57 protein-coding genes and 1 pseudogene (1 of these 58 running past the window's edge) are annotated in these 54,884 nt (G+C 62.2%); 24 read left to right on the top strand and 34 right to left on the bottom strand.

What is annotated here, in order from left to right:
• From JV241A_RS13090 to JV241A_RS13060, 7 genes are all read right to left on the bottom strand, one after another.
• Window positions 1-636 carry the 5' portion of a glutamine synthetase family protein gene (locus JV241A_RS13090; RefSeq protein ID WP_134062920.1) on the bottom strand. It extends 717 nt beyond the left edge of the window, so only the first 636 of its 1,353 coding nucleotides appear in the window; its start codon is at window positions 634-636; the stop codon falls past the left edge of the window.
• A gap of 23 nt (window positions 637-659) precedes the next feature.
• Window positions 660-1,217 (bottom strand): XRE family transcriptional regulator, encoded by a 558-nt coding sequence (locus JV241A_RS13085; RefSeq protein WP_115087558.1) that lies wholly within the window; start codon window positions 1,215-1,217, stop codon window positions 660-662.
• Window positions 1,218-1,229: 12 nt separating this feature from the next.
• On the bottom strand, window positions 1,230-2,519 hold the full coding sequence (locus tag JV241A_RS13080) for an FAD-binding oxidoreductase (protein ID WP_115087559.1): 1,290 nt from the start codon (window positions 2,517-2,519) through the stop codon (window positions 1,230-1,232).
• A gap of 99 nt (window positions 2,520-2,618) precedes the next feature.
• The gene (locus JV241A_RS13075) at window positions 2,619-2,912 is read right to left on the bottom strand and encodes a helix-turn-helix transcriptional regulator (RefSeq protein WP_115087560.1); all 294 of its coding nucleotides are present in this window, start codon (window positions 2,910-2,912) and stop codon (window positions 2,619-2,621) included.
• Between the two features lie 113 nt (window positions 2,913-3,025).
• Complete coding sequence (locus JV241A_RS13070) at window positions 3,026-3,709, bottom strand: S24 family peptidase (RefSeq protein ID WP_134062918.1); 684 nt, start codon at window positions 3,707-3,709, stop codon at window positions 3,026-3,028.
• A gap of 51 nt (window positions 3,710-3,760) precedes the next feature.
• Entirely contained in the window at window positions 3,761-4,228 is a 468-nt protein-coding gene (locus JV241A_RS13065; RefSeq protein WP_166675695.1) for a multidrug/biocide efflux PACE transporter, read from the bottom strand.
• 103 nt (window positions 4,229-4,331) lie between these two features.
• Complete coding sequence (locus tag JV241A_RS13060) at window positions 4,332-4,760, bottom strand: MarR family transcriptional regulator (RefSeq protein WP_115087562.1); 429 nt, start codon at window positions 4,758-4,760, stop codon at window positions 4,332-4,334.
• Between the two features lie 251 nt (window positions 4,761-5,011).
• On the opposite strand from JV241A_RS13060, the gene JV241A_RS13050 reads away from it, so the two are divergent.
• Both JV241A_RS13050 and JV241A_RS13045 read left to right on the top strand, forming a co-directional pair.
• The gene (locus tag JV241A_RS13050; RefSeq protein ID WP_134062916.1) at window positions 5,012-5,470 is read left to right on the top strand and encodes a hypothetical protein; all 459 of its coding nucleotides are present in this window, start codon (window positions 5,012-5,014) and stop codon (window positions 5,468-5,470) included.
• Window positions 5,471-5,576: 106 nt separating this feature from the next.
• Window positions 5,577-6,194, top strand: coding sequence for a hypothetical protein (locus JV241A_RS13045; RefSeq protein ID WP_134062914.1), 618 nt, complete (start codon window positions 5,577-5,579; stop codon window positions 6,192-6,194).
• On the opposite strand, the gene JV241A_RS13040 is transcribed toward JV241A_RS13045, so the two are convergent.
• A complete protein-coding gene (locus JV241A_RS13040) occupies window positions 6,118-6,732 on the bottom strand; it encodes a DJ-1/PfpI family protein (protein ID WP_134062912.1) in 615 nt (204 codons plus the stop codon). The genes JV241A_RS13045 and JV241A_RS13040 overlap by 77 nt on opposite strands.
• Before the next feature lie 360 nt (window positions 6,733-7,092).
• Window positions 7,093-8,226 carry an aminotransferase class V-fold PLP-dependent enzyme gene (locus JV241A_RS13035; RefSeq protein WP_134062910.1) on the bottom strand — a complete coding sequence of 378 codons (1,134 nt, stop codon included), beginning with the start codon at window positions 8,224-8,226 and terminating at the stop codon, window positions 7,093-7,095.
• 229 nt (window positions 8,227-8,455) lie between these two features.
• Here JV241A_RS13035 and imm45 point away from each other — a divergent pair, with 229 nt between their 5' ends.
• Entirely contained in the window at window positions 8,456-8,788 is a 333-nt protein-coding gene (imm45, locus tag JV241A_RS13030; RefSeq protein ID WP_134062909.1) for an Imm45 family immunity protein, read from the top strand.
• A 221-nt stretch (window positions 8,789-9,009) separates the two neighbouring features.
• Here the strand turns inward: imm45 and JV241A_RS27640 are convergent, their stop codons facing one another.
• The 3 genes from JV241A_RS27640 to JV241A_RS13015 all read right to left on the bottom strand — a co-directional run bounded on the left by JV241A_RS27640 (window position 9,010) and on the right by JV241A_RS13015 (window position 10,426).
• Window positions 9,010-9,228 (bottom strand): hypothetical protein, encoded by a 219-nt coding sequence (locus JV241A_RS27640; RefSeq protein WP_134062907.1) that lies wholly within the window; start codon window positions 9,226-9,228, stop codon window positions 9,010-9,012.
• A 151-nt stretch (window positions 9,229-9,379) separates the two neighbouring features.
• Complete coding sequence (locus JV241A_RS13020) at window positions 9,380-9,640, bottom strand: DUF3630 family protein (RefSeq protein ID WP_134062905.1); 261 nt, start codon at window positions 9,638-9,640, stop codon at window positions 9,380-9,382.
• 252 nt (window positions 9,641-9,892) lie between these two features.
• Window positions 9,893-10,426: a hypothetical protein gene (locus JV241A_RS13015; protein WP_233673739.1), complete on the bottom strand. Its 534-nt coding sequence runs from the start codon at window positions 10,424-10,426 to the stop codon at window positions 9,893-9,895.
• A gap of 455 nt (window positions 10,427-10,881) precedes the next feature.
• Between JV241A_RS13015 and JV241A_RS13010 the strand changes: the two genes are divergently transcribed.
• On the top strand, window positions 10,882-11,361 hold the full coding sequence (locus tag JV241A_RS13010; protein WP_134062903.1) for a GNAT family N-acetyltransferase: 480 nt from the start codon (window positions 10,882-10,884) through the stop codon (window positions 11,359-11,361).
• Here JV241A_RS13010 and JV241A_RS13005 read toward each other — a convergent pair.
• Window positions 11,352-13,211: an ABC transporter ATP-binding protein gene (locus tag JV241A_RS13005; RefSeq protein WP_134062901.1), complete on the bottom strand. Its 1,860-nt coding sequence runs from the start codon at window positions 13,209-13,211 to the stop codon at window positions 11,352-11,354. The two genes, JV241A_RS13010 and JV241A_RS13005, sit on opposite strands and share 10 nt — an antisense overlap.
• Window positions 13,212-13,416: 205 nt before the next feature.
• Here JV241A_RS13005 and JV241A_RS13000 point away from each other — a divergent pair, with 205 nt between their 5' ends.
• Window positions 13,417-14,799 carry a cystathionine beta-synthase gene (locus JV241A_RS13000; RefSeq protein WP_115087570.1) on the top strand — a complete coding sequence of 461 codons (1,383 nt, stop codon included), beginning with the start codon at window positions 13,417-13,419 and terminating at the stop codon, window positions 14,797-14,799.
• Entirely contained in the window at window positions 14,796-15,974 is a 1,179-nt protein-coding gene (locus JV241A_RS12995) for a PLP-dependent aspartate aminotransferase family protein (RefSeq protein WP_134062899.1), read from the top strand. The genes JV241A_RS13000 and JV241A_RS12995 overlap by 4 nt, the downstream gene beginning before the upstream one ends.
• Window positions 15,975-16,262: 288 nt before the next feature.
• On the opposite strand, the gene JV241A_RS12990 is transcribed toward JV241A_RS12995, so the two are convergent.
• The 3 genes from JV241A_RS12990 to JV241A_RS12975 all read right to left on the bottom strand — a co-directional run bounded on the left by JV241A_RS12990 (window position 16,263) and on the right by JV241A_RS12975 (window position 18,817).
• Window positions 16,263-16,976, bottom strand: a complete 714-nt coding sequence (locus tag JV241A_RS12990) for a tetratricopeptide repeat protein (protein ID WP_115087574.1) — start codon at window positions 16,974-16,976, stop codon at window positions 16,263-16,265.
• Window positions 16,977-17,222: 246 nt separating this feature from the next.
• The gene (locus JV241A_RS12980) at window positions 17,223-18,098 is read right to left on the bottom strand and encodes a universal stress protein (protein WP_134062897.1); all 876 of its coding nucleotides are present in this window, start codon (window positions 18,096-18,098) and stop codon (window positions 17,223-17,225) included.
• Window positions 18,099-18,253: 155 nt separating this feature from the next.
• Window positions 18,254-18,817: a recombinase family protein gene (locus JV241A_RS12975; protein WP_134062895.1), complete on the bottom strand. Its 564-nt coding sequence runs from the start codon at window positions 18,815-18,817 to the stop codon at window positions 18,254-18,256.
• Between the two features lie 318 nt (window positions 18,818-19,135).
• On the opposite strand from JV241A_RS12975, the gene JV241A_RS12970 reads away from it, so the two are divergent.
• Entirely contained in the window at window positions 19,136-20,203 is a 1,068-nt protein-coding gene (locus JV241A_RS12970) for a fatty acid desaturase (RefSeq protein WP_115087577.1), read from the top strand.
• 141 nt (window positions 20,204-20,344) lie between these two features.
• Window positions 20,345-21,490 carry a serine hydrolase domain-containing protein gene (locus JV241A_RS12965; protein ID WP_134062893.1) on the top strand — a complete coding sequence of 382 codons (1,146 nt, stop codon included), beginning with the start codon at window positions 20,345-20,347 and terminating at the stop codon, window positions 21,488-21,490.
• A 616-nt stretch (window positions 21,491-22,106) separates the two neighbouring features.
• Here JV241A_RS12965 and JV241A_RS12960 read toward each other — a convergent pair.
• Together JV241A_RS12960 and JV241A_RS12955 are read right to left on the bottom strand one after the other, a co-directional pair.
• Window positions 22,107-22,397 (bottom strand): hypothetical protein, encoded by a 291-nt coding sequence (locus JV241A_RS12960; protein ID WP_115087579.1) that lies wholly within the window; start codon window positions 22,395-22,397, stop codon window positions 22,107-22,109.
• A 419-nt stretch (window positions 22,398-22,816) separates the two neighbouring features.
• Window positions 22,817-23,158: a DUF3077 domain-containing protein gene (locus JV241A_RS12955; RefSeq protein WP_134062891.1), complete on the bottom strand. Its 342-nt coding sequence runs from the start codon at window positions 23,156-23,158 to the stop codon at window positions 22,817-22,819.
• A 377-nt stretch (window positions 23,159-23,535) separates the two neighbouring features.
• Between JV241A_RS12955 and JV241A_RS12950 the strand changes: the two genes are divergently transcribed.
• Both JV241A_RS12950 and JV241A_RS12945 read left to right on the top strand, forming a co-directional pair.
• Entirely contained in the window at window positions 23,536-23,778 is a 243-nt protein-coding gene (locus tag JV241A_RS12950) for a hypothetical protein (protein ID WP_134062889.1), read from the top strand.
• Between the two features lie 442 nt (window positions 23,779-24,220).
• A complete protein-coding gene (locus tag JV241A_RS12945) occupies window positions 24,221-25,081 on the top strand; it encodes a LysR family transcriptional regulator (RefSeq protein ID WP_115087580.1) in 861 nt (286 codons plus the stop codon).
• On the opposite strand, the gene JV241A_RS12940 is transcribed toward JV241A_RS12945, so the two are convergent.
• Window positions 25,078-25,755, bottom strand: a complete 678-nt coding sequence (locus JV241A_RS12940; RefSeq protein ID WP_134062887.1) for an ankyrin repeat domain-containing protein — start codon at window positions 25,753-25,755, stop codon at window positions 25,078-25,080. The genes JV241A_RS12945 and JV241A_RS12940 overlap by 4 nt on opposite strands.
• A gap of 83 nt (window positions 25,756-25,838) precedes the next feature.
• Between JV241A_RS12940 and JV241A_RS12935 the strand changes: the two genes are divergently transcribed.
• Window positions 25,839-26,714, top strand: coding sequence for a LysR substrate-binding domain-containing protein (locus JV241A_RS12935; protein ID WP_115087582.1), 876 nt, complete (start codon window positions 25,839-25,841; stop codon window positions 26,712-26,714).
• Here the strand turns inward: JV241A_RS12935 and JV241A_RS12930 are convergent.
• The 3 genes from JV241A_RS12930 to JV241A_RS12920 form a co-directional block, all read right to left on the bottom strand.
• Entirely contained in the window at window positions 26,668-28,005 is a 1,338-nt protein-coding gene (locus JV241A_RS12930; RefSeq protein WP_134062884.1) for an MFS transporter, read from the bottom strand. The genes JV241A_RS12935 and JV241A_RS12930 overlap by 47 nt on opposite strands.
• Window positions 28,006-28,078: 73 nt before the next feature.
• Complete coding sequence (locus JV241A_RS12925) at window positions 28,079-29,152, bottom strand: C45 family peptidase (protein WP_134062882.1); 1,074 nt, start codon at window positions 29,150-29,152, stop codon at window positions 28,079-28,081.
• Window positions 29,153-29,178: 26 nt separating this feature from the next.
• The gene (locus tag JV241A_RS12920; RefSeq protein WP_134062880.1) at window positions 29,179-30,858 is read right to left on the bottom strand and encodes an amidohydrolase; all 1,680 of its coding nucleotides are present in this window, start codon (window positions 30,856-30,858) and stop codon (window positions 29,179-29,181) included.
• A 106-nt stretch (window positions 30,859-30,964) separates the two neighbouring features.
• Here JV241A_RS12920 and JV241A_RS12915 point away from each other — a divergent pair, with 106 nt between their 5' ends.
• Window positions 30,965-31,885 carry a LysR family transcriptional regulator gene (locus JV241A_RS12915; RefSeq protein ID WP_134062878.1) on the top strand — a complete coding sequence of 307 codons (921 nt, stop codon included), beginning with the start codon at window positions 30,965-30,967 and terminating at the stop codon, window positions 31,883-31,885.
• Here JV241A_RS12915 and JV241A_RS12910 read toward each other — a convergent pair.
• The gene (locus JV241A_RS12910) at window positions 31,845-33,038 is read right to left on the bottom strand and encodes a GGDEF domain-containing protein (RefSeq protein ID WP_134062876.1); all 1,194 of its coding nucleotides are present in this window, start codon (window positions 33,036-33,038) and stop codon (window positions 31,845-31,847) included. The two genes, JV241A_RS12915 and JV241A_RS12910, sit on opposite strands and share 41 nt — an antisense overlap.
• Before the next feature lie 155 nt (window positions 33,039-33,193).
• On the opposite strand from JV241A_RS12910, the gene JV241A_RS12905 reads away from it, so the two are divergent.
• The 4 genes from JV241A_RS12905 (at window position 33,194) to JV241A_RS12890 (ending at window position 37,347) form a co-directional block, all read left to right on the top strand.
• Window positions 33,194-34,081, top strand: coding sequence for a LysR substrate-binding domain-containing protein (locus tag JV241A_RS12905; RefSeq protein ID WP_134062874.1), 888 nt, complete (start codon window positions 33,194-33,196; stop codon window positions 34,079-34,081).
• A gap of 93 nt (window positions 34,082-34,174) precedes the next feature.
• Window positions 34,175-35,287, top strand: coding sequence for an agmatine deiminase (gene aguA / locus JV241A_RS12900; RefSeq protein WP_115087585.1), 1,113 nt, complete (start codon window positions 34,175-34,177; stop codon window positions 35,285-35,287).
• Between the two features lie 41 nt (window positions 35,288-35,328).
• Entirely contained in the window at window positions 35,329-36,381 is a 1,053-nt protein-coding gene (locus JV241A_RS12895) for an extracellular solute-binding protein (protein ID WP_240047861.1), read from the top strand.
• A 132-nt stretch (window positions 36,382-36,513) separates the two neighbouring features.
• On the top strand, window positions 36,514-37,347 hold the full coding sequence (locus tag JV241A_RS12890) for a 5'-nucleotidase, lipoprotein e(P4) family (protein ID WP_134062870.1): 834 nt from the start codon (window positions 36,514-36,516) through the stop codon (window positions 37,345-37,347).
• Window positions 37,348-37,418: 71 nt separating this feature from the next.
• Here the strand turns inward: JV241A_RS12890 and JV241A_RS12885 are convergent, their stop codons facing one another.
• From JV241A_RS12885 to JV241A_RS12875, 3 genes are all read right to left on the bottom strand, one after another.
• On the bottom strand, window positions 37,419-38,255 hold the full coding sequence (locus JV241A_RS12885; protein WP_010225345.1) for a bifunctional allantoicase/(S)-ureidoglycine aminohydrolase: 837 nt from the start codon (window positions 38,253-38,255) through the stop codon (window positions 37,419-37,421).
• Between the two features lie 107 nt (window positions 38,256-38,362).
• Complete coding sequence (locus tag JV241A_RS12880) at window positions 38,363-39,562, bottom strand: amidohydrolase family protein (protein ID WP_134062868.1); 1,200 nt, start codon at window positions 39,560-39,562, stop codon at window positions 38,363-38,365.
• A gap of 120 nt (window positions 39,563-39,682) precedes the next feature.
• A complete protein-coding gene (locus tag JV241A_RS12875) occupies window positions 39,683-40,369 on the bottom strand; it encodes a GntR family transcriptional regulator (protein ID WP_115087589.1) in 687 nt (228 codons plus the stop codon).
• A 657-nt stretch (window positions 40,370-41,026) separates the two neighbouring features.
• Here JV241A_RS12875 and JV241A_RS12870 point away from each other — a divergent pair.
• Window positions 41,027-42,469, top strand: a pseudogene (locus JV241A_RS12870) (NCS1 family nucleobase:cation symporter-1); the annotation flags it as partial.
• Between the two features lie 22 nt (window positions 42,470-42,491).
• Window positions 42,492-43,220 carry an aspartate/glutamate racemase family protein gene (locus tag JV241A_RS12865; RefSeq protein WP_115087591.1) on the top strand — a complete coding sequence of 243 codons (729 nt, stop codon included), beginning with the start codon at window positions 42,492-42,494 and terminating at the stop codon, window positions 43,218-43,220.
• A 126-nt stretch (window positions 43,221-43,346) separates the two neighbouring features.
• On the opposite strand, the gene JV241A_RS12860 is transcribed toward JV241A_RS12865, so the two are convergent.
• Window positions 43,347-43,763 (bottom strand): glycine zipper domain-containing protein, encoded by a 417-nt coding sequence (locus tag JV241A_RS12860; RefSeq protein WP_134062864.1) that lies wholly within the window; start codon window positions 43,761-43,763, stop codon window positions 43,347-43,349.
• A 47-nt stretch (window positions 43,764-43,810) separates the two neighbouring features.
• A complete protein-coding gene (locus JV241A_RS12855; RefSeq protein WP_115087593.1) occupies window positions 43,811-44,056 on the bottom strand; it encodes a hypothetical protein in 246 nt (81 codons plus the stop codon).
• A 250-nt stretch (window positions 44,057-44,306) separates the two neighbouring features.
• On the opposite strand from JV241A_RS12855, the gene JV241A_RS12850 reads away from it, so the two are divergent.
• The 3 genes from JV241A_RS12850 (at window position 44,307) to JV241A_RS12840 (ending at window position 47,015) form a co-directional block, all read left to right on the top strand.
• On the top strand, window positions 44,307-45,476 hold the full coding sequence (locus JV241A_RS12850; protein WP_134062862.1) for a PAS domain-containing sensor histidine kinase: 1,170 nt from the start codon (window positions 44,307-44,309) through the stop codon (window positions 45,474-45,476).
• 84 nt (window positions 45,477-45,560) lie between these two features.
• Complete coding sequence (locus JV241A_RS12845) at window positions 45,561-45,746, top strand: hypothetical protein (protein WP_134062860.1); 186 nt, start codon at window positions 45,561-45,563, stop codon at window positions 45,744-45,746.
• Window positions 45,747-45,749: 3 nt separating this feature from the next.
• Entirely contained in the window at window positions 45,750-47,015 is a 1,266-nt protein-coding gene (locus tag JV241A_RS12840; RefSeq protein WP_134062858.1) for a DUF4303 domain-containing protein, read from the top strand.
• A 342-nt stretch (window positions 47,016-47,357) separates the two neighbouring features.
• Here JV241A_RS12840 and JV241A_RS12835 read toward each other — a convergent pair whose 3' ends face one another.
• From JV241A_RS12835 to JV241A_RS12825, 3 genes are read right to left on the bottom strand one after another with little or no spacing between them, the layout of a single operon-like run.
• Complete coding sequence (locus tag JV241A_RS12835; protein ID WP_134062856.1) at window positions 47,358-47,783, bottom strand: hypothetical protein; 426 nt, start codon at window positions 47,781-47,783, stop codon at window positions 47,358-47,360.
• Window positions 47,780-49,111 carry an ATP-binding protein gene (locus JV241A_RS12830; protein WP_115087598.1) on the bottom strand — a complete coding sequence of 444 codons (1,332 nt, stop codon included), beginning with the start codon at window positions 49,109-49,111 and terminating at the stop codon, window positions 47,780-47,782. The genes JV241A_RS12835 and JV241A_RS12830 overlap by 4 nt, the downstream gene beginning before the upstream one ends.
• The gene (locus tag JV241A_RS12825) at window positions 49,108-49,818 is read right to left on the bottom strand and encodes a response regulator (RefSeq protein ID WP_233673720.1); all 711 of its coding nucleotides are present in this window, start codon (window positions 49,816-49,818) and stop codon (window positions 49,108-49,110) included. The genes JV241A_RS12830 and JV241A_RS12825 overlap by 4 nt, the downstream gene beginning before the upstream one ends.
• 164 nt (window positions 49,819-49,982) lie before the next feature.
• Here JV241A_RS12825 and JV241A_RS12820 point away from each other — a divergent pair, with 164 nt between their 5' ends.
• Together JV241A_RS12820 and JV241A_RS12815 are read left to right on the top strand one after the other, a co-directional pair.
• On the top strand, window positions 49,983-50,294 hold the full coding sequence (locus tag JV241A_RS12820; RefSeq protein WP_134062854.1) for a hypothetical protein: 312 nt from the start codon (window positions 49,983-49,985) through the stop codon (window positions 50,292-50,294).
• A gap of 2 nt (window positions 50,295-50,296) precedes the next feature.
• Window positions 50,297-51,004: a DUF3313 domain-containing protein gene (locus tag JV241A_RS12815; RefSeq protein WP_115087601.1), complete on the top strand. Its 708-nt coding sequence runs from the start codon at window positions 50,297-50,299 to the stop codon at window positions 51,002-51,004.
• Here the strand turns inward: JV241A_RS12815 and JV241A_RS12810 are convergent.
• Window positions 50,976-52,805 carry an SLC13 family permease gene (locus tag JV241A_RS12810; protein WP_134062852.1) on the bottom strand — a complete coding sequence of 610 codons (1,830 nt, stop codon included), beginning with the start codon at window positions 52,803-52,805 and terminating at the stop codon, window positions 50,976-50,978. The genes JV241A_RS12815 and JV241A_RS12810 overlap by 29 nt on opposite strands.
• A gap of 138 nt (window positions 52,806-52,943) precedes the next feature.
• On the opposite strand from JV241A_RS12810, the gene JV241A_RS12805 reads away from it, so the two are divergent.
• Window positions 52,944-53,339, top strand: a complete 396-nt coding sequence (locus JV241A_RS12805) for a hypothetical protein (protein ID WP_115087603.1) — start codon at window positions 52,944-52,946, stop codon at window positions 53,337-53,339.
• Between the two features lies 1 nt (window position 53,340).
• On the opposite strand, the gene JV241A_RS12800 is transcribed toward JV241A_RS12805, so the two are convergent.
• Together JV241A_RS12800 and JV241A_RS12795 are read right to left on the bottom strand one after the other, a co-directional pair.
• Window positions 53,341-53,760: an RDD family protein gene (locus JV241A_RS12800; protein ID WP_134062850.1), complete on the bottom strand. Its 420-nt coding sequence runs from the start codon at window positions 53,758-53,760 to the stop codon at window positions 53,341-53,343.
• Between the two features lie 132 nt (window positions 53,761-53,892).
• Entirely contained in the window at window positions 53,893-54,822 is a 930-nt protein-coding gene (locus JV241A_RS12795) for an IS110 family transposase (protein ID WP_134062848.1), read from the bottom strand.
• Window positions 54,823-54,884: the final 62 nt, after the last annotated feature.

Genomic DNA, 54,884 nt, shown 5'->3' with positions numbered 1-54,884 from the left:
CAGTTCTGCGGTGATCACGTTGGCGTCCACGCCTTGCTCGTTGGCGGCTTCGACCATCTCTCGCAGCACGTCGGAGTAACGCGACAGGCGTTCGATGTGCATGTTTGGCTGGTCGTCCGGATCACCGCTGAACGGGTCGCGGGGGAACTGCGGCAGGCCGTCTTTCAGCGTGCGGTCGAACAGGTAGAACTCCAGCTCGAAGGCCACCACCGGGCGAATGCCGCGACGCTCCAGGCGCTGCAGCACCCGGGCCAGCACTTCGCGGGGCTCGAACTCGATCGGTGCGGCGGTGCCGTCGGAGCTGATCAGCATTTGCCCCAGCGGCTGGTTCTCCCAGCGCACCGGCTTGAGGGTGCCGGGAATCAGCCGCCGTGGCGCATCGGGGTCACCGTCGTTGAAGCAGTAGTCGCCAATCGGGTGCAGGCCGCCCTGGACACCCAGCAAAACGCAGTTCTGCGGCAGTTTCAGGGCACTGCCGGCAGCGACTTTTTCGAGCATGTCGATCGGGTAGCGCTTGCCATAAAAATGCCCGGGGATGTCCAGGCTGATCAGGTCGACATAACGCACCTGAGGATGCTCGGCGCGAAATGCGCGTACTTCACTAAGCAGATCAGGGCAGTCTTTTATTGTTGTCATCACGTGCGATCCTGCGCTTGGTTTCAACGGAATACCCAGAGCACCCGGGTAGTGTGTTCGGTCAGGTTGGCGTAGCGGAACTGGCTGTGCGGTGGCAGCTGGAAGCTGTCGTTGGCCTGCAGGGTGACCGGCATCTCAGCGTCATCGAGCCAGATGCTCAATTCGCCTTCGAGCACAAAACCACCTTGCTCGGAGCTGTCGTCCAGGTGCCCGTCACCGCTGCTGGCGCCCGGCGCCAGGTGGCTTTCGAGCATCGAAAAGCCACCGTTGAGCTTGGGCGAGACCAGCACGTCGGTAATCCCGGCGGCGTAGTACAGGGTGCGCCGCTCACCGGGGCGGGTGACCCAGTCCACTTCGCGCGGCTTGCTCAGGTTGTAGAAGTAGGTGGTGGGCACGCACAGGGTTTCGCTGATGGCGGTGAGGTCGGCCACGGTCGGGCGCGACAGGCCACGCTCGACCTGGGACAGGAAACCCACCGAGCGGTCGATGCGGTCGGCCAGCTCGCCGAGGGTCAGGTTGCGATGCTTGCGCAGGTCGCGGATGAGGATCGCCAGGCTTTCGATTTCTTCCTGCATGTCCATGGGTGGGCCCTCTCAAATAGTGTCGCGCAGGCGGTACCAGGCCTTGGCTGCCGCTTCCAGCGGGGCAGCGAGCAGGTCGCCGCCAGGGAAGCGGCCGTTGTCGATGGCCTGGTACAGGTCCAGCAAATGGTTGTCGCCCAGAATGGCGTCGCTGACCGCCCGGGCGCCGGCCAGGGTTGGCAGTACGCCATGGCCGGAGAAGCCCTGCAGCCAGTAGCGCTGGCCCTGGCGGCCGATGTCCGGGGTGCGGCGCAGGCTGCAGTCGATATGGCCGCCCCAGGCATAGTCGATCTGCACGCCTTGCAACTGCGGGAAGGCTCGTTCCAAGACCGGGCGGGTGGCAGCGGCAACGTCCTTGGGGATACCGCCCAGGTAGGTGCAACCGCCGCCGAACAGCAGGCGCTGGTCCGGGGTCAGGCGGAAGTAGTCGGGGACGAACTGGTTGTCGATCACGCAACTGTTCTGTGGCAGCAGCGAACGGGCCAGGGCCGGGTCCAGGGGCGCGGTGGCCACCTGATAGGAACCCACCGGCAGCAGGCGTTGTGACAGCGGGCGGTCGAGCTGGTCGATGTAGGCGTTGCAGGCCAGCACCAGCACATCACTGCGGATCTCGCCCTGGTCGGTACGGGCGACAAAGCCTGCCGGGGTATCGCGGTAGCTGAGCACCCGGCTCTGTTCGAAGATCCGCCCGCCGGCCGCTTCGATGGCGCTGGCCAGGCCCTGGGCCAGCTTCAGCGGGTTGAGGTGGGCACCTTCGGCGTCATACAGCGCAGCCTGGTAGCGCGGGCTGCCGATCCACTCGGGCAACTCGTCGCGCTCGATTACCCGTAGCGGGTCATAGCCCCATTTCATTTCGGCCTCGTGCCGGGCCGCATGGAGCATGGCCACGCGCCGGGGCAGGACTGCGGCCCATAAGCTGCCGCGCCGGTAGTCGACCTCAAAGCCGTGGCGTTCGGGCAGCTCGCGCATCTCACTGGCGGCCCAGCGCATGCTGTCCCACAGGCGCCGTGCGCGTTCCTGACCAAGGGATTTCTCCAGTGGCGCCATGTCGCACGACCAGCCCAGCAACGCCTGACCGCCGTTACGCCCGGACGCCGCCCAGGCCACCCGGCTGGCTTCCACCAAAATCACCCGCTTGCCGGCCAGAGCCAGGCGCAGGGCGGTGTGCAGGCCGCTGAAACCGGCGCCGATGATCAGCACCTCGGTATCCAGGCGTTCCTGCAGGGTAGGGCGCAGAGGGATAGGGGCGGGGTAGGTCTGGGCGTAATAGCTGGCGACATGCTGGGCGGATTGCTTGAACACGACGGACCTCATGAATTTTTATTGGTATTTTTTCATGAAAAACTACCAGATAAATTTCACAGGGCCAAGCGAAGCCCGGATGCAATCAGCCCGGCGGCTCTAGACCGCAGGTTTGTGATGGTGCCGGGTGCTTTCGATTTCGTCAGCCAGGCGTGGGCTGTAGCTGCGCGTGGGGATACCGGTGAGGCGCTCGAACATCAGCGCGAACTTCATGTCCAGCGCGCGCTTGCCGGTCATGTAGGCGTTGAGGGTGGTCACACTGACCCCGAGCTCCGCGGCCATGCGCCGCTGGGACACCCGGTCGGCCTGGCGCTGCCCGGCCTTGAGTGCGGCAAATGCCTTGCGCAGGGCCAGCAGCTCTTCTTCTTCCCACACCCACAGATTACCGCTCATGATTCGATCTCAGTCACACGGATTCGGTCGAGCAATCCGTTGCTGGAATCGCTACATCCTACTGCTGTTGTCTAGTGTTCATTAACCGACCAGAGCGGTCGGTTGTTTTGCCATCATACTCTTCGCGCGTTCCAAACTAGTAGCACGCGGCCATGAATGTGCAGTTTTTCCAGCGCCGCACCCTCGATCAGCACCGGCGGGTACAGCGGGTTGTCGGAAATCATCCGCAAGGTGCCATCGATCAGGCGCTGCAGGCGTTTGACGAACAGGTCGCCGTCGAGGCTGAAGACGTAGATGGCATCGCTGCGCACCTCGTTGATGCCGCGGTCGACCAGCAACGCGTCGCCGTCGTTGAACGTGCCGGCCATGCTGTCGCCATCGCCGCTGATGATCGCCAGGTTGTGCGCACCGGAAAAGCTGATGCCCTGGCCGCGCAGCCAGTCCAGGTGCACGGTCAGGTCACGGATCACCTCGACGTGGGCTGGCGGCGTGTTGCCGTTGCCCATGGAGCCGCGGATGTCGAAGTGGGCGATGCTGACGAACTCGGCTGCCAGCGCCTTGTCAGTGCTCACAGGCAGCGCCGCCTCGCCCTGCAGCACATCCATCCAGCCCGCGGGCAAGTGCTCGGCCTGCTCGATGCGCCGGGCGACTTCATCACCGAGGTTTTTTTCCGTGCGGGTCGAGAGAATCTGGCTCAGGTGCGCCGGGCTCATGCCCCAGCGCTCGGCACAACTGGCCTTGCGCTGGGTACCGATCAACTGCAGCAGATTGCTCTTGCGAATTGCGTAGATGTCCATGGGGTGCAGAATGCCACTATTTAGCTCGATGCTAAAGAGCCCGGCACAACTTTACCCGCGTGTTTGTTGTGCCTGTACCGCGCTGACCGGTGCGCTCATCAGGCGCTGACGCAGCAGGTCATAGCCCCAGTTGTAGGCCATGGTGTAGGGCAGCATGAAGGCGAAGAAGCCGATCTCCAGCAGGAACGCCTGCACCAGCGACACATCGAGCATCAGCGCGGCAATCGGCACGCCGATCAGCACGAAACCGGTTTCAAAGCCGCCGGCGTGCAGGGCGCGGACCTTGACCGTACGCGCTACCCGGCTGACGGGCCAGAGGCGGTCGAATGCCGCGTTGTAGAGCATGTTCCAGATCATCGCCACGGTCGACAGCATCACCGCCAGCGCGCCCATTTCCAGCATCGAGCGGTCGAGCAGCCAGGCGCCGATCGGCGCGCAGATCAGCACGGCGATGACTTCAAAGCCGACGGCGTGGACGATGCGTTCAGCGAAGGATTTTTGGGTGGCTTGCAGTTTCATGACTTCACCTGAAGGTGTGTTTCGGTGAGGTCATTTTCATCGCTTTTTTGCTTATGTGGAAAATAGGTTCCATCGAAAAAAGCGATGGTGTGGTGTTGCCAGGTTAGTCCCTTTGCTCGTCTTCAAGCTGACTGCGCAGCTGGTGCAGCACCTGGTAGGTCGTCTGGATGTCTTCGACCTTCAAACCCTGCGAAAGCTCGTTGATCCAAGGCGCTTGCAGCTTCATTGCAAGATTGAATGCTTGTTTTCCAGCGTCGGTAAGCACAACCAGCTGCGCCCTGCGATGGTGAGGGTTCGGCTGAAATTCCAGCATTCCATCCTTGACGAGATCGTTGACGATCCGCTGAACGTTCTGGCGGTTCGCGCCCATGTCGCGGGCAATCCATGAGACAGGCTGCGCTCGATCGGCATTGACGATCGTTCCAAGCAGCTGCCAACGGGCGCTCGTGAGACCTGTCTCGGCAACGAGGCGATCGCCTGCGGTGAGCATTCGCGCACTTGCTCGAAAGAGCTCAAGGACCAGATCGGTCATGGCGCGTCCAGCGGGGGTGTGGTTTGGCTTGTTCATGGCGCGAACTTTTTCACATTGACATGATGATGTCAATTTTGTAGGGTTGGATGCGTGGTGCCAGGTTGTCACCATGGTTACAAGGCTGGAAGTCTCCATGCTTTCTATTCACCCACTTGATCCAGTCGTACCCATCTGCAGGCAGCAGCTCCAGTGCAGCGAATCTCCGGCGGTACTGGTCAACCCGTGGTCAATTAACTGACGGTATTCGATACATGCTCAAACGACTCCACCTGACAGCCAGCATGTTGGCACTGCTGTGCATCGCTACTTTCTTTCTATCGACCCTTCTTGTCGAAATCCTGGGAACCCAGCGTTCGATAGCTCAGCTCAAGCACTTGATCGTGAGCCCCGGACTTTGGCTGCTGGTGCCGATGATGGCACTGGCCGGGGCAAGCGGCATGCTGCTGAGTCGGTCGCGACCAGGGCGCCTGGTGAGCGCGAAGAAGAAACGCATGCCATTCATCTCCGCCAATGGCCTGTTGGTGCTTGTGCCCTGCGCAATTGCACTCAACTTATGGGCGTCGGCAGGAAGCTTCGACACGCGTTTCTACGTCGTACAGGTCATCGAGCTCGTCGCCGGGGCAACCAACCTTGCATTGATGGGGCTGAACGTGCGCGATGGCTTGCGCCTAAGCGGCCGCTTGCCGCGGGCTATGCCTCACGGCCAGTAAGCTCGGAGCTCCCACCTTTGGCGTCGTGGGGCATCATGCCGAGTTGGGAGAGCGCCGTAGACTGGATTACTCTGCGCGGTCAGTTTCCAGGTTTACAAGGACGTCCATGATTCCTGTCGATCCGCTGGCCATGGTGGTCGGCTACATGATCTTGATTTTCTCCGAGGTTTTCCTCGGGCTGCTGATTGCCTGCCTGGTGGCTTTCCTTATCATGGGGATGCGCGTGCGTCGTCTAGAGCTGTGGCAAAGCCATGGCAACGCGACGGTCGAGACCGTGTCCACCCACGACCTTGAAGGCTGGAAATGTGAGCCAGGCAAGGTCGAGTTCAACTTTCCGTTCGGTGCCCATTTCAAGTTTTCCGAGTGGAGCCGGAAAGAATGCATGCTGGCGCCAGGCACCCGCTTGGGCGGCATCGTCTGGCCGGAGCCGGTGACGGTGTTTTCCACCGAGAGAGGATGGGAGGCGAGGTCCGAAGATACACCGGTCCACCTGCTGGGGATGGAACTGCGCTGGCTGCGCATGCGCGTGACCGGGCCTGACGGTGATGTGCTGATGTGGGATGGCTACTTGAACCGTGCCGTCGACTTCGGCTCTGTTCACTATCCACAAGGCACTCAGGTGCGCAGTGATCAAGGTAATTTGCGCTTCAGCCTGCCAGCGGACATGGAGGCCCTGGATCGGCGCCCGGGCAAGGCTCATGTTCCGCTGCCAACATCGACCTGAACTGAGCAATGAGCTCCGAAGACAGCCCGGCACCTTCGAACACGGCGCAGGTGAAGCTAACGGGTGCAGGGCCTGGAGCAGTGATGATGCGGTCGGCAATCACCGCGACTGGACTGCTTCGATAAAGCGCGCGCCCGTCATAACCCGGGGCATTCTGTTGCAAGAAGTCAGCGCTGTTCGAGGTATGAGGAACCGTGTCGAGAAGTCCGGCCCTCGCAAGTGCCAGCGTTCCGCCGCAGATGCCGGCAATTGACGCTCCACTTGAGCGACTGGCATGAAGAAAGTCCCGAATATCTGGTGCTTCTGCACGTTCCCAGGCCATTCCTCCAATGACCACAACAACGTCCGGTTTCCAGTCCAGGCATTGTTGCAAACTGCTATCGACCGTTACAGCCAACCCGCCCTGCGAGTGGAACTGCCCTGGAGTAGGAGCGAAAAACCTGACGTCGATCCCGTAAAACGGGGACGCAGTTCCAGCAATGAATGCATATTCCCAGTCCGCAAAACCTGGTGTCAGTATCAAACCCACGCGTGCCATCAGCCAGAATCCTCCATGAATGTTGCTAGCGTACGGTTACATCAAACAGACATCAAGACGGATTCGGGTTGATTGCGGTCGGCAGCTTTCGACCCAGAGCTGCCGGTGTACGACGTCCAGGTGGGAGCGGGCTTGCCCCGCGATTCTGACTCTGAAAATTGTCTGTCACGCTGCCATGACCCTATCGCGGGACAAGCCCGCTGCCACCGTCTGCAGGCCGCTTGTGGCCGTCAGCTGCCCTCCGTGAAGGGCAGCTATAGGTCGACCCCGGTCATCCAGCGCCAAGGGCCGGCAGTGCCCAGAGCAGGATACCTTCCTGGATTTCACAAGCCCGGTAGGTGCTGCAGGCAAGATGAGGGCTTAGTCCACCATCACTTCGTCCAGTGCCTGCTCGAGGGTGCTGACCGTGCGCTCGATATTGTGCAGCTTTTCGAGGCCGAACAGACCGATGCGGAAGGTCTGGAAGTCGGCCGGCTCGTCGCATTGCAACGGCACTCCGGCGGCGATCTGCAGGCCGTGGTCGGCAAATTTCTTGCCGCTCTTGATGTCGGCATCAGCGGTGTAGCTCACCACTACGCCAGGGGCCTGAAAGCCGGCTGCGGCCACGCTTTTGATGCCTTTGCCGGTCAACATTGCACGCACCCGATCGCCCAGCGCCTGTTGTTCGCTGCGGACCTTGCTGAAACCGTAGGTTTGCATCTCTTTCATCACGTCGTTAAAACGCGCGAGGGAATCGCTGGGCATGGTCGCATGGTAAGCATGCCCGCCCTGTTCGTAGGCCTGCATGATCTGAAGCCACTTTTTCAGGTCGCAGGCAAAGCTGCTGCTTTGCGTCTGCTCGATGCGCTCGAGGGCCAAGGCACTGAACATCACCAGGGCGCAGCAAGGGGAGGCGCTCCAGCCTTTCTGCGGCGCGCTGATCAGCAGGTCGACTGCGCACTTGTGCATATCAACCCAAATCGTGCCTGAGGCGATGCAGTCCAGCACGAACAGGCCACCCACCGCATGCACGGCGTCGCCGACGGCCCGCAGGTAGTCGTCGGGCAGGATAATCCCTGATGAGGTTTCAACGTGGGGGGCGAAGACAATCTGCGGCCTCGAAGCCTGAATGGCTGCCAGCACTTCGTCCAGAGGGGGTGGCGCGTAGGCAGCCTGGCGGCCCGTGTCGACCGGTCGGGCTTTCAGCACCGTGGTGGCCGCCGGGATGTTGCCCATCTCAAGGATCTGGCTCCAGCGATAACTGAACCAGCCGTTGCGTATCACCAGGCATTGCTGGTCGGTGGCAAACTGTCGCGCTACCGCTTCCATGCCGAATGTGCCGCTGCCCGGCACTACCGCAACAGCCTCGGCGTTGTAGACCTGTTTCAGGGTGCTGGAAATGTTCTTCATCACGCCTTGAAATTGCTGCGACATGTGGTTGAGCGAGCGGTCGGTGTAGACCACCGAGTACTCGACCAGCCCCTCAGGATCAATACTGGGATATAGCTTTGACATGCGGTCACTCCTTTGGCAGAGATGTCAGTGGTATCGACCCTGCCCTAAGCGTTGGCAAATGACAAGATTGCTCGGGACTGATTGCGACTTCTGTCGAACGGCAGTTACCGACCCAGAGCTGCCGTTCAACAAACAATATCTTGAGCCACCCAGCAGGAGTTTAAGCCACGAATTGTCGTACACTCCCCAACGCCTCGGGGCTACCTAAACATAAGGAACAGTGGATCTCATGACAAAGCTTCTCGAGTGCTCAAGTGAGGTTTTCAGTTGCGGGACCGTATTTAGAGCTAGGGGCTCTTACCCTTATGAAGAGGTTGTAGATTTCATGGTTTTCAACACACTGGACGAGGATCGTTGCTTTGGGCTGATGGTTACCACTGGATACAAAGCCGGCCTACCGCTGGTTTGGCTGCCTGGAGAGAGCAATGCAGGGTGTCTGGGCCTCAGTAGGGAGTGGGTTCTGGCCAACTGGGGTAAGTGGATCTATCCGGACTGTGAAATCTCGCAAGTCCTTGTGATTGATGGCTATAAACCTGGCTCGCATGTGGAATTGTTTGAGTAACCCTTCGAGCCGCTGAGCGGTTGGGGTCGCACCAGTCATGCTTGACTGCAACCGAAGTACGTAACGAGATTTCTGAGCAACTGCTGCACCAGGTAGTGAGCGACATATTGGCCAAGCCTTCTGCTGGTGACCGCTATGGATCGTTTATTGCCTGTCACGACTGACTGAAATCGCCCCATAGCAGCCAGATGTATTCATAGGCGAATGAAGAGTGATGCTTGTTAGCTGATCTGAAAGATTTCAGAAATTGCACTCAGGGCTTTCTTGCCGTGAGATTCATAAAGACCGCTCAGCAACCTCTGGTCACTGAGACGATGCAGTCGGAAGTGGTTGTAGAAAGCCTGACCCAACCGCTGGTTCTCGAATGCACCTCTGTCCCAAAGCTCCAGGAACTCATCGTAGGTAGCCCTCTCAATTTCCGGTCTTATTCCACTGTCCAATGCGGATCCCAGTTGACGGTTGGTGTTGTTAGGATCCTACAAAGGCAAAACGGCTTGTGCTATGCACTCGACCCGCGTGACTTCTTCTGACCCGCTTCAGCCCTTCACAACGCTCAGAATTCAGCCAGTTGTGATCTTTGTTGGAGCGGGCTTACTCAGAAGGAGGCTGCTTGAGCAACGCACATACTCTTCGAGCTGTGTCATCTGCGCTATCGGGAACGACTATTGAAATGCCTATATAGTGCTCAAGGTGCAGCGTAAGCGTGTGGTCGCCCACCAACAGATCCCAGTAGCGCTGGTCTAGGCCATCGAGCTTCTCTTTCCAGCGACCGCCCAGCCCTTGCTCAAGAGCCCGGGCCACGTCCTCGAAAAGCTTCCAGTCGGCTTTTTCTGATACTTCAATCGTCGCCATACGTCACCTCACCACCAGCAGTCCCCGATTCTGGTGGCTCCAGCGGATGGCCGCAACGGGTCGATAGTCATCGTTAGGATTTGACTGCTTTAGGCCGTTAGCCGACCTCGGCCAACGGCCGCTCTGGGTCGAATGCGGTCATCCGTGACCGGCTGCCATCGACCCATTGCAGACGGTCAGCACAGACAACCTTTCAAGTACACCAGGCACGGCCCCAGAACAGGTTGCCACACGATCTCATGCACAGACAGATCAGGTAAGGAGTTCGCCTGTGTCGTAGTCAAACCGGTAGACCGATTGATCGAAGTCTACGGCTCTAATATGGTCGTGCAACAAGTCAAAGCCTTCAGTAAAGATGTCTGCGCCCCACGCTTGCCAGATGAGTCGGCCATCTGTAGAAAAACGAGAGATCGCTAACTCTCCGTGAGCAATCAGTGCTCCCCGCTGACTTTGCCAATAGATACCAAAGCACGTGGCGACGTCGACCTGAAGGGACCAGAGAAGACGATAGGGATGCACGATTGAAATGCAGGCAATGTGATTGCCGACGGCCAACAGCATAGTATCTTCGATAACCAAGGCCGAGTGTGCGTGGACATCGGTGGCACCACCCCCTGCACCCACTACCACGATCAATTCCCCGTTTAAGCTCACCCCATGGTTAGACCCTATCGAGTCCGTAAGTGGGATTTCAGATGCGTAACAGCGCCTGTTGTCAGTAGAGTTGAACGAATGAGTCGGCTCGTTAGTAACTGTGATCAATCCGTAATCGGTATGCAGATTCATTGGTTTCCTCATCCGGAAGATCGATGATTTTGCCTGTTCAGGGTGCTTGAGGGCGATGCATTGTGAGTGACGCCACTCTTGGTCATTGTCGACGAAAGCTGCCGGTGTACGGCGTCCAGGTGGGAGCGGGCTTGCCCCGCGATTCTGACTCTGAAAATTGTCTGTCATGCTGCCATGACCCTATTGCGGGGCAAGCCCGCTCCCACCTGCCAACCTTCATCCCTGCCTGATGCAAGTCGAAGAGGGCGGCTCGATCTCTACTCACGGTTTCATCAGCCTTGCCTGCCAAACAACGGGCAATTGGTCTGCTCGCTGAGCAAAAACTGGATGGGCAACCCAGACCATTGGCGCGATATAAATCAATCACCAAGGGGGGCTACCACTTGGGGGCGGCACCGTACCGTGCGCTATCGACAGGTTCACGTTGCCGTTTCTACAGTCATTAAGGATTGATCATGACAGCACTACAACAGGTTTTATCGGTTCGCCCAGTAGCGCAGAAGGACTTCGCCAAGTGGTGCGAGTTCTGGGCCAAGTACCAAGAGTTCTACAAGGTCGATGTGGGCATGCAGACCACCCAGTTAACCTGGGCCCGCTTCTTCGACAGCAGCGAGCCTGTGCACTGTGCGGTCGCCTCGATTGGGGAGCAGATCTACGGTTTCGTCCACTTCGTCTTTCACCGCTCCACCTGGGGGCGCAATGACTTCTGCTACCTGGAGGACTTGTACGTTTGCCCAAGCGTACGCGGCCAGATGATCGGCAAGCAACTGATCGAATACGTGCAAGGGCAAGCCCGCGAGAAAAACTGCGACCGGCTTTACTGGCACACCCAGGAGACTAACCACACCGCGCAAAGGCTATACGACTGGATAGCCGAAAAGCCTGGTGTTATCGAGTACAGAATGCCGTTGGATGCCGTCCACGCTCACACCTGATCCATAACCTCGGTCACCCCCCGATCCTCACCCAGAAACCCGCCACTCTGGTGGTGCCACAGCTGCGCATAGATGCCGTTTTTGGCGAGCAGTTCTGCGTGGGTACCTTGTTCGATGATGCGGCCGTCATCCATGACAATAAGCCGGTCCATTGCCGCAATCGTCGACAGCCGATGGGCGATGGCAATCACGGTTTTGCCCTCCATCATCTCATCGAGGCTTTCCTGAATGGCCACTTCGACTTCGGAGTCCAGCGCGCTGGTAGCCTCGTCAAGGAGCAGGATCGGGGCGTTCTTGAGCATCACGCGGGCAATCGCGACGCGCTGGCGCTGGCCGCCGGAAAGCTTGATGCCACGCTCGCCCACCAGGGTGTCGTAGCCGCTATGGCCTTGCCGGTCGCTCAGTTGGCTGATGAACTCATCGGCCTGGGCACTGGCCGCGGCACTGCGGACCTGGGCGTCGCTCGCATCGGGTCGGCCGTAGGCGATGTTGTCGCGAATGGAGCGGTGCAACAGTGACGTATCCTGGGTGACCATGCCGATGGCGCTGCGCAGGCTGTCTTGCGTCACCTGTGCAATGTCTTGCCCGTCAATGCGGATCTGCCCGCTGTCGACATCATAGAAGCGCAGCAGCAGGTTGATGAGCGTGGATTTGCCCGCGCCGGAGCGGCCTACCAGGCCGATTTTTTCACCCGGGCGAATATTCAGGCTCAGGCCATCGAGCACCTGGCGTTCGCCATTGTAGTTGAAGCTCACATTGTCGAAGGTGACCGCGCCGCCGGAGGTCACCAGCACACCGGCATCCGGCGCATCCTTCACCTTGGGGCCGCGGGTGAGGGTGGCCATGCCATCCTGCACGGTGCCGATGCTCTCGAACAGCGAAGTCATTTGCCACATGATCCAGTGCGACATGCCATTGATACGCAACGCCATGGCGGTGATGGCCGCCACGGCACCGGCGCCGACCTCACCCTGGTGCCACAGCCACAGGGCATAACCGCCAGCTGCCATGATCAACGCCACCACCAGGGCCTGGTTGACGATCTCGAACTGGCTGACCAGGCGCATCTGGCGAAAGCCGGTTTGCTTGAAGTCCTCCATCGCTGCACGGGCGAAGTGCGCTTCACGATTGGAGTGGGAGAACAGCTTCACCGTGGTGATGTTGGTGTAGGCGTCCGAGATACGCCCGGTCATCATCGACCGCGCATTGGCCTGCTCCTGGCCGACTTTGCCCAGGCGGGGCACGAAGTACAGCATGGCCAGGCCGAACAACACGACCCAGGCAACGAAAGGCAGCATCAGTTTCAGCGCGAAACCGCCCGCCAGGGCGATGATCGCAATGAAATACACGCCTATCCCGGGGAGGATCTCGATCAGGGTGAACAGCAGGTCGCGCACGGCCAGCGCCGTCTGCATGACCTTGGTGGTGACCCGGCCGGAAAACTCATCGGAAAAGAACGAAAGGCTTTGCCGCAGCATCAAGCGGTGGAAGTCCCAGCGCAGTCGCAACGGCAGGTTTATCGCCAATATCTGGTGCTGCACCATGGTCCGCAATGCCACCAGCCCGACGCTGGCCAGCATGACGATACCCATGCCCCACAACACGCGGCTTTCCTGCGCCGCCGCATCACCACCTGCCTGCCAGGTCGAGAGCAGATCCACGACCTGACCGAGGAAAGCAAACAGCCAGGCTTCGTAGATCGACACGCCAGCACTCAACAGTGCAAACGCAAGAATATAGCCGCGCGCGCCCCGTGTGCAGGCCCACAGGAAGCGAGCCAGGCCCTCGGGCGGTGGCGGTACCTCGTCAGGAGGAAAGGGGTCGAGCCTTCGTTCAAACGCACGAAGCATGGTGGTCTCCACAACGATCAAATTCTGGAGATTCTGCCACCGAACGGTGGCTTTGAGGGATTTGCCATGGGGCGTTTTCTGCCTGGCGGACTTTCAAGCAACGCGCTGGCTCGCTAAATCTACCGGCTGGCTGCGCACGGTTGCGGGTCGAGCAATCCGGGCCTATGGTCCATGCGAGGCTTTACCTGCGCAGCGAGGCGACCCCATGCCGAACGACTCCCGCCCGGCCGTGCTCGAACTGATCGGCAATACGCCGCTGGTGCGTGTCAGCCGCTTCGATACCGGCCCGTGCACACTGTTCCTCAAGCTCGAATCGCAAAACCCCGGCGGTTCGATCAAGGATCGCATCGGCCTGGCGATGATTGACGCCGCCGAGCGCGATGGCCGCCTGCGCCCCGGCGGCACCATCGTCGAAGCCACCGCCGGCAACACCGGCCTGGGCCTGGCCCTGGTCGGCCGCGCCAAGGGTTACCGGGTGGTGCTGGTGGTGCCCGACAAGATGTCCACCGAGAAGGTCCTGCACCTCAAGGCCATGGGCGCCGAGGTGCACATCACCCGCTCCGATGTCGGCAAGGGCCATCCCGACTACTACCAGGATGTTGCCGCGCGGCTGGCGCAGGAGATTCCCGACGCCTTCTTCGCCGATCAGTTCAACAACCCGGCCAACCCGCTGGCCCACGAATGCAGCACCGCGCCGGAGATCTGGGCGCAGACCCAGCATGATGTCGATGCCATCGTCGTCGGCGTCGGCTCGGCCGGCACGCTGACCGGGCTGACCCGCTTCTTTCGCCGCCTGCAGCCGAACCTGGTGATGGTGCTGGCCGACCCGGTCGGCTCGGTGGTCGCCGAGTACAGCCGTAGCGGCACCCTCGGCACCCCCGGCTCCTGGGCGGTGGAGGGCATCGGCGAAGACTTCATTCCGTCGATTGCCGACCTTTCCAGTGTGCGCCAGGCCTACTCCATCAGCGACGAAGAGAGCTTCGATCATGCCCGTCAACTGCTGCGCGCCGAGGGCATTCTCGGCGGCTCTTCGACCGGCACATTACTGGCGGCGGCGCTGCGCTACTGCCGCGAACAAACCGAGCCGAAGCGGGTCGTCAGCTTTGTCTGCGACACCGGAACCCGCTACCTGTCGAAGGTCTACAACGACCAGTGGATGACCGACCAGGGCCTGCTGGCGCGCAAGCGCTATGGCGACTTGCGCGACCTGATTGCGCGGCGCTTCGAGGACGGCCGGGTGATCAGCGTCGGCCCCGACGATACGCTGCTTACCGCCTTTCAGCGCATGCGCCTGGCCGATGTGTCGCAACTGCCGGTGCTGGTCAATGGCCAGAATCTGGTCGGGGTGATCGATGAGTCCGACATTCTGCTCGGCGTGCACCAGGACGCTTCGCACTTTCACATGACCGTGGCCAGCGCGATGACCGACAAGCTCAAGCTGGAAACCCTGGCCCCCAGCGCCAGCCTGGCTGAACTGCAGGCCGAGCTCGACCGTGGGCTGGTGGCGATTATTGAAGACGCTGCGGGGTTTCACGGCGTGATTACCCGTGTCGATTTGCTCAATCACTTACGCAGGTCCCTACCATGAGTCAGCACGATGAAAGCGGCGCGCCACGCGCCTTCGCCACCCGGGTGATCCATGCCGGACAGGCGCCGGACCCATCCACCGGGGCACTGATGCCGCCGATCTACGCCAACTCCACCTATTTGCAGCAGAGCCCCGGGGTGCACAAGGGCCTCGACTACGGCCGCTCGCACAACCCCACGCGCTGGGCCCTGGAGCGCTGCGTGGCGGACCTTGAGGGCGGCACTCAGGCCTTCGCCTTCGCCTCCGGGCTGGCGGCGATCGCCAACGTGCTCGAGCTGCTCGACGCCGGCGCGCACATCGTCTCGGGCAATGACCTGTATGGCGGCACCTTCCGCCTGTTCGAACGGGTGCGCCGGCGCAGCGCCGGGCATCGCTTCAGCTTCGTCGACCTGGCTGACCTGGCGGCATTTGAAGCGGCGCTGCAGGCAGACACGCGGATGGTCTGGGTCGAGACCCCGAGCAACCCCTTGCTGCGCCTGACCGACCTCGCCGCGGTCGCGCGCATCTGTCGCGAGCGCGGCATTCTCTGCGTGGCCGACAACACCTTTGCCAGCCCGTGGGTCCAGCGCCCGCTGGAGCTGGGCTTCGATATCGTCCTGCACTCGACCACCAAATACCTCAACGGCCACTCCGATGTGATCGGCGGCATCGCCGTGGTCGGGCAGAACCCGGATCTGGCCGAGCGCCTGGGCTTTTTGCAGAACTCGGTGGGCGCTATCGCCGGGCCGTTCGACGCGTTCCTCACCCTGCGCGGGGTGAAGACCCTGGCCCTGCGCATGGAGCGTCACTGCAGCAATGCCCTGGAGTTGGCGCAATGGCTTGAGCGTCAGCCGCAGGTGGCGCGGGTCTACTATCCGGGCCTGGCCTCGCACCCGCAGCACGAACTGGCGCGGCGGCAGATGCGCGGCTTCGGCGGGATGATTTCCCTTGACCTGAACAGCGACCTGGCCGGCGCCAAGCGCTTCCTTGAAGCGGTGCAGATTTTCGCCCTGGCCGAAAGCCTGGGCGGGGTCGAAAGCCTGATCGAACACCCGGCGATCATGACTCACGCCAGCATCCCGGCAGAGAACCGCGCGCAACTGGGCATCGGTGATGCGTTGGTGCGTTTGTCGGTGGGTGTCGAGGATGTCGAGGACCTGCGGGGTGATCTGGCTCAGGCGTTGGCGCGGATTTGAGCGGTGGGGGGATAGCTGCTAAGCGGCCTTCAGACGGTGGGAGCGGGCTTGTCCCGCGATAGGGTCATGTCAGCATGACAGACAATTTTCAGAGTCAGAATCGCGGGGCAAGCCCGCTCCCACATTGGATCTGCATGCACCGAGCCTATGGGGCCAGTCCAGCTCCTGCTCCTGCTCGACGATCCGCCAGGCAGGCTCGCCGTTGCGGTACCAGTACGTGGTTCAACGGGCTCATTTGGGGCTCCTTAAGCAATGCTGCGCACAGGGACCGATGGCGTTGCCTTGGGCTCAACCGTGCACCAAGAAGGCCCCTGGCGGAACCCGATATCGCAGCTTCTTGCATTTGCCGGGTGCGGGCTGGTGCCCTGGCGGGCGATCCGGAAACCAGATTCGGCATTTACCCGGAGGCGGTAAATGGCCGCGGGGAACTTCAACCTCATCGTACCCAGACTCTGGCTCGACGGAAGCCGTTTGCAGTTTCCCTTCGGGCCGAGGCCTGTCAACCGTCGGTAAATCCGATACCCGGTCTGCCTTTGCACGAGCGATGTTGCCGGCGTCGTGCCCTTGAGTCTCCACTTCCTGCCTCTTCTGTACTGCGGCCAGGTCCGCTTTGGCGTTGGGTAGGGTGCCCGAAGACCGGGCCTGCTGCGCCGCCTGGATCAATTGGAAGTTGCGGTTGCGTAACTCGACGTTGCGACCAACTCGCATGTTCGAGCGCGCCGCCAAGGTTTCAGCCTGCTGGTACTGCCCTTGCTGAAGACGCAAGACACCGAGGTAATGCAGCGTCGCCGGATTGTTCGGCTGGATTTGCAGGGCTCGCTCCAGCGTGGCAGCGGCTTGGTCCGGCTGGCCGTTCTCATACTGCCGCGAGGCGGTTTCGATCAGGGCGGTTGATGCGCTGTTACTTTGCGCTGCCGCACTTCGCTCAGCAGCAACCGAACAAAGCGACGCGACGGCGCTGAACACCAGGATGAGACCCGGCAGAAAACTCTTGGTTGGCATCAGGGGGACGGACTCGACTGATCTCGGACGGCACTGCCGTAAAACAGACCACAGCGCTGCTCGGTACTTCCGATGCAGGGCCCCAATTGACCTGGCCAGTACCCTGAAGTTCCCGCGGCAGCGGCCAGCGGGTGGGTAACAATGCCGAGGGGCATCGGTCATTCACCACCACTGGGGCGAAGTTGTTCATTGTGGATTAGCAGTGGGGCGAGGACACTCATTCAGCGTCCTCGCCACTAAGGCACCCTACAGCGACACCAGCACATCACACTGCGATTCGTTGAGCACATGCTTGGTGACGCTGCCGATCAACAGCTCTTCCAGCGCGCTGTCCCCCTGCTTGCCGATCACGATCAGATCGCAGTCCAGCTCCTGCTCCTTCTCGACGATCCGCCAGGCAGGGTCGCCGTGTACCACGACTTGCCGCGCATCGCTCACCCCGGCGGCTTCGCTCAGGGCCGCGAGCTGTTGCACGGCATCTTTGCGGATGACATTGCGGTAGTGAGTGAGGGTGTCCTGGTCGATGTGAGCGAAGCGCATGCTGCTTTCGAAGGGCGCTTCGTACACATGCAGCAGGATGATCTCGGCCTGCGGGGCAACCGCTTTTACCAGCTCGATGGCGCGCAGCGATGAAGGCGAGAAATCCACCGGAACCAGCACGGTACGGTAGGTGTCGCGAGGTGCCTGCTTGACCACCAGCATCGGGCAGAGCATGCGGTTGAGCATTCGTTGTACGGTCGAGCCCAGCAGCAGACGGCGCGCCACACTCTGGCCCTTCGCCCCACACACCAGCAGGTTGCTGCGTTTGTCCTGTACCACACGGGTGATTTCGCTGACCACCGAGCCGGGCGCGACCTGTACGCCAGGGGCGATGTCATAGCGCTGGAACAGCATGGCTGCCAGTGCGTGCACTTTCTCTCCGGCGGTCTCCAGCACGCGATTCAACAAGTCTTCATCAGGCACCAGCACCTGCTTCAAGCGCTCGTAGGGCGCTGGATTGGCAACGTAGAGCAGGTCCAGCGCTGCCTGTTGCGCCTTGCTCAAGAGTGCAGCGCGCTCTGCCGCGTTGCGGGCAGAAGTGGACAGGTCGGTGGCTACCAGTACGTGGTTCAACGGGCTCATGTGGGGCTCCTTATGCAATGCTGTGCACAGGGATCGATGGCGTTGGCCGGTTTCGATCCATTCCTTGCTTGCCGCCATCGTCTCGCGAACCAGGCCTGGCGGCTTGATTTGGGTCAAAGGAGTGGGGGAGGCGAGGCAGGTGCCTGAAGAGCCCCCTATGTTGATCTCAAGTACCGATAAAGCGTCTGCCGACTGATATCAAAATCACGCGCCAATTTAGATTTACTTTCTCCAGCGCGGGCGCGGTCAATTAAACTTACAACCTGATTGTCAGACAGTTTTTTCTTGCGACCTTTGTATAACCCACGGATCTTTGCGGCAGCAATGCCTGTTGCCTGTTTTTCCCTCGCTGCAGCGCGCTCGAACTCTGCCAGCGCCTCCATTACTGCAATGATGGGCTCCACAACTTCAAGACAGTCATGGCGGAAAATCAGGTCTTCGTTCAAGAACTCCAGGGTTACCTGCTTTTCAATCAGCCGGCGAATGAGGGTGCACAGCTGCTCGGTACTGGAACTGAGCGATGCCATGCTGTCCACTACCACAGTATCCCCGCACTGTATGTAGCGAATTAGCTTTTCAAGGCCTGCGCGATTCGCGGCATCGTCTGCAGTTTCATCGAAAAACACGGCGTCAAATACATCATGGCGGGTTGATTTCTCTACGCTGTCCTCGGGTTCTTGTAGAGAGAGCCGGAAATATTTGATGCGATGCAATCTCATGGTGCCTCCTTGGCAATACTTGTACACCGTCGTTCCAGACTTGTACAAACTGTAACTAAATCAATAAATTCTTACACATGCCTGTAACACTGAGTCCACCCAAAATACACAGTTGCAAAGAATTTGGCTTGTCTTATCATTTTGAAGCTTGGAACGAGTCTAACAAATTTTTCGGCAAGCAGTCGATTTCGTGTTTATTGAATAACGCGCATGCATTCATGCAGTGAATTTGAATGCCTGCTGTTTGATAGCTCAAGCAATTGATTTAACCCGCTTGATGAGGCTGGTAATTATCCGGCGCACGCAGAGGATGCAGTGATGAAGGTCATGGAAAAAACCATCGAAACGGATCACCCGAATACCGATCAGGAAAAGATTGCTACTGTCACCCGGAGCATTACCGAGCACGGAAACTACCTACGCAAGCGCTATCCGATCTTGCAGCATCAGAATGCGCTGGGTGCGAGTGTCATGGTGTTTTCCCTGGCAGGGATGGTTGTCACCGGAGGGCTCTACCTAACGGGCTATATCCCCGCATGGATGTGCATTTTGATCAATGCGCTGCTGACATCGTTCATTCATGAAATCGAACATGACTTGATTCATCGCCTTTATTTCAGAAAACAGCCGCTGGCCCATAATGCCATGATGTTTTTTTGCTGGCTGGCTCGGCCGGGAATGCCCAGCCCCTGGCTAAGGCGCAATCTGCATTTTCATCACCATAAGGAGTCCGGAACTGATACGGATGTCGAGGCATGGATCACGACCAGTGGCAACCCCTGGGGAATACTGCGGTTGTTGAAACTGATGGATGGGTTTGTATTTGGTTTTCTAAACGCGGTTTTTGCGCCGGGATGGCGGCAAAAGGTAAGATTGTTAGGCAAGATCATTCGGCTCAATACACCGTTCGGGCTTTTGTATTGGGGGTGCTGGTATGTGTTCCTCGGCTACCATCTGTATGTGGGCTTTGGATCAATCATCGGGGCGGAGGTCCACAGTAGTGCTGCGACATTGGCGTTAATGGATGTCGTCAATAGCGCAGTGGTTATACTTATCGCTCCAAACATGATACGGCAGTTCTGCCTGTTTTTTATAAGTTCCAATATGCACTATTACGGCGATGTTGCCCCGCGTAATGCGTTGCAGCAAACCCAGGTAATGAACGCTTGGTGGTTGTGGCCGTTTCAGCTGTTTTGTTTCAACTTCGGTAGCACTCACAGTATTCACCACTTCGTTGTGAGAGACCCGTTCTATCTTCGTCAGATGACCGCACCTTATGCGCATAAAGTCATGGCGGAGGCCGGTGTCAGGTTCAATGACTTCGGTACCTATAAACGAGCGAACCGTTTTTCCATGGGGCACTCTCAAACTCGCTCGCGGGGGTGAATTCCCCGATAACCATGATCTGTTGATAGGTGGAGCCCGGTCTGCCAGGCGGCGGGATCTTTCTTGTCGCCTGGCAGACTTGCTAACGGTCAAGTTAGGCAAGTAGCAAGGGCTGCACTGCAAATACGAGGAGTCTTAGGTATGAAAGCGCAAGGGATGTGTGCGAAGCCGTTCGAAGCGGTCAAGCAGGCCTTCGAGGACATGTTTGACGATCCGCAGGAGCGTGGCGCCGGGCTCTGCGTGCAGGTAGGCGGAGAGATGGTTGTCGACCTGTGGGCCGGTATGGCGGATCAAGAGGGCACCAGGCCTTGGACGCGGGATACGCTGGCCAACACTTTTTGCGTTGTAAAACCCTATGTCGCGGTGGCCGTTCTGATGTTGGTCGAGGAGGGCAAGCTGGAGCTGGACGCGCCGGTGGCCCGTTACTGGCCTGAGTTCGCCCAGAACGGCAAAGCCAAGGTCACCTTGCGTCAGGTGATGAACCACACCGCGGGCCTGCCGGCGCTGCGAGCACCCGACCATAACGCCATGATGTATGACTGGGAGCATATGCTGCGGGTACTGGAAGCCGAGCCGCTCTGGTGGGAGCCGGGAACAGACCTGGGGTACGGCACCACTACCTTTGGCTGGATTCTCGGTGAGTTGATTCGTCGGGTGGATGGACGAGACCCCTGTGCCTTTATCCACGAAAAGATTCTGGACCCCCATGACCTCGACGTTCACCTCGGTGTGGACGAAAAACACTTTCATCGTATCGCGCGTTTCGACAGTGCCACCGGGCGAGTCGGTGATCCTTACTCGCAAGCGCTGCGCACAGTGCTAAAAAGCGAGCCAGCGCATATCGCGACATTCGCCTTCACCAACCCCGGAATGGTGCCCAGACGAACCAGCGACCCTCGCTGGTGGGCCTATCGGCAACCGGCTGTGTGTGGACATGGCACGGCTCACGGCCTGGCCGGTTTCTATAGTGCATTGCTGGCGGGAAACTTTATCGGTCGCGAACTGCTCAGTGAGTTCACTCGAGAGCACAGTCATGGCATGGACCGGGTATGGATGCGGCCAATGCGTTATGGATTAGGCTGCATGCTGGAACAGCAAGTCGACCCGACGGCTTCCCACGCAATGGGCCCAGACACCTTTGGGCATATCGGCCTTGGCGGTCCGATAAGTTTCGCCGATCCCGAAAGGCACGTGAGCTTTGGTTTTGTCACCACGACCTCGGGCAGCCATACGATGATTGACCCCCGTCCTGGCCTGCTGTCATCGCTTGTCTATGCGGCGCTTTGAGCGAGTAATCCTTCATACAGGGTGGGTGCATGAGCGGGCCGCATCGGCGGCCCAGGACAATCGCAGGCGATCACTCACCGGCGCGGACGAAGGCGCCCCGTGCACAATTTGTAGCAATGGTGGGAGAGTAACGTGGTGGGTGGGTAGAGCAAGGGATATGGACTTGGAGGGTTACGATGGAGTTGGCCATCAACTTGAAGCGGGCGGTGTATCAAGCTTCCGTGGGGGCTGGCTTGTCCTGTGATTGCAATCGATCTTGTGCCGGTGCGTTGTGGGGCAAATCGTCGTCGTTGAGGAGGTGAGTACTAGGAGCTGATCTTGGGCGAAAGCGGATGCATTCGGATGGCTGCTTTCGACCCAGAGCTGTCGGTGTATGGCGTCCAGGTGGGAGCGGGCTTGCCCCGCGATTCTGACTCTGAAAATTGACTGTCATGCTGCCATGAGCCTATCGCGGGACAAGCCCGCTCCCACCGTCTGAAGGCCGCTTCTGGCCGATTGCAGCCTATTGAGACAGGCTAAACCCAATTTTATGGTTTGCGGACGATCACGCCACTACGAAGCAGACATACCAAGCCTGCGACAGCGAGAGTGTCGCGAGATCAAGCGCAAGGGCGCGCTATTTGATCTGCACGATGACCGGACCTTCCGTTACGATCGGCGGTTCCGCGTGAATATCTAGCGCATTTTTCTGAATCCAGTCACGTGCGACTTTCAAGCTCGCATCGCTGCCGACTTTGTCCGTGCAGACAGTCACCGACGTACCGCCATCACCCGTATTCAGAAGCGTGTAGCTGACCAGCCCTGGCACTGTCCGCAGGGTAGCTTCGACGTCGGCTTTGCGCTCTTCCAAAAGCTCGAAAAGCTGCTTCGCTCCAGCACCTAGGTAGGTTCTGATAACCGCATACATGTTCGTCTCCTTTGGGGCGCCGCCTCGATGCTAATCTCCAGGTCCACTGATGGCCGCTTTCAGCCAAGTTTCAATTCGCCCCGGTTTATTAAGCTTAGCCACACGCCAACCACAAACGAAACGCAACGACCACCGGCTGCTTCTGGCCGGTTGCTGCCGGTGTATGGCGTCCAGGTGGGAGCGGGCTTGCCCCGCGATTCTGACTCTGAAAATTGTCTGTCATGCTGCCATGACCCTATCGCGGGACAAGCCCGCTCCCACCGTCTGAAGGCCGCTTCTGGACGGTTGCTGTCCCTCACGGTAGCTATCGGCCATTCGGGGAGGGCACTGAATCAATAGAGTGGGGGACGAGGCGGGTACCGAGGCTTACGGCACTGGATGAGCGGGCCGCATTGGCGGCCCATGACAATCGCAGGCGATCACTCCACCGCCGATTGCCCTGCTTGCAGCGAGCGCCGCAACAACGCTGCGGTTGCCGAACGCGCTTCGACCTCATCCAGCAACGCCTCGACCAGAGCGAGGCTCATCTCCAGTGATTGCTCGGTGGCCCAGAGCAATCCGCGCACCTCGGCATCGACCAGTTCACAGGCGTGGGCGTTGGTCTGGTAGGCGCTTTTGAGCAGGATGGAGGTGTGGATCAGGGCGTCTTCGGACGAGACACCGGCGCGGACGGCGAACAGCGGATCGTGGCTGCCATTGCAGGAGCCGAAGGTGGTGCTGGTTTGGGTGGTGAGGGGTGGATCGGGAACGGGTTTGGTCATGGTGGTGCTCCTTCGTAGAAAGGATCCGCCACCGCCTGCCGCCAAGCAGGGAAGGGTGACGGGCTACGCAAGGTTGGCGGACCGGTACGAAGGAACCCGGCACTTCCGAAGAAGTCCATGCGCAGCCCGCCATAAAGCATCATCGCGGGCACAAAAAAAGCGCCTGCGAGGGTGATTGTGGGGCGCTTTGCGCCTTCGTTTCGGACCGCCAAGCCCGAGTCGCTGAATTTGCAGCGACTCGGGGAGGGTAACGGGGTTGGGGTGGGGATTCAAGCTGGGATTCTTGATGGGGGCTTTTAGCCCACTTACAGACATTGCATTGCTGATGGGAGAAACTGGCGCACCACCTGTGACGCAGACTTTGCACGGAGAATGTTGTGGAGCTTCATGAACACTTGGAACAGGTCAGAGATGCCGAGACTTTTTTGAGTTTTGCCCGGGCCCTGGCGGCAGACAAGTCAACAAGTAGTGATTGGGAGAACACGACGATAGAAGCGTTCCTGGATGGTGCTATCTCATGGGCGGAAAGTAGTGATTTCGGGTTGGATCAAGGGCTTCTGCCATCCAATCCGTGGCGGCAGTTCGCCGTTTTCTTGTACTGCGGCAAGATCTATGAGTGAGCTGTGTTAGCCAGATGGGCCACCTCTTGCAACAAATTGGGGGGGGGCTTGTGGACGTATGCTAATGGCCGAATTCTGCTATGCGCCAACGGCAGCTATGAGGTGGAAACATCTCTCGCGAATGGCTGCTATCGACCCAGAACTTGCATCCAGGTGGGAGCGGGCTTGCCCCGCGATTCTGACTATGGAAATTGTCTGTCATGCTGCCATGACGCTATCGCGGGACAAGCCCGCTCCCACCGTCTGAAGGCTGATTCTGGTCGATAGGTGCCTTTTGCGATAGCCAGATATCGGCCAACCGAGGAGCCACGCAACCCGTTAGCCCACCACTCAGTTTGAGGGACAAGCATTACGCTGACATTCATCCGCGCCTTATCTCCATTGCCATCGATTTTCCCCTTGCATTAAAATAAAATCCCATCGAAAAAACCGATACCCCTTCATGCGCTACTCCCCAGAAGCCCTCCAAGCCTTCGTAGAAGCCGCCGCCCTAGGCTCCTTCTCCGCCGCTGCCCGCAAACTGCGCAAAAGCCAATCCACCATCAGCGCCGCAATCGCCAACCTCGAAGCCGACCTCGGCGTCACCTTGTTCGACCGCCAAGCCCGTCAACCCATTCTCACCGAAGCCGGCCGCAAGGTGCTCGGCCACGTACAGGAGATCCTCGCCGCCAGCGAACGCCTGGACCAGCTGAGCATCCGCCTGGCGGACAAGGTCGAGCCGCGGCTGACCATCGTGTTTTCCGACATGCACCAGCTCAACCCGGACAACCGGGTGATGCAGCTGTTCGAGCAGCGCTACCAGGACATCGAGCTGGAATGCATGATCGCCGAGGCCGGTGATGTGCTGAACCTGCTGCAGAGCGGCCGCGCGCACTTGGGCATGCTCGCCGCGCAACCCGGTTACCCGCCGGATGTGGCCGCTACGCGGCTGGCGGCGCAGGCGCAGATGGGGATTTTTGTGGCGAGCAGTCACCCGCTGGCGCAGCTTGCGCAGCCGACCCAGGCGCACTTGGTCGGGCATCGGCAGTTGTACTTGAATACCTACACCGACAGTGTGAACAAACCCCAGGGGCGGGTGTGGTCGGCGCCGGATTATCTGATGCTGCTGGAGATGACCGAGGAGGGCTTTGGCTGGGCCGAGTTGCCCCACGGTCTGGTCAGGCAGTACGGCCATGGCCAGCTCACCGAGCTGAAACTGCGCGGCTGGCCGCGGCCAATCGCGGTGGATGTGGCCTGGTCGAAACTGACCCCGCCAGGGCCGGCGGGGTTGTGGTTGCTCGATCGGTTGCTGGAAAGCAGCTAGGCGCGGGCTCCGGCCCGTTCCAACAGCACCTGCATTTCCTTGTAACCCCTCTGCCGCGCATGCTGCAGCGGCGTCACGCCTTCACCATCGGCGAGGTTCACATCCGCCCCGGCCTTGATCAGCTCGCGCACGATCTCGACATGCCGCTGGCCGCCGTCGCCGAGGATGATCGCCTCAAGCAGGGCGGTCCAGTGCAGTTTGTTGACGTGATCAACCGCCACACCTGCGGCAATCAGCAGGCGCACGGTGTCGACGTGGCCGCGTTCGGCTGCCGGTATCAGCGCGGTGCCGCCGTAGCGGTTGGTGCTGGTGAGGTCGGCGCCGTGGGCCAGGGTCAGTTTTAGTATGTCGTTGTGGCCACGGGCGCCGGCGTACAGGTAGGGGCTGTCTTCGATGGAGTCCTTGGCGTTGACGTCGGCGCCGGCGTCGATCAGTACCTTGGCGGCTTCGACCTGGTTGTTGTGGGTGGCCAGCAGCAGCGGGGTACGGCCCATTTTGTCGCGGGCTTCACGGTTCGCGCCCTGGTCAAGCAGGCTGCGTACCTGTGCGGCCTGGCCTTGTTCGGCAGCGCTGCGCAGTTGGTTTTCGAGGGTGCCGCCGTCGGCGCTGGCGGTCAGCGAGGTGAGCATGGCAAATACCACGGCAAGGTGAGTGGACAGGCGTTCAAGGAGCATGGCAGTACCTCCTGGTGGGCGATTGCTCGCTGGGTCGGGCCATGTTAAAAGTCGGGCTCCTTATTTAGAAGTTAAATAAAAGCATGTCTGTCAGTGAAAAATCGAATAGGCCGCTGTTCGACCTCGACCTGTTGCGGGCGGTGGTGATGGTCAGCGACTGCGGCAGCTTTACCACGGCGGCGGCGCGCCTGCACTCGACCCAGTCGACGGTCAGCCAGAAGGTCCGCCGGCTGGAGGAGATGGTCGGGCACAAGCTGCTCGAACGTGGCAACCGCGACGTGCTGCCCACTGACGCCGGGCAGACGCTGCTCGGCTACGCCCGGCAGATGCTGGCCTACAACGATGAAATGCTCGAGGCGATGTCGGGCGCGACGGTGGCGGTGACCGTGCGCCTGGGCGTGCCGGAAGACTTTGCCGCCGGGCGCACCACCCATCTGCTCTCGACCTTCAACCGCAAGCATCCGCAGGTGAAGCTGGAGGTCACCAGTGGCCTGTGCCGAGACCTCAGCGCCAGCTACGACAACGGCGAGCTCGACCTGATCCTGCTCAAGCAGCGACGCAACAGCCGTGAGGCGGTGGCCTGCTGGCCGGAGAAGCTGCAATGGATCGACAGCGCGAAAAACCCCGCCTTCGACCAGGACCCGGTGCCGCTGGTGACCTTCCCGCCACGCGGCCTGTACCGCGACGACATGATCGGCGCCATCGAGCGCATGGGCCGCCGCTGGCGCATCAGTTTCACCAGCTCCAGCCTCAGCGGCCTGCAGGCGGCGGTGGCCAACGGCATGGGCATCAGCCTGCTGCCGCTGCGGGCGGTCACCGCCGAGCATTTGCAGCTGACCTCGGCCCACGGCCTGCCGTCGATCGATGCCATGGAGGTGGCGATCATTCATCGGCCGACCGCAGACGCCATGGTCAAGGAACTGGCCGCGGAGCTGGCGCGTACCCTGGCGAGCGAGTAAGGCCTGCATCGATCTGCGCCATGCTCAGGTGCGCGGTCTCGCGCAGCAGGTAAGAACACAACGCCAGCAGGGCCAGTGCGGCGGCGCCGTAGATCGCCACGCCGAGCGGGTTGTGGTCGGTGGCGATAAGGATCGCCGTGGCCACGCTGGAGGCCGTGCCACCGCCCAGTGCCGCGCCAATCTGGTAGCTGGCGGAGATCCCCGAGTAGCGCATCTCCCGTGGAAACTGCTCGCCGAGAAACGCCGGGATCGGCCCCTGGGTCGCGCCCATCAAGGCGCCGACGGCGGCATAGGCCAGCAGTGAAGTCAGCAGGTCGTGGCGGTTCACCAGCGGGAAGAAGGCGAACAGCCCCAAGGCCATGATCAGCGCGCCGAAGATCATCACGCTGCGCCGGCCATAGCGGTCGGAGAGCAAGCCGAACAGCGGCGCTGATATGACGATGGCAATCGACAGGGTCAGGTCGAACATCAGCGCATCGGTGCTGCCATAACCCACCTGGGTCGCATAGGCGAGAAAGAACGTGCTGCCGATATAGGCAATGGTGCAGTAGCCAAAGGCGATGCCGGTGCACAGCAGCAGCTCGCGCGGGCGCTGGCGCAGGGCTTCGGCCAGCGGCATCGGCCGCGGTTTTTTCGCCTGTGGCGGCTCGACCGCGACAATGCGCAGGCGCGCATACAGGCCGACGAACACCAGCGCGCCGCCGAGCCAGAAGGGGATGCGCCAGGCAAAGTCGGCGAGGTTGTCGCTCAGGGCGCTGACGATGGCAAACACCGCCGCACCAAGAATCCCGCCAACGCCGATGCCCATGCTGGTAAAGCTGCCCCACAGCCCGCGCCTTCCGGGTGGCGCTGCTTCGATGCCGAACAGCGCCGCGCCGCCCCATTCACCGCCAGCGGCAAAGCCCTGCACCAGGCGCAGCAGTACCAGCAGCAACGGCGCGTACACGCCGAGGGTGGCGTGGCCCGGCAGGCAGCCGATCAGCAGGGTGCTCAGGCCCATCAGCAGCAAGGTGGTGACCAGCACTTTCTGGCGCCCGACCTTGTCACCGAAATGGCCGAAGACAATGCCGCCGATGGGCCGGGCGAAGAAGCCCGAACCGAAGGCGGCGAAGGCCACCAGGGTGGCGGTCAGGCGGTCCATGTCCGGGAAGAACACCTGCGGGAACACCAGCGCTGCGGCGGTGCCGTAGATGACGAAATCATAGAACTCCAGGGCGGTGCCCAGCCCGGATACGCAGAAGGTCTTGGCGGCCGACCTTGGCAGCGCGCCGTTTGCAGTTTCCCCGATCATTGTTGTTGTTCTCGTGCAGTGGCTGGCGCACGCGTGCACACAAGGGCGGCGCCAGCGGGGGTGGATGGAAGGACTAGAAGCGTTCGAAGCCCTGGCTCGCCAGCACGCTCGGGTTGCCGGCGGTGTATTCGAGCTGGCAGTTTTGCGTGTCGATGGCGATGCTCAGCAGGGTTTCCCAGCGTTGGGTGTCGGGCTGGCTCAGGTCGGGGTGGAAGCAGATCGGCGCCTGGCCGCCCGCGCCGCCGCACATTGCCTGAGCCCGAACGCGCAGGTCGGCGCTGTTCATCGCGCCAACCACCTCGTCCAGGTGCTGCAGGCGGCCTTCGGTATCGGCGCGGTCGGCGCTGCGTTCACCCAGGGCCAGCTGCGGGTCGAGGAAGTGGTTGGTGTGCAGCAGCCAGCCATCTTCGCGAGGCAGTACCAGGCCGGTGTGGGCCGGGCTCATCTCGATGCTCACCGCCCGTGGGCTGCTGTCCTCGCGGGAGAACACCGTCAGCACGGTCGAGGCGCTGACCGGCGCCGAGCGCGCCAGCTCGATGGCTTCCTGCACGCTGCTGGCGTCTTCCAGCACCCGGCGGGCGATGGCATGCACCGGTACGCCGCCGCTGTCGTTGTCGCTGTGGTGATGGAGGATGTTGAAGTGCAGGCCGACGCCGGCGCTGTTGACGCCGATCTTGCCGAGCATGCCGAACTCGCTGAACTGCTTGACGGTCATGTCGTGCTCGGTGGTCAGTTGCAGCAGCAGGCCGTGGGGCGCCAGGCTGTCGTGCCAGTCCCAGGTTTGCAGGCTGCGCGGCAGTTGCGCGCCGGCCGGGGCGAACACCGTGGTCGAGCATTCACCGTGGGTGGCGGGCATGGCCGCGAGAATCTCGGTGCGCGCGTTCAGGCTTGCCAGTTGCCACAGCGGCAGGCCGGTGCCCTGGGCGATGCCGATGACTTCGGCGGCCAGCGCCGGGCTCCAGCTTTCCAGGGCCGCCAGGCTGCGCTCGCCAATGGCCTGGACCTGCGCACTGTCGATGCCGACCCGGGGGAAGAAGCCCAGGTACAGCGCGGTGGTGTGGCGGATCTGCTCGGCAAAGCGCTCACCGATTTCGCGCCCGCGGGCCAGCGGCTGGCGTTGTTCAGTGACGTGGGTGTGGATTTTCACAACAGCAACTCCAGAGGGGGAAGGCTTCAGCGCGCGGCGGCGCGCTGGTAAACGGATTTGCCGGCGAACCAGGTCTGCAGCACCTGGGTGTCGCGCAGGTGCTCGGTATCGGCATGGAAGATGTCGCGGTCGACCAGCACCAGGTCGGCCTGCTTGCCCGGTTCCAGCGAGCCGATCTGCTGCTCCAGGCGCAGGGCGCGGGCGGCGTTGACGGTGTAGGCGCGCAGCATGCTGTCGAGGTCGATGGCCTCTTCGGCGTTGAGCACGCCTTTCGGGCCCTTGCGGCTGACCGCCTGGTAAATGGCTTGCCACGGGTTGGGGGTGGTGATCGGCCAGTCGCTGGCACCGGCGATGGTCGCGCCGTTTTTCAGCAGCGAGCGCGCCGGGTATTGGTAGTGGTAGGCCATGGCGCTGACGTAGGGCTGGAGCAGGTCGGTGGCCAGCTCATCGGCGCTGGCCCAGTACAGCTGCATCGAGGCGATCACATCCAGCGGCTTGAAGCGGGCGAACTCTTTCGGGTTGACCATCTGCAGGTGGGTGATCGAGTGCGCCACGCCGCTCTGGCGATGCTGGCGCGCCTGCTCGAAGGCATTGAGCGATTCACGCACGGCACGGTCGCCGATGGCATGCACGTGCACCAGCCAGCCACGGGCATCGGCGGCGTCGACCAGTTCACCGAAATGCGCCGGGTCGATCAGCAAATCGCCGGTCTTTTTCGAGTTCTTGTAGGGCTCAAGCAGGGCGGCGGTCTGCGCCGGAAACTCGGCCACGCCGTCGGCGAACACCTTGATCCCGGGAATGCTCAGGTTGGGCACGCCCTGGAACTGCGCGCGCACCTTGGCCAGCTCATCGAGGTCGGCGGGTTTGGCTTTCGAGTCGGCCACCAGCAGGGCGGCGACGTGCTGGTTGAGCTCGCCGTTGTGGGCCAGTTGCTTGTAGATCGGCAGCACGCCGAGCGAGGTATTGGTTAGCGTCACGCCCGGCGCATCGTTGGCGGTCGGGTCCATCCAGGCGGTAATGCCCAGGCTGTGGTAGTAGGCGATGGCTTCGCGGCCGGCGTCCAGCAGTTGCTCGGTGGGCACCGGCGGCAGGTGGTCGATCACCTGGTAGAGCACGCCTTCGGCGAGAAAACCTGCGTCTTTGCCACCGGTGGTGATCCCGGCGCGGGCGAGCATGGCGTCGTTGGCCCAGCCGGTGTGGTAGTCCCAGCCGATCAGCAGGATTGGTTGCCGGGCCCATTCACCCTTGTTGAAGCGCTGCTGGAACTGCTCGAGCTGGCCCCAGTAGGCCGAAGGCAGGCCGCCGAGGGTGAGGATGTCGCCACGTCGCGCAGTGCCGTCGCTGGCGGCGCTGCGCAGGCGCTGCTCAAGCTGGTCGAAGCTCAGTAGCTGGCCGTCGAGGTTGGCCTGGCGGCGCTGCAGGCCACCGCGCAGGGCATGGGCGTGGGAGTCGATAAAGCCGGGCAGCAGCACCTGCTGCTGCAGGTCGATCAGCTGGGTGCTGGCCTGTTTCAGGCGCAGCACCTGGGCGTCGGAGCCGACGGCGAGGATCTTGCCGTTCTCGATGGCCACGGCCTGTTGCAGCGGCTGGCCGGCAACGGCGGTGTAGACCTTGCCGCCATGCAGGATCAGTTCCGGGGCGGCGATAGTTTCTGCTGAGGAAATAACCAGGGCGCTGCAGAGCAGGGTGGGGAGCAACCGTTTCATGGGTCTGCCTTAAATTATTATTGGCGTTGCGCTAGATTATCCAGGCCCTGGCGGATTGATCATGCTCGGTTCTTACATAACTTTTGTGCCTGTCGGGAATAAATGAATGGATAAAATGACCGCGCTGACCATGTTCGTCGCGGCGGCGGACCACGGCGGTTTCAGCCGCGCCGCCGAGCACCTGGGCAAAACCCCGTCGGCCATCACCAAGGCCATTGCCCAGCTGGAAAGCGAGCTGGGTACCCTATTGTTCGAGCGTACTACTCGACGCATGGCCCTGACCGAAGCCGGGCAGATCTACCTGGAGGGCGCGCGTCAGGCGCTGATGCAGTTGCAGCTGGCCGGCGAAGAGGTCGACCAGTTGCAGCACGCACTGCGCGGCAGCCTGCGCATCACCGCACCGCCTGCCTTCGGCCCGGCGTTCCTCAGCCAGGTGTGCTCACGCTTCATGGCCGAGTACCCGCAGGTGCGCCTGGAGGTGGACCTCAACGACAACAACGATGACCTGGTGGACGGCGGCTATGACCTAGCCCTGCGCGACGGCCCCACCGACCTGCCGGAGCTGATCGCCCAGCCACTGCTGGAAAACCGCGTGATGCTCTGCGCCAGCCCCGCGTACCTGGCGCGCAAGGGCATGGACGTGACCCTGGACAACTACGCCCAGCATGACTGGCTGATCCTCCGTCACCCGCAGCTCAGCCGCAGCTTCTGGTGGGTGGAGAGCGAAGGGCAGAGCATTCGCCTGCGCCAGCCGGTGCCGCGCCTGGCCAGCGACAACTACGACCTGCTGCTGACCTGCCTGCTCGAAGGCCAGGGCGTGCAATTCGTGCCGCATTGGAGCGCTGCGCCGTACCTTGAGCGCGGCGAACTGGTGGAGTTGATGGCCGGGCTGTGGCGAGCCCAGAGTGCGTTCGGGCCCTGGGTGCATGTGCTGTACCTGCCGCACCGGCGCAATACCCGCAAGGTGCGGGTATTTATCGACGCGCTTAAAGCGTACCTGCAGGCTGCTCGCTCTGCAGCCATCTAGCAGGCTGGTACAGGTGCACGCGATTACGGCCCTGGTGCTTGGCGGCATACAGGGCGTTGTCGGCCTTGGACAGCAAGCGCGAAAGGTCGTGTTCGCCAGGGCCGCTGGCGCCGACGATGCCGATGCTGACGCTGAGGAATCCCGGTTCCAGCATCGGTAGCGCGTAGAAGCTTTCACAGATGCGTTGCGCTACCTGCTGCGCCGTCTGCGCGTCGGTATTGGCCAGCAGGCAGGCGAACTCTTCACCGCCGATACGGGCGAAGACATCCTCCTGACGCACGCTGTTGCGGGTGACCTGGGCGAAGGCGATCAGCGCCTGGTCGCCGGTCTGGTGGCCGTGGGTATCGTTGAGGCGCTTGAAGTGATCGAGGTCGCACAGCAGCAAAGCCACCGGCTCGCCACGGCGGGCGCAGTCGGCCAACAGCTTTTCGCCACGGGACATGAAGGCGCGGCGGTTGCCGACGCCGGTCAACGGGTCGGCATAGGCGGCGGCCTTGAATTTCAGCTCGGTGCGCTCGCGGACCATGGCCAGGGTCACGTAGGCGATGCCGATGGCGTAGAGCATCGACTCAAACAGCATGAACGAGAAGAAACCGGTGCCGCGGCCGTTGCTGGTGATCGCCTGGTCCAGCGACACGCCGTGGTCGGCAACGGTACGCACGCAGTAGAAACCGGTGTGCACCAGCATCAGCAGCAGCGCTGGCAGGTAGGAGACTTCAAGCTGCTGGCGGCTGCGCCACAGTTCAAAGATCGACAGGCCGCCATACGTCGCCGCCAGCATCGAATACACCGTCACCCGCAGGCCCAGGTCGTCGTAGAAACCCGGCATCAGCCCCCACAGCGACCAGAACAGTGCGCCGGCCAGGATCCCCGGCAGGTGCGGCGGGCGGCCGGTAAACACACGCATGGCGGTCCAGTTCAGCGCCGCGCCGAGCAGCAGGACAATGTTGCCCAGCACCAGGGCGATAAAGTCGGGGGTCAGGCCGCGCAGGCTGATCAGGGTCACGCCGCAGGCGGCGAGCAGGAGCATGCTGCCCAGGTAGCCGAGGGTCCGCTCGCGTACGCCGCGGCTCCAGGCATGCAGGGTCAGCAGGCCCATCAGGGCAAAGATGAAAATGGCCACCAGCAACAGGGTCGGGATGCTCAGCAGCAAGGGTATCGCTCTCCGCTCATGGCCGGGTGGCCAACCGGCCAGCGCCGGTTTTCAGCGGCATGCTAGCCGAGCAGGTGCCACTTTGCCAGCCGCTCGCTGCCTTCAGGACAGGCTTCGGTTATGCTGCTGGCCGATCCTCAATCGGCGGACCACCCATGCCCAGACTGCCTTCGCTGACCGCCTTGCGCACCTTCGAGTGCGCCGCCCGCCACGGTCATTTCGGCCGCGCCGCCGCCGAGCTGTGCGTCACCGACAGCGCCGTAAGCCATCAGATTCGCCAGCTCGAAGAGCAACTGGGCGTTGCGCTGTTCGTCCGCGAAGGCCGCCAGGTGCGCCTGACCAGCGAGGCGGGGCGCCTGCTCCAGCATTTGCAGCAGGCCTTCGAGCTGATCGGCAAGGCCTGCGACGAGCTGCGCGACCCGGCCTCCCAGGCGGTGCTGCGCCTGGCCGTGACCGCCGAGCTTGCGCAAAAGTGGCTGGTGGCGCGCCTGGCCGATTTCAGCAGCCGCTACCCGCATATCACCCTGCACCTGCACGAGCAGCCGATCGATGCCGGGGCGCCGGCCGCCGATATCGACCTGGCGATCACCTATGGCACCAGTTCGGTGGATGCCAGCACCCACTTCGTCCGGCCTTTGCCGCTGTTGCAGTTCTTTCCGGTGTGCAGCCCCGGGCTGTTCAACCTCGGCGGCCTCAAGCGCCCGCGCGACCTGGTGCGCCACTGCCTGCTGCACGACGACCAGGACGGCAAGACCTGGACCGCCTGGCTCGCCACCCACGCCGAGGATGCCCAGCCCGGGCGCCAGCTGTACTTCCCTCATGCAGCTTTGGCCCTTGAGGCGGCGGCCTTGGGGCAGGGCGTGGCCATGGGCGACAACCTGACCTGCCAGGCCGACCTGGTCAGTGGCCGCCTGGTGCGGCCTTTCAACGCCAGCGTCACCGCGCTGGGGCAATACGCGCTGGTGTGCGAGCGGCTGCGCCTGGAGCGCGGCGCGGTGGCCGATTTCATAGAATGGTTCACCACTCAGATCGCCGAACCGTGAATTGAATTCATCAATCGCTTAGATTTCATCGTTGGAAGCCTTGGCCCGGGCGGCGTAGCGTGCAGCTATCCCCACCCACCGCAGAGGTTGCTCATGGCGCGTTCACTTACCACCACTCCCAAGGCCGATGGTTTCCGCTTGCCCGGCGAATTCGAGCACAAGGCCGGTTGCTGGCTGGGCTGGCCGGAGCGCCCGGACGTCTGGCGCAACGGCGCAAAGCCTGCGCAGAAAGTCTGGGTCGAGATCGTCAGCGCCATCGCCTCCAGCGAGCCGGTCACCGTCTGCGCCTCCGCCGCCCAGTACGCCAACGCCCGGCGCCTGCTGCCGCCGCAGGTACGGGTGGTGGAAATGACCTGCAACGACACCTGGTTCCGCGACAGCGGCGCGGTGTTCGTGGTCAACGATGCCCGCGGCGAAGTGCGCGGCGTCGACTTCGAGTTCAACGCCTACGGCGGCCTTGATGGCGGCCTGTACTACCCCTGGGACAAGGACGACCAGATCGCCCAGAAGATCCTCGAAATCGAGAACCTCGACCGCTACCGTGCGCCGCTGATTGCCGAACTCGGCGGAATCCAGAGCGACGGCCAGGGCAGCCTGCTGACCACCGAACAGTGCCTGCTCAACCGCAACCGCAACGCCCACCTGGGCAAGGCTGAAGTGACCCGCCGCCTGGAGGATTACCTCGGCGCCGAGCAGGTGATCTGGCTGCCGCGCGGCTGCAAGTTCGACGAAACCGACGGCCACGTCGACGACCTGGCCTGCTTCGTACGGCCCGGCGAAGTGGTGCTGCAATGGACCGACAACCGTGACGACCCGCAGTGGGAAATCTACCAGGAGGCCTACGACATCCTGCGCAGCACCCGCGACAGCCGCGGCCGCGAGCTCAAGGTGCACAAGCTGCCGCAGCCGGATGTACTGGAATGGACCGCCGAAGAAGCCGCCGGCCTCGACCAGGTCGACGGCACCCACCTGCGCCAGGCCGGGACCAGGATCTGCGCGTCGTACATCAACTACTACGCCGGCAACTCGGCGATCGTCGTGCCGCTGTTTGGCGACCGTAACGACCAGGTGGCCCAGGCGACCCTGGCCGAGCTGTTCCCTGGCCATCGCATCATCGGCATCGACAACTCGCGGGAAATCCTCCTGGGCGGTGGCAACGTTGCCTGCATCACCATGCCGCAATACGCCGGAGCAAAAATCTCATGAGCCTGCGCGCCTGTGGCCTGGCCGTAGCGCTGGCGTGCGGTATGACGCAGGCGCTGGCTGCCAGCAATGAGCAGCCGACGGTCAACCTGTACATCTGGGGCGAGTACCTGGCCCCGGATACCCTGAGCAACTTCGAAAAAAGCACCGGTATCCGCGTGGTGGCCGACCACTTCGACTCGCTGGAAACCGTGGAGACCAAACTGCTGACCGGGCGCAGCGGCTACGACCTGGTGCTGACCGCCGGCCAGCACCTGTCGCGGGCGATCAGCAGCGGCGCCCTGCAGCCGCTGGACAAAGCCCGCCTGCCGCACCTGGCCGGCATCGGCGAAGAGTTCCGCCAGCACATGGCGGTGTACGACCCGGGCAATCGCTATGCCGGCACCTATGCCTGGGGCACCACCGGCTTCGGTTACCAGCAGCAGGCCCTGGCGGCGCGCCTGCCCGAGGCGCCGACCGACAGTTGGGCGATGCTGTTCGATCCCGAAGTGGTATCGAAGTTTGCCAGCTGCGGGGTGAGCCTGCTCAACGACCCCAACGAGGTGTTCGCCGCCGCCATGCGCTACCTGGGCCTGGACATCAACCAGCAACGCGTCGAGGACTTGCGCCAGGCCGAGGCCCTGTTGCAGAAGGTGCGGCCGTACATCCGCTACTTCGACAACGATCGCAACATCAACGACCTGGCCAATGGAGAGACCTGCCTGGCGATGTCGTGGAACGGCAACGTCGCTATCGCCCAAAACCAGGCGCGCCAGGCCAACAAGGCCATCGACCTGACCTTCAGCATCCCCCGCGAGGGCACGCTGATCTGGCTCGATGCCCTGGTGATCCCCAAGGACGCGCCGCACCCGGAAGCTGCCCTGGCCTTGATGGACTACCTGATGCGCCCGGAGGTGATCGCGCCGATCACCGACAATATCCAGTACGCCAATGCCATCACTGCGGCCGATGCCCTGGTCGATCCGGCGATACGCAACGCTCCCGGCACCTATCCGCCCGCCGAGGTGCGGGCGCGCCTGTACAGCAAGAACGACAACAGCAAAGCCTTCAACCGCGAGCTGACCCGCGCCTTCAGCCGGCTCAAATCGGGGACCTGAAGCACGCCAAGATGCGCGGGTGCGCCACATTGTTGCGCCCGCGCGTCGCGGCGATTGTGGCACTTGCCGGCGTGCGGTATGAGTAGCCCACTCCCGCCGCCCAAGAGCGGGAGATCACAAGGAACGCCCCGAATGCCTCAGCTCAAGAACGCGATCTCCCTGGCCTTGCTGTTGCTGGCCACGCCCCTGGTCCATGCGCAGACCGCCAACCCCGAAGCCGCCGTGCGCTCCAACCTGCTGGTCGATGCGGTGGCCTGGCGCCAGACCGCGGCGGAATTCCGCGCGCTGTACTACCAGGGTTTCAACGTCGCCAAGGCGCGTCTGGACCAGGCCCTGGCCAACCAGAAGCCGGGCGACAAGAAGCCTGCGATCATCAGCGATATCGACGACACCATCCTCAGCAGCAACACCTACTGGGGCTTTCTGATCGGCCAGGACAAGGAGTTTTTCGATGATGCGGTGTGGGACCGCTGGGTCGCCGCCAATGGCCCGACCCTGACCCCGGGGGCGCTGGAGTTTCTTGACTACGCCAAGTCCCGTGGCGTGGAGATCTTCTACGTCTCGAGCCGCGACCAGGGCGACAAGACTTACGAGTACGCGCTCAACAACCTGCGCGCGCTCAAGGTGCCGTACGCCGACGAAGCCCACGTGACCATCCTGCGCGAAAGCTCGAACAAGGAGCCGGCGCAGCACAAGATCGCCGAGCAGTACAACGTGCTGCTGATGCTCGGTGACAACCTCAACGATTTCGAGCGCAGCTTCTATGTCGACAACGTCGACCAGCGTGCCCAGCTGGTGGACGCCAGCCGCAGCAAGTTCGGTGGCCAGTACATCATCTTCCCCAACCCCACCGACGGCCATTGGCTCAAGGCCATTTTTGGCGAGTCGGAGCCCGCCGATACTCCGGCCAACCGGGCGAAATTCCGCGAGGCAGCAGAGCAGGGCGCCTGGAAACCGGCCAGCTGATTCACCGAAGCCATAAACAAAAAATCCCGCAGGCCGTGTGGCCTGCGGGATTTTTCATGCAACCGTGAAACTTAGCGCTGTGGGTTGAGCACCAGGTTCATGTGACGGTTTACATCTTTGTACAGCAGGTAGCGGAACGGGCCCGGGCCGCCGGAGTAGCAAGCTTGCGGGCAGAAGGCGCGCAGCCACATGAAGTCGCCGGCTTCCACCTCGACCCAGTCCTGGTTCAGGCGATAAACGGCTTTACCTTCCAGCACGTACAGGCCGTGTTCCATGACGTGGGTTTCAGCGAACGGAATCACGCCGCCCGGCTGGAAGGTGACGATGTTGACGTGCATGTCGTGACGCATGTCGGCCATGTCGACGAAGCGGGTGGTGACCCAGGCGCCATCGGTGCCCGGCATCGGGATCGGCGCGATGTCTTTTTCGTTGGTGACGAACGCTTCCGGCAGGGCCAGGCCTTCAACCACCTGGTAGTGCTTGCGGATCCAGTGGAAGGTGACGTTCTTGGCGCTGTTGTTGCGCAGGCTCCACTCGGCGGCCGGTGGAATGAAGGCGTAGCCGCCTTCTTTCAGGGTGTATGGCTTGCCCTGCAGGGTGATGTCGATTTCGCCTTCGACCACGAACAGTACCGCTTCGGCATTCTTGTCCAGTTCAGGGCGCTCGCTGCCGCCTTCCGGCGCCACTTCGACGATGTACTGCGAGAAGGTCTCGGAGAAACCGGTCAGCGGGCGGGCGATGACCCACATGCGCATCTTGTCCCAGAACGGCAGGTGACTGGTGACGATGTCACGCATCACGCCTTTGGGGATGACCGCGTAGGCCTCGGTGAACATGGCACGGTCGGTCAGCAGTTCGGTCTGCGCCGGATGGCCGCCGTGGGGAGCGTAGTAATTGGACTTCGACATGGAACACCTTCTGTCGTTGTTGTTCTGGGGTTTTGTGTTGCATCGCCCGGGTGTTGCCCTGGGCGATTGTCTTTCTCTGCGGCGTAAGCCGGCAGAAATGTGTTGGGTCAGCCGCTGCGCACCTCGAAGTGCAGCGCCGGCGCGGGTGCAATCAGCTGGCCGCGGCGTACCAGGCGCCGCTCGGCCGGCGCGGCGGCGACCGCGGCGGCGCCGTTGTCGGCCTTGAGCACGATGAAGGTCGCCTCGTTGCCGACCTTCAGACCGTAGTCGCTTTTGCCCAGCACTGCTGCGCCGGCCGTGGTGGCCATGGTCAGTGCCACATTCAATTCTTCATCACTGTAGAAGCCCGAGCGGTAGCCGATCAGCATGGCGCGCTGGAGCATGTCGGCGTTGCCGTAGGGCCACCAGGCATCGCGGATATTGTCGTTGCCGGCGAACACGTTCACCCCGGCGGCGCGCAGGCGCAAAATCGGCGGGAAGCCATGATCGCCCGGGGCGTTGGTCATGATTGCCACCCCGGCGTCGGCGAGGGTGGCGGCGGTGCGCGCCACTACCTCGTCGTCGACCTGGCCCAGGGCATAGGCATGGCTGACTGCGACCCGGCCATTGAGACCGGCGGCGCGGGTGCGGGCGGCGATCCGTTGCAGCTGTTCGATGCCTTGCAGGCCGGGCTCGTGCAGGTGGATGTCGATCTTCACAGCATGGCGCTCGGCAATGCCGAAGACCACATCGAGCTGACCGTCGGCGTCGCCGTCGAGGGTGGTGGGGTCGATACCGCCAATCACGTCGGCGCCTTCACGGATCGCCGCATCGAGCACATCGGCGGTGCCTGGGCAGGACATCACACCGGCTTGCGGGAACGCCACCAGCTCGATATCGACGATGCCGCGCCATTTCTCGCGCGCCTCCAGCACCGCTTGCAGGTTGCGCAGGCCGGTGGTGGCGTCGACGTCGACATGGCTGCGCATGGCCACGGTGCCGAACGACACCGCCTGGCGGATCAGTGCCTCGGCACGCTCGAGCATCGGCGGGGCAGCGGCCAGTTCACGCTTTTCGATGGCCAGGCGTTCACGCAGGCTGCTGACCGCTTGATGCGGGTGCCAGCGGTCGCCGACAAAGCTCTTGTCCAGATGGATGTGACCGTCAACCAAACCGGGCAGCACCAGGTGTCCTGCCAGGTCGATGACCTCGGCGCCTGCGCTGGCCGGACGTTCGCGGCCCAGGCTGACAATGCGCCCGTCGGCAACCGCGAGGTTGAGCAGGCTGCCATCGGCAGCAACAGCGTTGACGAATACACGATCGATCATTTCACAGCCCTTTGCCTACTACTGATTCACACCCTATAGAAAGACTGTACCTATCCACAAATTAAATATTGGAATCGGTTGCAGTGGATTTCTGAATGCGAACCCTGGCCTGGCGCTGATTCAGCCCAGCAGGTGCTTGAGCGGGTGATAGTCGGCCTTGAGCGTTTGCGTGGCCTTGAGAATCGCCTCTTCGATGCCGCGCAGGTGAGTGCACACCAGCTCGATGGCCGCGGCCTGGTCACCGGCTTCGATGAAGCCCAGCAGGCGCAGGTGCTCGTTGCCGCGGCAGGCCTCATGGCGCTCGTCATCCAGGGTCGAGGCGTACAGCGAGCCACGTTCGATCAGCTTGCGGAACCAGTCGAGCAGCACCGGGTTGTCGAGCACTTCGGCCAGGCGCAGGTGGAACTCGCCGAGCAGGTTGACGTAGCGCCCATGGTCGCCAGCGTCGGCGGCGGCTTCTTCTTCGGCAACATGCTGGTGCAGCGGTGCGAGGATGTCGGGGTCGGCGCGTCGGCACAGCTCGGTGACGATGCCGATTTCGATCAGCCGACGGGTTTCGAACACCGAGCGGATGTCATCGTCGCTGGGCAGTGATACCCAGGCGCCCTTGTTCAGTTCGGTGGACACCAGGCCGTCGGCTTCCAGTTGCTTGAGCGCTGCGCGCACCGAGGTGCGGCTGACCTTGAACAGCTCGGCCAACGACGACTCGCCCAGCTTCATGCCGGGGCGCAGGGTGCGTTTTCTGATGGCCTCGTGAACCCCTTGGTAGACGCGCTCTACCGTCGATGCGGGGTGTTTTTCCGTCATTACCAGCTCCGATATGCCTTGACCTTATAAGCATGCCGTAAATGTGGGCTGCTGTGCACCACTGTGTGGCAGATGAACCTGTGGGAGCTGCTTGCACCCAATCCTGTGGGAGCCGGCCTTGCCGGCGATTGGTTCAGGCAAAACCTGATGTGCTGAATGTACTGGCTTCATCGCGGGTCAAGCCCGCTCCTACAGTATTGAGTGGGTACATATATTGCTGGTTGTGTGTACTTGAGTAGCGTTCAAGTGGATACATGTTTCCTGCCTCGTTACCTGATTTCTCAATTTTCTCCCTCTGGCGTTTGACCGTTTGGTCAGCTTAATCAGCCTTTCAGCAACCCAGCAAAAAAAATTACCGGATAAAAATCAAATGGATAACTGCCTGCAACGCAGCAGGCAGGTTCGCCGCTGACTGCCCTTTGGCACACATATTGTTCGTCGAAAATCGTAATACAAAAATTGTATGCAATATTTGTATGCATCGGCGCAGGGCAGCGCCAACACTGCGGTCCCACTCTTCAAATCCAACAATAATTCGCTGCAGCACCTTCATTCAGGCGCTGCAGAAGGAGCCCGGGGAACATGCAATTGGATACTTCCAACCCGCTGCAAACCTCCTACCTGCCACCGCAGGCCGCGCCGGTCGAGCAGGGGGCCCTGAGCCCCCGACTGCACAACGCCGACCTTGCGCCGACCAAGGCTGAAGGCCGGCGTTGGGGCGGTTACAGCATTTTTGCCTTGTGGACCAACGATGTGCACAACATCGCCAACTATTCCTTCGCCATGGGCCTGTTCGCCCTCGGCCTGTCCGGCTGGCAGATGCTTGCGGCGCTGAGCATCGGTGCCGTGCTGGTGTACTTCTTCATGAACCTCTCGGGTTACATGGGGCAGAAAACCGGGGTGCCGTTCCCGGTGATCAGCCGCATGAGTTTCGGCATCTACGGTGCGCAGTTGCCGGCCATCATCCGCGCGGTGATCGCCATCGCCTGGTTCGGCATCCAGACCTACCTGGCCTCGGTGGTGTTGCGGGTGCTGCTGGTGGCGGTGTCGCCCGACCTGGCACGCTTCGACCATGACGCGATCCTCGGCCTGTCCAGCCTCGGCTGGGCGAGTTTTATCGCCATCTGGCTGGTGCAGTTGGTGATCCTCACCTTCGGCATGGAGATGGTGCGCAAGTACGAATCTTTCGCCGGGCCGGTGATTCTTTCCACCGTGCTGATCCTGGCGGTGTGGATGTACCTGCGGGTCGATGGGAACCTGGCCTGGTCGGTCGGCGAGCCGCTGACCGGGTGGGCGATGTGGACCCAGGTGTTTGCCGGTGGCGCGCTGTGGCTGGCGATCTACGGCACGCTGATCCTCAACTTCTGCGACTTCGCCCGTTCGGCGCCGTGCCGCAAGACCATCCGCATCGGTAACTTCTGGGGCCTGCCGGTGAATATCCTGGTGTTTGCGGTGATCAGCTTCGTGCTGGCCGGGGCGCAGTTCAGCATCGATGGCCGGGTGATCGACAGCCCGACCCAGATCGTTGCCGCGATCCCCGACAAGACCTTCCTGGTGCTCGGTTGCCTGGCCTTTCTGATCGTCACCGTGGCGGTGAACATCATGGCCAATTTCGTTGCGCCTGCGTTCGTGTTGTCGAGCCTGGCGCCGAGCCGCCTGAACTTTCGCCGCGCAGGATTGATCAGCGCCACCCTGGCGGTGCTGATCCTGCCCTGGAACCTCTACAACAGCCCGCTGGTGATCGTTTACTTCCTCTCCGGCCTGGGCGCGCTGCTGGGGCCGCTGTACGGGATCATCATGGTCGACTACTGGTTGATCCGCAAAGCCCAGGTGCATGTGCCCGACCTCTACAGCGAAGCGGCCAGCGGCACCTACCACTACACCCGCGGGGTCAACTACAAGGCGGTGGCCGCCCTGGTGCCCTCGGCCATTGCCGCCGTGGTGCTGTCGCTGGTGCCGGCCTTCAGCGCCCTGACGCCGTTCTCCTGGTTCTTCGGCGCCGCCATTGCCGGCGGCGTGTACTACCTGATCTCCGATCGCAACAAACACTACGTGGACTGTTCCGGCGAGCACTTTGCCGTCGACAGCGCCCAGCACTGAGTTCTGCACAAGGAATACCGCAATGAGAATTTTGGTCGTAAACGTCAACACCACGGTGTCGATCACCGACGCCATCGCCCGCCAGGCGCGCAGCGTGGCTTCGCCAGGCACCGAGATCGTCGGCCTGACCCCGCGCTTTGGCGCAGAATCGGTGGAGGGTAATTTCGAGAGTTACCTGGCGGCAGTGGCGGTGATGGAGCGGGTGCTCAGTTATGACCAGCCGTTCGATGCGGTGATCCAGGCCGGGTACGGCGAGCACGGGCGCGAAGGCTTGCAGGAGTTGCTCAATGTGCCGGTGGTGGACATCACCGAGGCGGCGGCCAGCCTCGCCATGTTGCTGGGCCATCGCTATTCGGTGGTGACCACCCTGGATCGCACCGTGCCGCTGATCGAAGACCGCCTGAAACTGGCCGGGCTGGACAGCCGTTGCGCTTCGGTGCGTGCCAGTGGCCTGGCGGTGCTGGAGCTGGAAGAAGACCCGGAGCGGGCCATCGAGTCAGTGGTGCGTGAAGCCGAGGAGGCCGTGCAGTTCGACAAGGCCGAGGTCATTTGCCTGGGCTGTGGCGGCATGGTCGGGCTGGAGGAACGGATCCAGGCGCGCACCGGGGTGCCGGTGGTGGACGGGGTGACGGCGGCGGTGGCGTTGGCGGAGTCGTTGGTGCGCTTGAAGTTGAGTACGTCGAAGGTGCGCACTTATGCGCCGCCGCGGCAGAAGCAGATTCTGGGGTGGCCTCGGGCGTTGTTGGGGTGAATTGACTTTGCCGTCCGCGGCGGCCTCATCGCCGGCCAGGCCGGCTCCCACAGAGGCTGGCGTCATGGGGACTCTGTGGGAGCTGGCCTTGCCAGCGATCGACCGCGCAGCGGTCGGCTTTTTCATTCAGCGGTGTTTGTGCTTACGCTTGTGCTTGTGTTTATGCCCACCGGAATCGTGACGGTTATCGTCGGCGATGTTGTTGCCCAGGGCACCACCGGCCGCGCCACCCAGGCCGGCGCCGATGGTCGAGCCGGTACGACCGCCCAACTGGTTACCGATCACCGAGCCACCCGCCGAACCCAGGCCGCCGCCAATCGCGGCCTCGGTACGGTTGCCCTTGCGCGCACCGACGGCGCTGCCAGCTGCGCCGCCAACACCCGCGCCAATGGCTGCACCAGTGCTGCCGCCGATCTGCTGACCGACCACGTTACCCAACGTCCCGCCGAGGCCACCGCCAATGGCGGCAGTACCATCCCCGGCAGCCATGGCGCCCTGGGAGAGCAGGATACCCAGCGTCAATGCAGGTAATGAGATACGCATGTTGTTAGCCTCAAGAAATACGGGGGTTAGGGGAGCAGCAGGGTAAATCAATCGTCATCATCATCGTCGTCACGGTCGCGACGGCGGTCGTGGTCGTAGTTGCGGTAGCGGTCGTCATCGCGGTAGCGCTTGTACTTGCGATGGTCGTGATCGTCGCGGTCATCCCAGTCGCGGGAGTAACGATGGTCACGGTCGCCACGGCGGTAATCGTCGCGGTCGTAATCGTGGTAGTAGCAGCCAGAGGCGGCCAGTACGCTGGCGATCACGGCGATTTGCGTCAGCTGTTTCAGCACTGAGGGTCCTTGATCCGCAGAGCGGTAGGGAAGGTATTAGCTCAGACTGTGTTTCCGGGATTTTGTTTCCGGATGGGCGTTGTAATTTGCGGCAACAAAAAAGGCCCACCGGAGTGGGCCAAACGTTCTGAAGGGAGGACGCTCAGGATAAAACCTGGCCGGTTAAGCCGTCGTTAAGGGCGGGCAGGGTCTATAATTCTTTCGATTTACCCGTCTTGCCTACCACATCCCGCCCCGGGTCGGTGCCGCCATGCCTGCAGAGAATGAGCCGCTTCCTGCGTCGCAGATCCTCTTCGACGATGCTGATTGCGGTTTATTGCTGACCGCCGAAAACGGTCAGATCGAGCGGGTCAACCTGACCTTCTGCCGCTGGATCGGCTATCACCGCGACGAACTGCTGGGCCGCCCCATTCAAAGCCTGATGAGCCTGGATGCGCGCACCTTTCACCAGGCCTACTGGCTGCCGTTGCTGCAAATCCAGGGCTCGGTGGTCGATGTCAAATTCGACCTGATGCACCATGATGGCTACACCTTGCCGATGATGCTCAGCGCCATCAGTTGCGAGCACGACAGTGGCGTCTTTCACGAACTGGCGCTGTTCAGGGCCGAAGGCCGCCCGCGCTACGAGCGGGCGCTGCTCAACGCGCGCATGCTTGCCGAACAGCACCTGGCCAAACACCTGAAAACCCGGCGTGCCCTGGACATCGCCCAGGGCAAGTTGCGCGTCATTCATGCCGCGACCGAGAACCGCGCGTTGTTTGCCGAGCAAATGGTCGGCATCGTCAGCCACGACCTGCGCAACCCCCTGGCGGCGATCAAGATGGCGGCAGACCTGCTCGGGCGTGGCCTGCTGGATGCCAAGCAGACCCAGGTGCTGGGCCATATCACCCATTCGGCGGACCGGGCGCAACGGTTGGTGGCTGATTTGCTCGATTTCACCCTGGTGCAGGTCGGGCGCGGTATCGCCGTGAGCGTGCAGCCCGTGCGCCTGCACGCGCTGATCGGCCAGTGCCTGGAAGAACTACGCCTGGTGTTTCCCGGCCATCGGCTGATTCATCAGGCGCTGGGTGACGGCGAGTTCATCGCCGACAGTGATCGGCTCTACCAGTTGGTCGGTAACCTGGTGGCCAACGCCATGGCCTACGGCGCGCCGGGCAGCGAGGTCAGTGTCAGTTCGAGCTTCGAGGACGACCGGGTGTTGCTGTCGGTGCACAACCACGGCACGCCGATTCCGCCGGAGCTGCTGGATAACCTGTTCGAGCCGATGATCCGCGGCAGCCATGACAATGCCGAGCTGCGCAGCGTCGGATTGGGGTTGTTCATCGTGCGCGAGATCGTCCGTGCCCATGGTGGCGAGGTGGTGGTCAGTTCATCCGCGCAGGCGGGCACCACCTTTACCGTGACGTTTCCGCGAAGTTGACAGGCGCCCGCATCTGGGCCAAGTTGGCCGCCTTCAAGCCTGACCTCGGTCGGGCTTTTGTTTTTTCGGGCAGGGATGTCGATCGTGAAGTTTCTCAAGAAAGCCGTGTGGTTTGTCCTGTGCATCACCTCTGGCATTGTCATGGGCACCGGGCTGTTCCAGTTCGTCGGGCCTGGCGGCAACACCGACCTGGGTGCGATGCTGGTGATGATCGCGTTTTTCATGGGCTATTTTCTGCGCCCGCAACGAGCGGCGCGGGTGGTGCGCTGAAGCATGGACTGGAAAACCCTGGAAAACAGCCTGGTCGACTCGGCACGGGCCACCCTTGAGGCGCTGCTCGACGACGGTGTCGGGCCGCTGTATGGCGCGGCCTTTCATGCCAGCTACCGTGAAGAGGAACGGGTCATCGACCTGCCGTCGTTTGCGGCCAACAGCCTGGCGGCGCTGGATGAGGATCATCCCCGGCGCAAGCAGGAAGGCTTCTGGGGCGTGCAGTGGAACCCGGCGGACTGGCGTTGGGACTGGTTGCTGGACGATTACGCCAACGCTGCCCTCAGTGCCCTGGAGGCGCCGCTGCAAGCTTATGCCAATCGTGCCGGGCCGGATGCCTGGGCGGCGACCGAGCAGCGCTTTCTGAGGACGGTGGCGCGCGCCGCCAAGGCCCTGAACCGCATTTACGCTAAAGATCCACGGGTGGCCAAGGACTTCATTGTGTTTTTCCATGATGAATACGGCGGGCCGGAGCTGGCGGCCAAAAGCCTGTCGCCACGTCAGTTCCTGCACCATTTCCCCGAGCAGGATGCCACCGAGCAGGAGCGCCGGCGCGTTGCCGCGCTGGCAGACGACCAGCAGGTGAACTACTACCTGAGCTGCCTCTCGCGTCCTCAGCCTATTGACGGCGAGGAGGCCAGCCGCTGGCTGATTGCCCGTGGCGCCAGTGCAACGGCTGCGTTGGTGCACCTGCTGCAGAAGGGCCCGGAGCGCTGGCGGGCGGCGATGATCCTGGGCCTTGCCGGGGTGGCCGAGGCGGCGGCAATCGAAGCGTTGCGTCTGCAAGTGGTCAACGGCACAGAGCCGAGCACGCGCAGGTGGAGTGCCAACGCGTTGGGTTATCTGGGCGATTTTGACTGGTTGCTGGCGCAGGCGGCAGATACCCAGCTGGCGGGCTTTTCGGTGGTTGGCTGCTGCGCCAGTCTCAGGGCGTTTCGCGATCAGGGTGCGCAGCCAGGGGTACTGGATTACCGTCCGCTTGAAACCCTGTTGCAGCGTTATCCGCAGTGCGCAGCGGACGCCGAGGAGACGATCAAACCGGGCTCCAGTTTTTGCACCCTCAGCAACGGCGACATCGAGGAAGCAGTGCGCGGCCTGGCGTCTGAGCATGTCGCCATTCGCCGCCATGCCGCCTGCGTGCTCGACAACCGTCGGCTGGGCAAGCGCAAACTGGCCCCGGCCCTGGCCGCGCTACGCGAATGCCTCAATGATGCTGACCCGAAGGTGGCCTACCTGGCTGGCTTGACCCTGGAGTCGCTGCAACGCTGAGGCGAGCAACCGGCCTTTGTCTTGGCAGCCACTGGTCCAGCGGACACAGCTCCACTGTGGGAGCGGGCTTGACCCGCGATGAGGCCAGTGCAGGCGGCACATAAGGTGGTGTCTGGTTTACGACCGCTTCGCGCTCGATCGCTGGCAAGTCCAGCTCCCACAAGTCCGGCGTACACAGCTCCACTGTAGGAGCGGGCTTGACCCGCGATGAGGCCGATACAGCCAGCACATCAGCTGACGTCTGGATTACGATCCCTGGCAAGGCCAGCTCCCACAAGTCCGGCGTACACAGATCACTGTGGGAGCTGGCTTGCCAGCGATGAGGCCCGCCCAGTCGACTCATCAGCTGGCGCCTGCTCGCCTGGCGCCGCAAACACCCAACCATACAAAGGACAGCAACCAGACGTAATACCCATAGGTGTATCCGGTAACGGTGAACTGACCGTCCTCGTCATACAAACTCACCAATTGCCACTGCACCGACAACCCGGCCAGCAAGGCCAGCAGGGCATAGATCAGCCTGCGTCTGGCGCTGCGGGTCCGGTACGCCGCCAGGAACAATGGGTTCGCCAGCCAGGCGAAGTAGCCGAACAGCATGACCGGCAAGCCCAGAATGGAGGCCAGAAAGCCGGAGTTGGTGGTTTGGCTGTAGACCTCGTGCAGCCAGTTGTGCTCCTCGCTGTGCACTGCGGGTAGCACCAGGCTGAGCAGGTAGAGGGCCAGCCCCAGGTCTCGTGGCTCAAGCCGTCGCGGGCGCCATTTGATCACCGTGGCAACTCGATACGCGCCACCAGGCCGCCGCCCTGGCGGTTGCTCAGCAGCAGCTCACCCCCCTGTTCGCGAACCGCCGAGCGCGCCGACGACAGCCCCAGGCCAACACCACCGGTATCGCGGTTGCGCGAGGACTCCAGGCGAAAGAACGGCATGAACACCTGGTCCAGCGACGCTTCGGGAATTCCCGGGCCGCGGTCACTGATTTCGATAACGATGTTGTGGGCGCTGCTGCTCAACTGTACCTCGGGCTCGCGTGCATACTTCAGGGCATTCTCCAGCAGGTTGGTCACGGCGCGTTTCAATCCCAGGGGCCGACCGTTGAAAACCAGGTTGGCCGGTCCTTCGAAGGCTACATTGATCTGCTGATCGCGATAGTCGTCGACCAGGGTTTGCAGCAGTTCGGCAAGGTCGAACGGGGTGGTTTCCTCCAGCCGGGTTTCGTCACGGAAGAAGCCCAGCGCGGCTGTGATCATGCTCTGCATTTCATCGACGTCACGGAACAGCTTGCGTTGTTGCTCCGGGTCGTCGATGAACTCGCCGCGCAGGCGCATGCGCGTCAAGGGGGCGCGCAAATCGTGGGAAATGGCCGCGAGCATCTGCGTGCGCTCGGCCACAAAATGCTGGATCTGCGCCTGCATGGTGTTGAAGGCAGTGATCGCCTGGCGCCATTCATGCGGGCCTTCAAGGCCAATGGGCGGCGCACGAAAATCACTGCCAAAGCGCCGCGCCGCACGAGCGAAGCGCTGCAGCGGGCCAGCCAGCTGACGGGTGCCGACCCAGGCCACCAGCAGCGCGGCAACCAGCGCCAGCACGCCGATGATGGTAAAGCGCATGGCCGAACTCAGGCCCCAGCTGCGGTACGGCGGGGTGAAAGCCAGCCAGCTGCCGTCGTTGATCTGCATGACCAGTTTGTAATGGGCATCGGGGCTGTCCGCCGGCCAGTCGCTGGGCTGGAAGCCCTCCAGCTGTCGCGGGCTGTCGGCCAGCAGGCGCTGCAGCGGCGGGGCTTCCTCCAGGGTAATCCGTGCCCCTGGCCCGGGCAGTTGCAGGTCGGCGCGCTGGCGGCTCCACTGCACCTCCAGCAACGGGTTGCTGGCTGCCCGTGCCAGCGTCGGGCGCAGCTCGGGCGGCGCGGCTTCGAGGGTACGGGTGGTCACGGCGATCTGTTCGAGCAGGCCGGTCTGGGTCAACGGCGGGCGCGCCCAGACCCCGGCCATCTGCACGAACAGCACATTGAGCGCCACCGAGGTCAGCATCGCCGCGATGATGGTCAGGGCAATGCGCCGGCTGATGCTGTCGCGGCGCAGGTCGAGGCGGATCACGAGCGGCTGACCTTGGCGCTGAACAGGTAACCGCCATTGCGCACCGTGCGGATCAGCTCCGGGCGCTTGCTGTCGGGCTCGATCTTGCGCCGCAGGCGGCTGACCTGCACGTCGATGCTGCGGTCGAAGGCTTCGTGGCCCTGGCCGCGGGCCAGGTCGATCAGCTGCTCGCGGGTGAGGATGCGCTGCGGGTGTTCGAGGAACACCAGCAGCAGGTCGAACTCACCGGCCGACAGCGGCACCATGACCCCTTCGGGGGTGCGCAGTTCGCGCCGGGTGACGTCCAGTTGCCAGTGGTCGAAGTGAATCAGCGGGCGGGTTTCTTCCTGGCTCGGCCGCAGTTGTTCACCAGCCCGGCGCTGTACCGCACGCAGGCGGGCGAGCAGTTCGCGGGCATCGAAGGGCTTGCCCAGGTAGTCGTCGGCGCCCAACTCCAGGCCGACGATGCGGTCGCTGAGCTCGTCCATGGCGGTGAGCATGATGATCGGGATACCGGTGTTGGCCCGCAGCTTCTGGCACAGGCTCAGGCCGCCTTCGCCGGGCAGCATCAGGTCGAGGATGATGATGTCCGGGCGCTGCTGTTCGATGGCCGCCCACATGGCCTCGCCGTTGCCGGCCAGGTCGACTTCATAGCCGTGGCGGACAAAGAACTTCTTCAGCAGGGCACAAATTTCCATGTCGTCATCGACGATCAGCAGTCTGCTCACGTTGTGGTCCACGGGCCGTGAAAAGTGCGTATCTAAAACCATTCTGCGCTGCTGGTCATTTATTTCAATCTCGCAACATTCCTGCAGCGCCGACACAAAGCGGACATCAGCCAGCAAAAGCCCTGGGGCACGCTGTGGCCAGTTCACTCAAGGGAGTTTTCCAGATGCCGGCCACACACCCGACCAACGGCTTCGACAGCAGCCAGTCGCTGACCCTCGACCTGCGTACCCAGGAGCTGTGGCGCAACGCGCTGCTCAGCTACCAGGACTCGCGCCTGGGTTTGTCCAGCGACGGCAGGCACATGGTCCTCAGCCACTATTTCGAGCGTTACAGCCCCACCAGCAACCAGTGGATGGAGTACAGCTACAAGATTCCCCTGGGTGAACTGGTGCACTGGATCATGAGCCAGGGCGAGCTGCACGTGGACCGTTCCACCAGCACGCCAAGCCCGGCCAACGACGGCTTTGGAGGCTGAGCATGCGCAAGCAATTGATCGTACCGCTTTTGAGTGCCTCGCTGCTGCTGGCCGGTTGCAGCCAGAACAAGGTCAACCCCAAGGAGTACTCGGGCTTTCTGCGCAATTATGACCAGTTGAGCGAACACAAGACCGCCTCCGGCGACACCGTGCTGCGCTGGGTCAGCCCCAAGCTGCGCATGGAACGCTACAGCCAGGTGTACATCGCCCCCAGCCAGTTCTACCCGATGCCCAAGGCCAGCACGCGAATCCCCGAGACCACCCTCAAAGCGGTGACCACCTATTACGATACGGCCCTCAAACGTGAGCTGGGCAAGGTCCTCAACCTGGTCGAGCAGCCCGGCCCGCACACCTTGATCGTGCGCCCGGCGATCACCTCCGTGGGCGCCCATACCCAGGCGCTGCACTTCTATGAATACCTGCCGGTGACCTTGGTGGCCGCCGGGGTCAGCAGTGCCGTCGGTATCCGCGACCTCGACAGCGTGATCGCCACCGAGGCGGCGTTCCTTGATGGCGGCAGCCGCGCGGTGGTCGCCGAGGTGGTGCGCAAGGGTACCGGCCTGCCGCTGGAGAACGACAATCAGGTGATGAGCGCCGACAACCTCAAAGTGGTGCTCGATGCCTGGGCGCGGGACTGGCGCGTGGCCGCCGAGACGCTCCAGGAGCAAAAACGCAGCGCCGTCACAGGGCAAAAAACCACGGCACCATGACCACGCTGACCACCATTACCAGCAGGGTGAACGGCACCCCGACCTTGACGAAATCGCCGAAGCGATACTGGCCGGGGCCGAGTACCAGGGTGTTGACCGGCGACGACACCGGGGTCATGAACGCCGCCGAAGCCGCCAGGGCGACGATCATCGCAAAGGGGTAGGGCGAGGCACCCAGCTGCTCGGCGGTGGTCACCGCCACCGGCGCCATCAGCACCGCGGTGGCCGTGTTGGAAATGAACAGGCCGATGATCGCGGTGATCGCGAACAGGCTGGCGAGAATCACATAGGGCCCGGCACTGCCAAGCATCTGCACCAGGCCGTGCACGGCCAGGGCGATGCCGCCGGTTTTCTGCAGGGCCAGGGCGAAGGGCAGCATGCCGACAATCAGCACCAGGCTTTGCCAGTGGATGGCCCGGTAGGCGCTGTTCATGTCGATGCAGCGCCCGGCGCCCATCAGCAGGCAGCCGATCAGCGCGGCAATCACGTTGGGTACCACGCCGCTGACCATCAAGCCGACCATCACCGCCAGGCTGATCAGCGCGTAGGGCGCGCGATTGCCCGCTGGGGCGACATTGTCGATTTCTGCCGGCAGGCTCAATACCAGGAAGTCCCGTGGCTGGGTCTGCAACTGGCGAATGGCTTTCCAGGTGCCGATCACCAGCAAGGTGTCGCCGAGCTTGAGTTTTTCTTCCACCAATTGCTCTTCGATGGCGTTCTGGTCGCGGCGCAGGCCGACCACGTTGAGGCCCCAGCGGCTGCGGAAGGTCAGCTCCAGCAGGGTCTTGCCGATCAGCTGCGAGCCAGGCGGCACCGCCACTTCGGCCATGCCCACTTCCTGCGACTGGTCGATGAAGTAGGCGGCCTTGAAGTGCAATGGCTCCAGCTGCATGTTCTGGCACAGGCTGCGCAGGTCGTCCTTGGGCGCGAACAGGTCAAGCAGCAGCACATCGCCTTCGTGCACCGTCGTGCTCGAATCGGGGCTGAGTACGCGGGTGGTGAACTTGTGCTGGCGCTCGATGCCGACCACGCTGGCGCCGTGTTCGGTGCGCAGTTTCAGCTCGCTGAGGCTATGGCCGATCAACGGCGAGCCCGGGCGCACGCGCAGGCGCCGTTCGCGGCCGGCGAGCTTGTAGTCGATGATCAGGTCGAGCAGGGTACGCCGGGTTTGCGCGCTGCCGTCCTTGCGCACCTCGCCGCCGAGCCAGTGGCGGGTCAGCAGCATGTAGCCTACGCCAAGCAACAGCACCACCAGGCCGAACGGGGTAAAGCTGAAGAAGCTGAAACCGCTTTCGCCATGACGCACCAGCTCGCTGTGCACCACCACGTTGGGCGGCGTTGCCACCAGGCTGAGCATGCCGCTGATCAGCCCGGCGAAGGCCAGCGGCATCATCAGGCGGCTGGGCGAGACCTTCATCCGTGCGGCAATGCTCAGCACCACCGGAATGAAGATCGCCACCACCCCGGTGGAACTCATCACCGAACCCAGCCCGGCCACGCAGACCATCAGCAACACGATCAGCCGCGCTTCACTGTTGCCGGCGCGGTCGGCCATCCACTCGCCAATCCGGTAGGCGATGCCGGTGCGCACCAGGCCTTCGCCGATCACGAACAGGGCGGCGATCAGCACCACGTTGGGGTCGCTGAAACCGGCCAGGGCTTCCTGCACACTGATGATGCCCAGCAGCGGCAGGGCGACGATCACCAGCAGGGCGACCACGTCCATGCGTGGCCGGTTGGCGATGAACAGGGCCACGGCGGTGAACAGCAGACCGAGTACCCAGAGCAGTTCGTGATTCATGCAGTCATCCTGATCGGTGAAGGCTGCAAGTCTGGCAGAAATTCGTCGCGCGTTTGTTGATGTGCTGCAGCGGGTGCGGCATCAGTGCTGATCGGTGGTAGAGTTGCCGCCGTTTTTGATCAATCAAGGAAGAATGTTTTGGACCCGAACACCAGCAACTGGAAGGGCACCGCCCTGGCCTTCGGTTTGATCGGCTGCATCACGCTGATCGGCTACATCATCGACTACACCTCGAAGATCAATGTCTTTCTGATCTGGGATTTCAAGGCCTACTCCTACATCGCCATCTGCTTCAGCCTGGTGGCCCTGGCGTTGCTGGGCACGTTCCTGCTCAATCACCACAACATCGACACCAATGTATTCGGCGGCCTGCTGGTGTTGGTGATAGCGGGTATCTCGCAGATGATCTTCGGCGTCGAGCCCTCGGTGATCCTGTGCCTGGCCGGGCTGTACCTGGCCGGCGCGATCGGCCTGGCCATCGGCTTTGGCAACAAGCGCGCGATGGACGCTGCAGAGGCCGACGAGGAGCTGTAGCTCAGGCCTCGTTCAATTGCTGGCGCAGCACCTTGAGGTCGCGGCTGTCGATCACATAGGTGCGCGCCAGCCAGTCGCCGGGCCGCTGGCAATGGCGCGACTCGGCGCACAGCCAGATGACGATCAGGCCAAAGGCGGCCTCGAACGGCCGGGTGATGCCGCGCACCAGCGCCTGCAGCAGGCTCGGCGGCTGGCCGGCGCGGTTGATCACGGTGAGCCGGAACACCACCTTGCCCGGTGTTTGCCCGCGCATCAGGTACTCGAACAGCGGGAAGTACAGCAACTGCATCAGCAGCATGCCGTCTTCGCCGCGGCCATAGCCCACCACGGCCAGCGCGAACCAGGCGCCGAGGGCGAGCAGGGTATCGAGCAGCCAGGCGCCGATGCGGCGGATGATCAGGGTGGTACGGGAGACGTGCATGGTGGTTGCGCTGATCCTTGCGAGGTGGGGCGATGGTCGCATTCTTGCCGCTGTAAAGCACGGCCTGGATTGGCAAGGCCAGCTCCCACGGGATCTATGTATGCCAACCCATTGTGGGAGCAACTGTCTTGATCAGGCTGTTTGCACTCGCCAAGGGGTATTGTCCCGCAGCATTGCATTCAGCCTGACGATCAGCACCCGCATGCAAGCTACGAGTGCCACCTTGGCGCACTTGCCACGTGCCCGAAGTGCTTCGTAGCGTGCTTTAAATTCTGTGTTGTGACGGATGATGATCCAGCTCGACATGTACAGCACTCGCCTTACATGGGCCCGACCACCCCATATCTGGCGGTGCCCTCGATGGCTACCACTATCGTTGTTGTAAGGCGCTACGCCCACCAGAGCGGCGATCTGACGGCGGTCCAACTGCCCCAGTTCAGGCAGTGAGGCGAGCAGATTTGCGGCGGTTACTCGACCGATTCCGGTCACTGCCAATAACTGACGCGCCCTGGTATCGTCCAGTTGCACCATCGCCTGGTCAATTTCTTCGTCGAGGCGTTTGATCAGCACTTTCAGCTGCTCTATATGCTCATCGAAGTGGGCCATCACTGTTGCCGAGCGACATTGCTGGCGACGCCGCTTGTCGTCATCACGGCTCTGCACAAATTGGGCGCGCTGCTTCACCAGCTCTCGCAGCTCTTCGCGTTCAGGGCTGACCGGTTGGCCTTGAGGGGCGCTGAGGTGTGCAGCGAAGTCCGCAAGGACTTCGGCGTCGATCTTGTCGGTTTTGGCTTTTTTACCCATGGCATCGGCGAATTTTCGGGCACGGGCTGGGTTGATGCAGATGGTTTCCAGTCCTGCTGAGGCCAGGGCGATCAACACATCTTTCTCGTAGCCGCCTGTCGCTTCGATCAGCACTCGACTGATATTGAAGTCCTTCAGACGCTCAAGCAACACCTCGAAGCCTGCGGAGTTGTTGGCCACTTCGAAGCGGATTTTCTGAGGCTTGATGCAGATTTCCAAAGTGGCTTTGGCAGTGTCGATTCCAACAGAAGACAACATGGCTGAACCCTCTTACACTCAGTTGTGAGAGCGCTCTGGCTTGGCCCACGCTTGTGATTCGA

It is taken from the genome of Pseudomonas sp. JV241A, assembly GCF_900275665.1.
GTDB classification, from domain to species: Bacteria; Pseudomonadota; Gammaproteobacteria; order Pseudomonadales; family Pseudomonadaceae; genus Aquipseudomonas; species Aquipseudomonas wadenswilerensis.
This window is presented reverse-complemented; position numbering and strand designations above follow the sequence as displayed.

What these genes read in the sequence shown, in the direction of transcription:
- JV241A_RS12990 (WP_115087574.1), bottom strand. Translation starts at nt 16,976, where the DNA reads ATGCCAACCAAGAGTTTTCTGCCGGGTCTCATCCTGGTGTTCAGCGCC.
- JV241A_RS13060 (WP_115087562.1), bottom strand. Translation starts at nt 4,760, where the DNA reads ATGACCGATCTGGTCCTTGAGCTCTTTCGAGCAAGTGCGCGAATGCTC.
- JV241A_RS13070 (WP_134062918.1), bottom strand. Translation starts at nt 3,709, where the DNA reads ATGGACATCTACGCAATTCGCAAGAGCAATCTGCTGCAGTTGATCGGT.
- JV241A_RS12995 (WP_134062899.1), top strand. Translation starts at nt 14,796, where the DNA reads ATGAGTCAGCACGATGAAAGCGGCGCGCCACGCGCCTTCGCCACCCGG.
- JV241A_RS12945 (WP_115087580.1), top strand. Translation starts at nt 24,221, where the DNA reads ATGCGCTACTCCCCAGAAGCCCTCCAAGCCTTCGTAGAAGCCGCCGCC.
- JV241A_RS12840 (WP_134062858.1), top strand. Translation starts at nt 45,750, where the DNA reads ATGGACTGGAAAACCCTGGAAAACAGCCTGGTCGACTCGGCACGGGCC.
- JV241A_RS12860 (WP_134062864.1), bottom strand. Translation starts at nt 43,763, where the DNA reads ATGCGTATCTCATTACCTGCATTGACGCTGGGTATCCTGCTCTCCCAG.
- JV241A_RS12965 (WP_134062893.1), top strand. Translation starts at nt 20,345, where the DNA reads ATGAAAGCGCAAGGGATGTGTGCGAAGCCGTTCGAAGCGGTCAAGCAG.
- JV241A_RS12810 (WP_134062852.1), bottom strand. Translation starts at nt 52,805, where the DNA reads ATGAATCACGAACTGCTCTGGGTACTCGGTCTGCTGTTCACCGCCGTG.
- JV241A_RS12905 (WP_134062874.1), top strand. Translation starts at nt 33,194, where the DNA reads ATGCCCAGACTGCCTTCGCTGACCGCCTTGCGCACCTTCGAGTGCGCC.
- JV241A_RS13065 (WP_166675695.1), bottom strand. Translation starts at nt 4,228, where the DNA reads ATGAAACTGCAAGCCACCCAAAAATCCTTCGCTGAACGCATCGTCCAC.
- JV241A_RS12875 (WP_115087589.1), bottom strand. Translation starts at nt 40,369, where the DNA reads ATGACGGAAAAACACCCCGCATCGACGGTAGAGCGCGTCTACCAAGGG.
- JV241A_RS13075 (WP_115087560.1), bottom strand. Translation starts at nt 2,912, where the DNA reads ATGAGCGGTAATCTGTGGGTGTGGGAAGAAGAAGAGCTGCTGGCCCTG.
- aguA (WP_115087585.1), top strand. Translation starts at nt 34,175, where the DNA reads ATGGCGCGTTCACTTACCACCACTCCCAAGGCCGATGGTTTCCGCTTG.
- JV241A_RS13000 (WP_115087570.1), top strand. Translation starts at nt 13,417, where the DNA reads ATGCCGAACGACTCCCGCCCGGCCGTGCTCGAACTGATCGGCAATACG.
- JV241A_RS13005 (WP_134062901.1), bottom strand. Translation starts at nt 13,211, where the DNA reads ATGCTTCGTGCGTTTGAACGAAGGCTCGACCCCTTTCCTCCTGACGAG.
- JV241A_RS12935 (WP_115087582.1), top strand. Translation starts at nt 25,839, where the DNA reads ATGTCTGTCAGTGAAAAATCGAATAGGCCGCTGTTCGACCTCGACCTG.
- JV241A_RS12800 (WP_134062850.1), bottom strand. Translation starts at nt 53,760, where the DNA reads ATGCACGTCTCCCGTACCACCCTGATCATCCGCCGCATCGGCGCCTGG.
- JV241A_RS13050 (WP_134062916.1), top strand. Translation starts at nt 5,012, where the DNA reads ATGCTCAAACGACTCCACCTGACAGCCAGCATGTTGGCACTGCTGTGC.
- JV241A_RS12885 (WP_010225345.1), bottom strand. Translation starts at nt 38,255, where the DNA reads ATGTCGAAGTCCAATTACTACGCTCCCCACGGCGGCCATCCGGCGCAG.
- JV241A_RS13035 (WP_134062910.1), bottom strand. Translation starts at nt 8,226, where the DNA reads ATGTCAAAGCTATATCCCAGTATTGATCCTGAGGGGCTGGTCGAGTAC.
- JV241A_RS12980 (WP_134062897.1), bottom strand. Translation starts at nt 18,098, where the DNA reads ATGAGCCCGTTGAACCACGTACTGGTAGCCACCGACCTGTCCACTTCT.
- JV241A_RS12940 (WP_134062887.1), bottom strand. Translation starts at nt 25,755, where the DNA reads ATGCTCCTTGAACGCCTGTCCACTCACCTTGCCGTGGTATTTGCCATG.
- JV241A_RS13010 (WP_134062903.1), top strand. Translation starts at nt 10,882, where the DNA reads ATGACAGCACTACAACAGGTTTTATCGGTTCGCCCAGTAGCGCAGAAG.
- JV241A_RS12915 (WP_134062878.1), top strand. Translation starts at nt 30,965, where the DNA reads ATGGATAAAATGACCGCGCTGACCATGTTCGTCGCGGCGGCGGACCAC.
- imm45 (WP_134062909.1), top strand. Translation starts at nt 8,456, where the DNA reads ATGACAAAGCTTCTCGAGTGCTCAAGTGAGGTTTTCAGTTGCGGGACC.
- JV241A_RS13020 (WP_134062905.1), bottom strand. Translation starts at nt 9,640, where the DNA reads ATGGCGACGATTGAAGTATCAGAAAAAGCCGACTGGAAGCTTTTCGAG.
- JV241A_RS12865 (WP_115087591.1), top strand. Translation starts at nt 42,492, where the DNA reads ATGAGAATTTTGGTCGTAAACGTCAACACCACGGTGTCGATCACCGAC.
- JV241A_RS12920 (WP_134062880.1), bottom strand. Translation starts at nt 30,858, where the DNA reads ATGAAACGGTTGCTCCCCACCCTGCTCTGCAGCGCCCTGGTTATTTCC.
- JV241A_RS12890 (WP_134062870.1), top strand. Translation starts at nt 36,514, where the DNA reads ATGCCTCAGCTCAAGAACGCGATCTCCCTGGCCTTGCTGTTGCTGGCC.
- JV241A_RS12975 (WP_134062895.1), bottom strand. Translation starts at nt 18,817, where the DNA reads ATGAGATTGCATCGCATCAAATATTTCCGGCTCTCTCTACAAGAACCC.
- JV241A_RS12895 (WP_240047861.1), top strand. Translation starts at nt 35,329, where the DNA reads ATGACGCAGGCGCTGGCTGCCAGCAATGAGCAGCCGACGGTCAACCTG.
- JV241A_RS12880 (WP_134062868.1), bottom strand. Translation starts at nt 39,562, where the DNA reads ATGATCGATCGTGTATTCGTCAACGCTGTTGCTGCCGATGGCAGCCTG.
- JV241A_RS13085 (WP_115087558.1), bottom strand. Translation starts at nt 1,217, where the DNA reads ATGGACATGCAGGAAGAAATCGAAAGCCTGGCGATCCTCATCCGCGAC.
- JV241A_RS12960 (WP_115087579.1), bottom strand. Translation starts at nt 22,397, where the DNA reads ATGTATGCGGTTATCAGAACCTACCTAGGTGCTGGAGCGAAGCAGCTT.
- JV241A_RS12850 (WP_134062862.1), top strand. Translation starts at nt 44,307, where the DNA reads ATGCCTGCAGAGAATGAGCCGCTTCCTGCGTCGCAGATCCTCTTCGAC.
- JV241A_RS12970 (WP_115087577.1), top strand. Translation starts at nt 19,136, where the DNA reads ATGAAGGTCATGGAAAAAACCATCGAAACGGATCACCCGAATACCGAT.
- JV241A_RS12820 (WP_134062854.1), top strand. Translation starts at nt 49,983, where the DNA reads ATGCCGGCCACACACCCGACCAACGGCTTCGACAGCAGCCAGTCGCTG.
- JV241A_RS13045 (WP_134062914.1), top strand. Translation starts at nt 5,577, where the DNA reads ATGATTCCTGTCGATCCGCTGGCCATGGTGGTCGGCTACATGATCTTG.
- JV241A_RS12815 (WP_115087601.1), top strand. Translation starts at nt 50,297, where the DNA reads ATGCGCAAGCAATTGATCGTACCGCTTTTGAGTGCCTCGCTGCTGCTG.
- JV241A_RS12795 (WP_134062848.1), bottom strand. Translation starts at nt 54,822, where the DNA reads ATGTTGTCTTCTGTTGGAATCGACACTGCCAAAGCCACTTTGGAAATC.
- JV241A_RS13015 (WP_233673739.1), bottom strand. Translation starts at nt 10,426, where the DNA reads ATGAATCTGCATACCGATTACGGATTGATCACAGTTACTAACGAGCCG.
- JV241A_RS12930 (WP_134062884.1), bottom strand. Translation starts at nt 28,005, where the DNA reads ATGATCGGGGAAACTGCAAACGGCGCGCTGCCAAGGTCGGCCGCCAAG.
- JV241A_RS13040 (WP_134062912.1), bottom strand. Translation starts at nt 6,732, where the DNA reads ATGGCACGCGTGGGTTTGATACTGACACCAGGTTTTGCGGACTGGGAA.
- JV241A_RS12955 (WP_134062891.1), bottom strand. Translation starts at nt 23,158, where the DNA reads ATGACCAAACCCGTTCCCGATCCACCCCTCACCACCCAAACCAGCACC.